Here is a 55,168-nt window from a genome sequence, read left to right on the forward strand (position 1 = left end):
GCGCAATACCGCGGCGGTGGTGCTGCCGCTGGCCGTGGGCATGGCCACCGGCTATCCGCAGATCGGCCTGGGCGTGGCCGCCGGTGCGCTGGACACGATGTTCTCCGACCAGCCGGGGCCGTATCGCCAGCGCATGCGCCAGCTGCTGCTGGCGTCGCTGGCGGCCGGGCTCGCCGCGCTGGTCGGCTTCCTGATCGGCGGCCAGCTGTTGCCCATCCTGATCGCCACGGCCGCCTGCGGCTTTTTTGGCGGGTTGCTGGTGGTGTTCGGCACCGATACCGCGCGGGTCGGCATGACCAGCATGATCCTGCTGGTGATCACCGCCTCCACGCCGACCTCGCTGGAGCACGCCTTTGGCGGCGCCGCCCTGATCTTCGCCGGTGGCCTGCTGCTGACCTCGTTTTCGCTGGCCGCATGGCCGCTGCAGCGCTACTGGCCGGAGCGTCTGGCACTGGCCAATGTCTACAGCGGACTTGCCGCGCTGGCCCGGCAACAGAACCACGACGATGCCGAGGTGCCGGCGCTGACCGAGGCGATGACCACGCTGCAGCAGACCCTGCTGGGTCGCCACCGCGCACATGGCCGGGCGATGGAAGCCTTCGGCGTGCTGCTGGAACTGGCCGAGCGGATCCGGCTGGAACTCACCGCGATGATCGAGTTGCATGCCAACCCGGCGATCCACGGCCTGTTCCGCGACGACACCGCGCGGGTGCTGGCGGCCATTGCCGGCGCGCTGGAACAGGGCGAGTCGCCCGAGCAGGCCGCTCGTGCACTGCAGACCTTGCGCGCGAGCGAGCACGCGCTGCTCGACGGCGGCGGCACGCTCGACGGACTGGCGGCGCACATCCATGCGCTGGCCGGCCAACTGGCCGCCGCCGTGCGCAATGCCGACTGGGCTGGCAGCCGCGGCGAGCTGCGTGCCAGCGCGGCGGAAACCCGCCTGCCGACGGCCTTGCGCAGCAGCTCCGCCCTGGCCACCTTGCGCGCCAGCCTCACCCCGCGCTCGGTGGCGTTCCGGCATGCCGTGCGCATGGCGGTCTGCCTCAGCGTCGCCTTGTGGGTCTCGCGCCTGCTGCAGCTGCCGCACGGCTACTGGCTGCCGATGACCGCGGCGATCGTGCTGCGGCCCGACTTCGCCGCGACTTTCAATTTCGGCCTGCTGCGCGTGCTCGGCACCGTGTTGGGCCTGGTACTGACCACGGTGCTGCTGCACATCACGCCCGACGAACCGTGGGCACACCTGGCCCTGATGGCGGTGCTGTGCATGGCCTTCCGCTATCTCGCCGGCGCCCACTACGGCATCGCGGTGGCGACGCTGACCGGCACCGTGGTGATCCTGCTGTCGTTCGAGGGAGTCAATCCCGGCCTGGCGGTGTCGGACCGGGTGATCAACACCGCTCTGGGTTGCGGCATGGCCTTGCTCGCCTACGTGGCGTGGCCGACCTGGGAGCGCGGTCGCGCCCGCGCTGCGCTGGCGGTGATGCTTGACGCCTACGCCAGCTACCTGCGCGCGTTGGCGCAACCCGCGCAGACTGCCGCCCATCGCGACACGCGCACCGCGGCGCGCACCGCCCGCACCAACGCGCAGGCCTCGATCGACCGCATGCGCACCGAACCGGCCACGCCGCCCGAACTGCTGGCGCTGGCACGCGCGCTGTTCGCCAACGGCAACCGGCTGGCACGCACCGCGATGACGCTGGAGGCCACCCTCGACGATCTCTCCACCCTGGACCAGACTGCTCTGGGCCGCTTCGTCGAACAGGCGGCCGGCAGCCTGCAAATCCTCGCCAGCGCGCTGCGCGAACAGCGTGCGGCCGATGCCCTGCCCGACCTGCGCGCCATGCAGCGCGCCCTGGTCGGTTCGGTACCGGAAAGCGACGACCGCGTCGCCGCCGACCTGCTGGCGCGGATCAGCGACCGCCTGGTGGACAACATCAACACCCTGGCCCACGTGATGAACCGCAGCCGCTCCGACAGCGTGCCGGCTCCGTAAACCATCCCGCCACACGCCTCCGCACTGCGGCGCGACGCCGCGGCGCAGAGGTTTTACACTGCGCGGATGCTCAAGATCGATACCCACGCGCACATCCTGCCTCGCGACTGGCCGAACCTGGCCGCCAAGTACGGCGACGACCGCTTTCCGGTGATGACCCATACCGACGGGCGACACCGCATCTACAAGGACAGCCGCTTCTTCCGCGAAGTCTGGGATTCGGCCTTCGACCCGCAGACCCGCATCGATGACTACGCCCGCTTCGGCGTCGACGTGCAGGTGATCTCCACCGTGCCGGTGCTGTTTTCGTACTGGGCACCGGGCCACCAGGCGCTGGAACTGCATCGCCACCTGAACAACCACATGGCCGGGCTGTGCCGCGACTACCCGCGCCATTACGCCGGCATCGGCACGGTGCCGCTGCAGGCCCCGGACCTGGCCATCCGCGAACTGGAGCGCTGCATCGACGAACTGGGCCTGCAGGGCGTGCAGATCGGCTCGCACTGCGGCGACTGGAACCTGGACGCGCCCGAGCTGTTTCCCTTCTTCGAGGCCGCCGCCGACCTCGGCGCGGCGATCCTGGTGCACCCGTGGGACATGATGGGCATGGCCAGCATGCCCAAATACTGGATGCCGTGGCTGGTCGGCATGCCGGCCGAGCAATCGCGCGCCGCCTGCTGCCTCGCCTTTGGCGGCGTGCTGGAGCGCCTGCCGAAACTGCGCGTGATGCTGGCCCATGGCGGCGGCAGTTTCCCGTCGACCATCGGCCGCATCGAACACGGCTTCAAGATGCGCCCGGATCTGGTGGCTACCGACAACCCGCGCAACCCCCGCGAATACCTCAAGCGCTTCTATTTCGACTCCTGCGTGCACGACGATCAGGCACTGCGTTATCTGCTGGATGTGACCGGTGCACGCCAGGTGATGCTGGGCACCGACTATCCTTTCCCGCTGGGGGAGCAGGAACCCGGCAGCGGCATCGAGGCGCTGGGCCTGGACGACACCGACCGCGCGCGGCTGTTCCACGGCACCGCGCTGGAATGGCTGGGCCTGCCTCTCCATCGCTTCGCTCCCGACTCCCTTTCGAAGGCACCCGCATGAACCTCCTGCGCAGCAGCATCCTCGCCATCGCGTTCGCCACCACCCTGCTCGCCACGGGCGTGCACGCCACCGACGTCAGCATGGCCGACGGCACCGTCACCTTCAGCACGCCCGACAGCTGGCTGGGCATCATGGAAACCCAGGGCGACCCCGAAGCCCACGTGTTCCAGGTGCCCGACCCCTCGCCCACCGGCAAGAACAGCCTCGCCCGCGTCACCGTCACGGTGAAACAGGTCGCCGACGTCAACAGCTTCAACCAGTACCGCAGCGAAGCCACCGCCAAGGCAATGGCGCTGCCCGGCTACAAGGTCGCCGACACGCCGCCCGGTCCCAACAGCAACATCTACACCGCGCAGGAAAACGGCACCGCCTTCAGCTACACCGAGCACTACTGGTTCAAGAACGGTCACGCCATCCAGCTGCGCTGCATGCGCCCCAGCGAAACCCAGGCTGGTGCCGCCTGGAAAGCCGATTTCGACAAGGGTTGCGCCGCCCTCGCCGAACAGCTGAAGTAGACCCGCCGCTTGACTCCCTCCCCTGCACGCAGGGGAGGGCCGGGGTGGGGTTCGCTTTTGATCTTCCCCACACGCCCGGCCTCCCCTGAAACCAGCCGGAGGCTCCGACTCCAAGAGAATCCCGATGTCCGTCACGTTCGAAGCCACCCACGACTGGGCCAACGCCCGCGACGCCGCCGATCCGCTGCGCGCGTTCCGCGACGAATTCCTGATCCCGCCGCACGAAGGCCACGAAAGCGTGTACTTCTGCGGCAACTCGCTCGGCCTGCAGCCGCGCGCGGTGCGCGAGGCGGTCAACGCGGAACTGGACTACTGGGGCGAACTCGGTGTCGAAGGCCACTTCAAGGGCCGCCTGCCGTGGATGGACTACCACGAGTTCGTGCGCGACGACCTCGCCGCCGTGGTCGGTGCCAGGCCCGCCGAAGTGGTGGCGATGAACACGCTGGGCGTGAACCTGCACCTGATGATGGTCAGCTTCTACCGCCCCACTGCCGAGCGCCCGGCGATCCTGATCGAGGGCGGCGCGTTTCCCACCGACCGTTACGCGGTGGAGTCGCAGATCCGCTTCCACGGCTTCGACCCGGCCACCGCGCTGATCGAGCTGCAGCCCGACGAAGCCAACGGCACCACCTCGCTCGCCGCGATCGAACGCGCGCTGGCCGAACACGGCTCGCGCATCGCCCTGGTGATGCTGCCCGGCGTGCAATACCGCACCGGTCAGGCGTTCGACATCGAGGTGATCACCGCACTGGGGCACAAGCATGGTTGCGTGGTCGGCTTCGACCTCGCCCACGCCGTCGGCAATCTGCCACTGCAATTGCACGATAGCGGCGCCGACTTCGCGATCTGGTGCAGCTACAAATATCTCAACAGCGGCCCCGGCGCCGTCGGCGGCGCCTTCGTGCACGAACGCCACGCCAAGGCCGTGCTGCCGCGCTTCGCCGGCTGGTGGGGCCACGACAAGACCACCCGTTTCCAGATGGGCCCCGAGTTCCAGCCCACCGCCGGCGCCGACGGCTGGCAGCTCTCCAACCCGCCGATTCTCGCGTTGGCCCCGCTGCGCGTATCGCTGCATATCTTCCGCCGCGCCGGCATGGCCATGCTGCGCGAGAAATCCCTGCAACTCACCGGCTATCTCGAATGGCTGGTGCAGACCCAGCTCGGTAACGTGCTGCAGGTGGTGACGCCCGCCGCTCCCGCCCGCCGCGGCGCCCAACTGTCGATCCGCGTGATCGGCGGCCGCGAACGCGGCCGCGCCCTATTCGAGTACCTGATGGCCAACGGCATCATCGGCGACTGGCGCGAACCCGACGTCATCCGCATATCGCCGGCTCCGCTGTACAACCGGTTTGCGGATTGTCTGGCGTTTGCGGAAGCGGTGCGGGCGTGGAGTCAAGGCTGACCGATCTGACACATTCATCGCCCATGCTCGCTTTCCACCCGAAGCGGACATGGGGCCGGGCGATCAGGGCTCGTTATCGATAGTGAGGCAAGGGCGACTCTCGAGCTGTGGCGGCAAAAATCCATGCTCAAGCTTCGGACCGGCCGAAAGCCGCCACGCACATGGCGCAGTACCATCGAATCCAGGGAGGGGCGGCGTCGATCTACGATCTGCGGTGGCGGTCTCGTCATGCCTGGGATGCAAATCTTCCGCGGACTGTGAGCGCTGCGGCTTTCTGCCTAACCGGACACCCGCGCAGGCTACTTTCAGCGGACAGCTATGTTGTTCGGATCAAACAGGCATCGTGGTGATGCGATGCGCTGCGTCGTGCGTTTGGGCGCTCTGGCACATCTCCCTAGTCGGGCTCCCAGGGATCGAGTTCACCGTTGGTATCAAACGCGCCGTCGTCGTATTCATCCAGCAGCGAAATCGATCGGTCTGCAAGCCACTTCTTGCGCTGATGCGGAGGCATGCCTTCGAGGCGATCCGAGAAATCTTCATCGAAAATCACCTCCGGCCCTTTGTGGAGCCGAATGATCGGATCGGCTATATCGGCTGTCACTGCCACGCGTTTCCTGGCCATGCTGCAGGTCTCGACGGATAGTTCGCCACTAGTTGCCGGAAGACACATCCTGCAACCTCGTTTCCAGCTGGGCGATCGTCCCGAGCAAACGTTCGCGTTCTTCCTCATGGGAAGTAGCCAGCATGGCGCGTGCGTGCGCAGTGGCCCGTATCCAAAGCATCGCGGCGATTTGCTGGACCTCCGGCGGTGGCGTCCAGGGATCGGCCGCTGGGGCGATGATGCGCCGCCCCAGGTCCTCCCACCAGACGTCCAGAAATCCGGCGATGACGTCATGCGAGCCCGTGCCGACCAACGCCCGTACACGGTCGGGGCTCGGGCGTTCGCCAGCGACGAGCAGCATGTCTGCCGCCTCGGCAACGGCAGCCGGAGTCACCCCGGAATGCTCATGTCGGACCTTCACCTTTGGCGCGCCTTTGTATTGAGCTCGTCCACGGTGAAGATCGCCTCGGGAACGGCTTCCAGATGCGCACGACCGATGGGTTCTCCATTGCCGTCAGACAGGCCATACGTATGCTGGCGCATTTTCTCCAGCGCCCGATCGATGGCCGCGATCCGCTCCAGATCGTGCGCCAGCAGCGCCTCGTTGTTGGCCTGCTGCTCGAGGCGGTTGCCATCGTCGACGGCATCCTGGGGCTCGTCACCGGCAGCCATCTGCAAGGTGTCTTCCTCGGCACCGGCGGCGTCTCCGCCGGCGATGAGCTGTGCCCGCAGCTTGAGCAACCGCTCGCGCTGGCGCGCAACGAAGGCTTCGTCGAGGTTCTCGTGAGTGGGCTGATTCATGGTCGGGTTCCGATTGGCATGTTGATGGGCGGCCCGAAGCTGCCTCTCCGTTGCAGGCGCCGGTGGCGGCGGGCCATGTATCGCAAGGTTCCATCCCTTTGCAGCCTGCGCCTGCTTGGGAGTTCCTCGCAAGCTTGTCGGCGAATGGCTGTTTTCAAACAACGTATCGATGGGAGACAGCGCTGGAATGCATCGAGGCGTACGCTCTTCAGACAGGCAGTACGTCGCCGCCCGAAACGGCGAGCCGATATTGCACGAGTCGTTCCGCTTCCGGATTGGCGGTGTAAACCTCCACACGGTCCCCTTCGACAATCCGCAAGGTCGTTGCGCCGGACGCGAAATGGAATTGGCCGGTCCACTTGCGCTCCACGAGCAGGGTCAGCAGCGCCACCGCGTCCTGGCGGTTTGATTTGTCCAGGATCAACCCGGGCGCTTCGTTCAATGGGCGAACTTCTTTCTGCGCTTCGCGGTACAGCGCCGTTGGATCACCTTCGTATTCGTCGTCCCAGATCCAGTCGCTCAACAGCAACAGTCCGCCCTCGAATTCGCCGAGATCCTCCAGCAGCGAACCGATCAGTCCGGACAGCCTTATGGGTAGCGGCCGCAGATCGAACTGGAAATGGCTGTTGCCGGGTTCGTAAGTCGCCGGCGTTTCCCGCAGGCCGCGTCCCGCGAGCCATTCGAGGCTTTCAGCCCGGGTCAGGAATCGGACCGGATGGCCATTCCCAGGGGAAGCCAGCGCTTGGGAGCCGGGCAACGCGCCGAGATAATCGCTCTTGCCCAGCCGGATGCCTTGGTGGCGCAAGATCGAGTGTGCGACGGCCAGATGGAAGTAGAAGTTGGGCAGCAGCAAGGCGCGCAAATAGTCTTCCCCGGCCATGGCGACGCCCGCGCGCCGATACGACTGGTCGATCATGCGCGCGTCACTGCCGTCGAAGGCCTCAGGCGTCAACGCCCGCAAGAACGCGATCGTCTTTTCGACCCGGTGGCGGTATTCCCCTATCGTCTGTTCGTTGTCGGCAAACCAGGGCGCTTCCTGGCCAGTCAACCGGGCCGGACCGTTCTTGGCATTGTCGCAGGCGATCTGGAACTGACGACCGAGCGGCAGCATGTCGTCCGCCAGGCGCGCCTGAAGCAGTGCTTCGCCGGTGAACTGCCCGGCGTCCACCGCCGCCTGCATCTTGTCCAGATACGATCGCAGAACCCCAAGCCCTCGCAACAGCGCGGGAATCGTGTAGTCGTACATGTTGGCGGGCATTGGAAGTCCTCCTGTTGGATGGCCGGAACGTTCGGGTCGCGGGCCAGGGCGTCATGGGTTGCTGTTCAAGAGAAACGGAGGCGCCGCGTGTCGATCATCCGCTTCCAAGGTCGTACGGCCCCCCGCGCCGGATGGCGGCCTGGTACGCCGGCCGGCGCTGAAACCGGCGGACCCATGCTTCGAGGTTCGGGAACCGGCTCCTGTCGGTGCGGATCGCCGCCAGTTCACCGATGAAACTCATCTGCACGTCTGCGGCGGAGAACGCATTTCCCACGAGATAGTCGCGTTCCTCCAGGCTCTGGTCGATGTAGCGCAAATGGGTATCCAGCTCAATGTCGACGTGCTGCTTGAGCGGGCGCCACATGTTGCCCAGGTACGAGACATAACCTTTCATGATCAGGGGTAGTACTGCCGACCCTTCGGCGTAGTGGAGCCACTGCACATACTGGTCGTAGAGCCAGCTGTCCGGCGGCGGCGCGAGCCTGCCTTCGCCGTGACGGCGGACGATGTAATCGACGATCGCGCCCGACTCGGCCACGGCGCGGCCGTCGTCGGTGATCACCGGGGACTTCCCCAGTGGATGGATCGCCTTCAATGCCTCCGGAGCCAGATGACTCCTGCCTTCGCGCTCGTAGAACCTGATCTCGTAAGGCACATCCAGTTCTTCCAGAAGCCAGAGGATGCGCTGGGATCTCGAATGGCTGAGATGGTGGACAACGAGCATGGGTCAGCCGATGGCGAGTTCGTCGCAAGCCTGTTCCACGGCGCGCATGTAAGTCTCGTCCCCGGCGCGTCGACCGGTGGCGATCGCCGTCTGACTGTGGGCCGTGACGATGTCCGCGCCTGCGCCCAACGTCCGGCTCACCGGGCAGCGATCCGCCGCAGCGAGCAACTGTTTCATCTCGTCCCCGGTTACCGCTGCGTCGATGAAAATCGAGCGTTCGAACACGTCGCGTCGTGATTCGGGATCGCGCTGGTGCGTGATCACGACCTGCACGTGGGACACGGCGATCGACTTGCGCCGGGCATAGAGCTTCACGGTCATGACCGTGCATGCGCCGAGAGCGGCACTCAGAAGGTCGAACGGTCCCGGGCCGGAAGCCAGGCCGCCGGAAGAAATCGGTTCGTCGGAAAGAAACGACGTTCCCTGGGCGCGCACTTCCACCTGGAACAAACCGAGCCCCGTATCTTCGATGATTACTGGATGTCTGCTCATGCACACCTCGATATGTGGCGAAGGCTGACCCACTGGAGCTGGAGCCAGCGAAAATAGCCGGGGCGAGTCACGGCGGACAACCGCCAGCGAGCGGGGTCGGAGGGTCGCTGGAGGTCGGGTCCGCTTCTTGCCGGGTTCGCTTGCGATATGCCGTGGGATCCTCGCCGTAGCGCTGGCGGAATCGTGAACTGAAATGGCTGCGGCTGGCGAAACCCACGGCCGTCGCGATCGATGCGATGGAGCTCCCCGTCGCCGCAATCAGATCACGGGCCTTGGCAAGGCGCGCCCGGGTCACGAACTCGATCGGTGTTGCGCCGGTAGTTTCCACGAATGCCTTCGCGAAAGCGGACCGACTCATGCAGGCGATTCTAGCCAACGAGGCCACGCTGTGCGTCGCCGACGGTTGCGAGAAGATCGCGATGACGGACCGGCCCACGCCGGGCTTCAGGAGGATCGACGGCGCGTTGCCCGGGTGGTGCAATCGGTCGAGATCGTGACGCAGCAACTCGACCAGGCACGCCTTCATCAAGGTGTTCGCCAGAGCCTGCGAGCCGGCCGTGCGGAATCTGCTCTCGTCGAGCATGGTCTGGAATGCGCTTCTCACAAAGGCATCATTTTCGGGCTTGGCGCTTATCGGCTGGACGAGGCCGTCGAACGCATCGAAATCGCTGGCAAAGCCGATCTTGATCCGGCCGCACAGCACGCGGATGTCATGTTCTTCTCCAGCGAAGGCATCGACATACATGAGGTTGTGTATCCCCATGCGGATGACGTCCTGGGCGCTGTACGTCCGTTTGACGGGTTCCTGGCCCATCAGTGTGCGCCCCAGGTTCTTGGGCAGCAGGACGATACTGCCCGCCGGGGAGACCAGTGACTCGTTGCCGTCGACGGACAGATGCATGGTGCCATTGAGCACGTACATGATCTTCAGGTCGGAAATGGCCGGGATGATGAGCGCTGCATCCCGGGCGATCCGGCATATGGCGAAGGCCTCGACGCTGACATCCATGGAATCGAGGATCCGTTCCGCCAGCCCTGCTGGTGGGCGGGCCGAAGCCGGTACAGCGGGATCCCGTCTGAACAATTGGTCGAAATCGGAGCTTCTCATGAGAGCGCCATCATGCTGTGGGTTTCATCGAGTTACCCGGGCTGCCGCCAACCAAGGCGCGAGGCGACACCTGTGCCATGCCAGGAAAGAGGATGCTCCCAAGTGCACCGCCAGGCCATGTTTGATGTTGCGCATGGCTCACTCCTGGATGATGGGCTTGATGCCGAATATCCACCCCTCCAACCCGATCTCCTTGAGCGTAGGCGCGCAGCGCCGAAGTCGAAGGGCACGCGCGGCGGACGCGCTCCGACTTCGCTTGCTCAAGCAAGCTACGCTCAGCGTGATCGGTGTTTCATGATCGACGCCGGCGTCTCCTCTACATGGAGCCTGAGTCCTCACGGACGAACGCGGATGATTGTTTTCCCGCTGACCCGCCCGGTCGGATTGAAAGCGGTGACGGCATCGTCGAGGGTCGCGATGTTGCCGATGTTCGTCCGCAATCTCCCGTCCCGCACACGCTGGACGATCTCAGTCAATTGAGCACGATCGGCCTCGACAACGAAGTCAACCGCCAGGCCGTCGGCGGGCCGCGCCTCGGCCGGTCCGACGATGGTCACCAGCGTTCCTCCGGCCCGAACGAGACCTGCCGAGCGTTTCTGGATGTCGCCGCCGATGACATCAAACACCAGATCGACTCCACCGATGTCTTCCAGGGTGTCATTCTCGAGGTCGACGAATTCGTTCGCGCCGAAGTCGAGTGCCTTCTGACGGTCGGCAGCGCGTCCGGTGCCGATGACGTAGGCGCCCGCCTCTCGTGCAAGCTGCGTCACCATCGACCCGACCGCGCCGGCCGCGCCGTGCGCGATGACGCTCTGCCCAGCCCGAAGGCGGCCGTGCTCGAACAGTCCCTGCCACGCGGTCAGGCCCGAGATCGGCAGGCTCGCGCCCACCGTGAAGTCGACGTCGCCCGGTAACGGCGCAAGGTTGCGTGCCTCCATGGCCACGTATTCCGCCAGGGTGCCGTCGCGGTGCCAGTCGGCGAGGCCGAACACCCGCTGTCCCACCGACAGACCCGCCGTGCCATAGCCGAGGGCAGTGACCACACCGGCCAATTCATGCCCGGGGATCGTCGGCGTCCGGTCGCGGTCTCGGCGATCGGCCCAGGTCGAGGGCCACGTCAATTCGGTCCCGACGAAACCCGATGCATGGATCTCGACGACGACGTCGTTTATCGCCGCCTGCGGCTCGGGCCGATCCACCAGTTTCATCCCGGCCGTTCCCGCAGCTTGATCTGTCACCACGATCGCTTTCATTTGAATGCCTCTTCGGTCATTTGTCTCTATTGATGGAAACGTTGAGGGGGGACGCCGGATACCCGCATGAGGTTGAGCGAACAGCCTTCCGCCACGTTCGGAAGGAGGGTGCACCCAGGCGCGTTACCGCACCATCAACGCCTACGTCCTCTTCGGCAGTGACCTTGTCGCAGTATCCACGATGCAAAAACGAAGGGGATGCGCTCGAAGCGAGGTGCTGCACATGCATGGCGCACGTCTGAAGCTCATCGAGCAGACAGGTGGATAGTCTCTCGTGGCGTCGGCCGCCGGACAAGCCGATTCGAGCACGTGCGCGTGCGGCTTCGTCCAGTTGTCGTGCGTCGTCGTCCAAAGTTGCGCGCGAGGCACTGAAGGTCGCTGGTAACGGGCCACCATGCCGACCACACTGTCGATGTTCTTCACCGGCACGCAAGCGCTTGACGAGAGCCGCGCGTGGCAGGTTCCAATCTCTAAAGACCCCATGAGGAGAAAGCCATGAACGAGCCAAAGGGCGATCGGCGGAAGTTCCTCGCGCAAGCGGGCGTTGCGACGCTCAGCGTCGGCGCCGCAAGCCTGTTCGCCAGCAGGGTCATGTCGACCACGATAGTCCGTTCGAACGACGTCGGCGTCATCCAGACCGCGCTTGCCCTCGAACATGAAGGCATCGCCGCCTACCGCCTCGCAGGGAAGAGCGGATTGCTTTCGCCTGCAACGCTCAAGCTTGCGCTCGTCTTCATGGGTCACCACAAGGCGCATCGCGATTCGCTGGCGAAACTCGTCGCAACGGCCGGCGGCAAGCCCGCCGAGCCCAGGACGGATGCCCAGTACATCGCCGAACTCAAGCTTGGCTCGCTCAAGTCCGAGGCCGATGTCGTTGCGCTGGCCACCATGCTCGAGCGTGGTGCCGCCAGTGCGTATATCGGCCAGATCACGGCGCTCAAGGATCCCAAACTCGCGAAATTGTTCGCGTCGATTTCCGCCGACGAAGCCATCCATTGGACCACGCTCAACAACGCAGCGGGAACGCCGATTCCGGCGACGGCTTACGTATTCGGTTGAGCAGTCGGGACATGAGGGTATCGCTGTTTCGCACATCGATCCGGTCGGGCAGCCTGTTGTTTGCCGGCTTGCTGAGCATGGCCGCATGGGCTGGAAAAGCGCCGGACGATGTTGCCGCCGGGCAGACGCTGTACCTGAACACGTGTGGTGGATGCCACTCGGTGGATACGGATCGCATCGGCCCGCGCCACCGCAACGTCGTCGGAAGGACGGTGGCCAGCGTCCAGGGATACGACTACTCGCCTGCCTTGAAGAAACTCGGCGGCATCTGGACTCCCGCCAGGCTCGACCAGTGGCTGAGCGGTACGCAGAAGATGGCGCCCGGCAGCAAGATGTATCTGGAACTGGACGATCCAGGCGTGCGCCACTCGATCATCGTCTACCTGCAATCCGTTTCGCTCCCCGCGCCGAGGGATTCGCGCACGGCCAACCCGTCGAGGCACTGGAGAGAACGGCAATGAATCACCATGTCGAACGAACAGTCTGAGATTCACGAAGTTCGACCCATCAGGAATTCCCCATGCAGCATTTCCCGCTACCCGTTTTCGTCGCCGCCGGACTCCGTACGCCATTCGGGCGTGGCGGCGGTGCGCTTGCCAATTACGATGCGATCAGCCTGTCGGTTCCGGTCGTGAAGGCAATGGCGGCGCGCGCCGAGCCGGACCTGGTCGTGTGGGGCTCGGTGATCCCGAACCTCGGCTGGAGCAACATCGCGCGGGAAATCTGGCTCGACGCGGGGCTCAATCCCAACGTCCCTGCTTTCTCCGTCGTGCTGGCCTGCTCGACCAGCATGACCGCCGCGTTCGCGGCGGCCGGAATGCTCGGCGGGGACATCGACCTTGCCATGGTCGGTGGCGGTGAAGTCATGAGCCGCCCGCCGATCGCACTGACGGCTGAGGCGTCGAAGCGGCTGACCGACCTGTTCGGCAGCGATCCTTCCGCGGCGCTGGCCGCCCTGCAGGCGCTGAAACCACAGGACTACGTGTTGCCGACCAAGGGCTGGGCCAACCGCATTACCGGGCGCACCATGGGCGACCACATGGAGGAGACCGCCAAGGCGTGGCAGATCAGTCGCCAGGCGCAGGATGACTGGGCGCTGCAAAGCCATCAGCGTGCGGTGGCGGGCTGGAACAGCGGCTTCTTCGACGACCTGGTCATCAAGCTCCCGGAACTCGAACGCGATTCGAATCCGCGCGCCGATACCTCGGCCGAAAAGCTGGCGGCGCTCAAACCCGCGTTCGACCGGACGAGCGGCCAGGGCAGCCTGACTGCCGGCAATTCCTCGCCGATCACCGACGGCGCCGCCGGCTGCTGGATCGCGAACGAGGCCGGGCTTGCCCGACTGCCGGAGGGCACCCCGCATTTGCGCCTGGTCGACTACGAAGTGGCAGCAGTCGACCACCATACGGAAGGCCTGCTGATGGCGCCGTCCTACGCGATCCCGCGGCTGCTTGCGCGCCATGGCCTCGGCTATGCGGACATCGACCTGTGGGAAATCCACGAGGCGTTCGCGGCCCAGGTGCTGGCAAACGTCGCGGCGATCGAGCGGCCCGACTGGTTGCGCACCAAGACCGGCGTGCAGGCCGAGCTCGGGACCTTTCCGTGGGAGCGCGTGAATCCCAATGGCGGGTCGGTCGCGATCGGTCATCCGTTCGGGGCGACCGGTGCACGCGACCTGAGCCAGGCGGTGAAGGAGTTGTGGTCGCATCCCGTGGGTTCGCGCGCCATCGTCAGCATCTGTGCCGACGGCGGCCAGGGAACGGTGACCTTGCTTGAACGGGTCTGATACGCAGACCGCAATCGTCCCGGTCGGCGACCTGACAACGTAACGAACAGCGCTGACGAACGAATTATCCGGTGAACTCGATGATGATCCCGCCAGGATCGAAGGAGGACTGATGGACTATCACAAGAACCCCGATGCGATCGCCAAGCTGTCGCCCGAGCAATTCCGTGTCACCCAGGAGAGCGCGACGGAGCGCCCGGGAACCGGCGCTTATCTCCACAACAAGGAAGCAGGCATCTACGTGGACGTCGTATCCGGCGAGCCGTTGTTCGCGTCGTCCGACAAGTTCGAGTCCGGCTGCGGCTGGCCGAGCTTCACCAAGCCGATCGAACCCGCACACGTCAACGAATTGCGCGATACCACCTACGGCATGATCCGGACCGAAGTGCGTTCGGCGCACGGCGACAGCCATCTCGGACACGTCTTCCCCGACGGTCCTCGCGACAAGGGCGGCTTGCGCTACTGCATCAATTCGGCCTCGCTCCGTTTCGTGCCCCGCGCCGAGATGGAAGCACAAGGCTACGGCGCCTATCTCGATCAAGTGGAGGACATCCAGTGACTACCGAACGCGCTGTGCTCGCCGGCGGCTGCTTCTGGGGCATGCAGGACCTGATCCGCAAGCTCCCCGGGGTCGTGTCGACCCGGGTCGGCTACACCGGTGGCGACGTGCCGCACGCCACCTATCGCCACCACGGCACCCATGCCGAGGCCATCGAGATCAACTTCGATCCCGCGCAGACCACCTACCGCCGCCTGCTCGAGTTCTTTTTCCAGATCCACGATCCGACCACGGTCGATCGCCAGGGAAACGACCGCGGCACCAGCTATCGCTCGGCCATTTTTTTCACGAACGACGAACAAAAGGCCGCGGCCCTGGACACCATCGCCGACGTCGAGGCTTCGGGGCTGTGGCCTGGAAAGGTGGTGACCGAGGTCGCGCCAGCCGGTGATTTCTGGGAAGCGGAAGCCGAGCATCAGGATTACCTCGAACGGATCCCGAACGGCTATACCTGCCATTTCGTGCGTCCGGGCTGGGTGCTGCCTCGCCGTGCGGAGGCGAAGGCCTAGCCGTCGGGATTTTCCGATCGCGCGTCATCGAAGGAGGCGCATGGGCCTGAGGGAAGACCGAGCATGAGCATCGTCGCAGCCATTCATGGCGGGCAAGGCGCGCCAACCTGGATCCCATGGGATGGCACGACGCTTTGCCTGGCCGGGAGCGCTTTTGCCTGGATCGACGTGGTCGATGCGTGCGGCGAGGAAATCGCATCGCTCCAGCGCGTGTTCGGCCTGCACGAGCTCGCCGTCGAGGACTCGATGAGCGATGCGCAGGTCGCCAAGCTCGACCTCTATGCGGATCATGCCTTCATCATCGCGAAGGCGGCGGAGCTGGGCCCCAGCGAAATCCAGTATGCCGACGTGGGCATTTTTCTGGCCGAACGGCGGGTCATCACGGTCTGCCGGATGGAAACCACGTTCGGCCACCGGCTGCGGGAAAGCATCCACCGGATCGCGCGACGCAACGTGAAAGGGCCGGAGTTCGTGGTGCACGAGGTGCTCGATCTCGTCGTGGACGACTACTTTCCTGTCGTGCAGATGATCGCCGACGAAATCCTGCTCATCGAGAAGCGGCTCCTGTGCGACTCGCTCGGCAGTACCGAGATCGCGCGCATCTTCCAGCTCCGGCGCGAAGCGATCCACTTCCAGCATGCCATCAGCCGGATGATGGAGGTATGCAACAAGCTGGCGACGCTCGACGTGCCTTGTGTTTCCGACGCGTCCCGGCCGTATTTCCGGGACGTCCTGGACAACCTCGTGCGCATCGAGGCCATGACCACGGGGCTCATCGATGTCATCCGCACGGCGCTGGAAGCCAGCAGCCTGCTCGAGCAACAACGGCAGTCGGCGATCACCCGGCAGCTCGCCGCCTGGGCGGGCATTCTCGGCGTTCCCACCGCGATCGCGGGCGTCTACGGGATGAATTTCGCCAACCTGCCCGGGACGCACACCGGCTGGGGCTATCTCGTCGTCCTGGGCGTCATGGGCTCGATTTGTGTGTGGCTCTACTGGCGTTTCCGCAGGCTCGGATGGCTTCCGTAGTCCGCTGCCTTGCGTTTCATCACCCGCTGACTAACGAAGGTCGACCAGCGTTGGCCCCGAGACTGACATGAATCTTGTTTGCGCAACACGCGATCCGGCATTGAACACGGCCACCAAGGCCGACCCGGCCTTTCTCGCCGAAGTGCTCGCCGGCCTGTCCGCCCGGCAGAAAGTCGTGCCCGCACGATGGTTGTACGACCATCGGGGCTCCGAGCTTTTCGAAGCCATCACGGCGTTGCCGGAGTACTACCCGACGCGGACGGAACATTCCATCCTGGAACGGCACGCCAAGGACATTGCCGAAAGGGTGGGCCGTGGCCGGGTGGTGATCGAATTCGGTTCGGGTTCTTCGACGAAGACGCCCTTGCTGCTCTCGGCCATCGAGCCGGAAGCGTACGTACCGATCGACGTCTCCGGGGAATTTCTCCACGAATCCCTGCAGGTACTCTCGCGTTCGTTCCCGGGCCTGCCGATACATCCCGTCGTCGGCGACTTCACCAAGCCGATGCAGCTTCCCCGGCTGGGACACTCGCCGCGGCTGGGATTCTTCCCCGGCTCGACCATCGGCAACTTCGTGGCTCCCGAGGCGGTGGACCTGCTGCGGACGATGGCCACCACGCTCGGAGATGCCGCGCAGCTGCTGATCGGCGTGGACCGGATAAAGGGCCCGCAGGTCCTCGTTCCCGCGTATGACGATGCCGCCGGCGTGACGGCGCAGTTCAACCTGAATCTGCTCGACCGGATCAACCGCGAGCTGAGCGGAACGATTCCGGTCGGCGCGTTTCGCCATCGCGCGATCTGGAATGACGACGAGGCGCGCATCGAGATGCACCTGCTGGCAACGCGCGACCTGAGCTTCGAAGTCGCGGACCACGTGTTCCGCATGCGTGCAGGGGAAACGATCCATACCGAGAACAGCATCAAGTACGGCACGCGCGACGTCCGCGTCCTGTTGCGCGCCGGCGGCTGGACACCGGTCGCGGAATGGACCGACGCGCAGCAACTCTTCAGTGTCGTGCTGGCGGAAGCCAACCCCCGGCGTGTCGGGCCCTGAAGGGCGAATAGCTCTATACCCGGCTCTGCGGATGGCGCACCTGCCCTTCCCCGCGCACCACGAAGCGCTCCACCGTGAGCGCCTCGGCGCCCATCGGACCGTAGGCGTGCAGGCGGGTGGTGGAAATGCCGATCTCGGCGCCGAGGCCCAGCTCGCCACCGTCGCTGAAGCGCGAGGAGGCGTTGACCATCACCACGGCGGAACGGATGGCCTGCACGAAACGTAGCGCGGCCTCTTCGTCGGCGGTGGCGATGACTTCGGTGTGGTCCGAGCCGTAGCGGCGGATGTGGGCAATCGCTTCGTCGAGATCGTCGACCACGCGCACGGCCAGGATCAGGTCCAGGAATTCGGCGGCGTAGTCGTCGTCAGTCGCGGGCTGGATGTTGGGTAGCAGGGCGCGACTGGCGTCGTCGCCGCGCAGTTCCACGCCCCGTTGGCGCAAGGCCTGCGCCGCGCGCGGCAGGAAGCTGGCGGCGACATCACGATGAACCAGCAAGGTTTCCAGCGCATTGCACACGCCGGGACGTGAGGTCTTGCCGTCGATCAGCAGGTCCAGCGCGAGATCGGGATCGGCGGCACGATCCACGTACAGATGGCAGACGCCCTTGTAGTGCTTGATCACCGGCACGCGCGCGTGCTCGGCCACGAAGCGGATCAGGCCTTCGCCGCCACGCGGGATCGCGAGGTCGACGATGTCGGTGAGCTGCAGCAGTTCGACCATCGTCTCGCGACGCAGGTCCTCGACCAGGGTCAGGGCGGCAGCAGGCACGCCATGCGCTTCCAGGGCGGACTTCAACGCGGCGGCGATCGCGGTGTTGGAATGGATCGCCTCGGAACCACCGCGCAGGATCACCGCATTGCCCGCCATCAGGCACAGCGCGGCGGCGTCGGCGGTGACGTTGGGGCGCGCCTCGTAGATCATCGCGATCACGCCGAGCGGGATGCGCACGCGCTCGATCGACAGGCCGTTCGGCCGCATCTCGCGGCGGGTCGTCACGCCGACCGGATCGGGCAGCTCGGCCACCTCGCGCAGCGCGCTGGCGATGCCGGCCACCCGCGTCTCGTCCAGCCGCAGGCGATCGAGCATCGCGCCCTGCACGCCCTTGTCGGCGGCAGCCTGCATGTCGCGCGCATTGGCCCGGAGCACGTCGGCGGAGCGCGCTTCCAGTGCGTCGGCCATGTCGCGCAGCAGGGCCCGCTTCGCATCGCTGCCCAGCGCGGCGACGACCTGGGCGGCATCGCGACACGCCAGCGCCTGCTCCCTGATCGTGCTCATGCGCTGATCTCCTGGCCCGGGGCAACCGGGCTGTCCATGGTGATGAGGTCGTCGCGATGCACCACTTCGTCGCCGTAGCTATAGCCCAGCACGCCGTCGATCTCGCGGCTGTGCCGGCCGGCCAGTCGGCGCACTTCGGCGGCGCCGTACTGGCTGATGCCGCGTGCGATGGCGCGGCCGTCGGCAGCGACGATCTCGACCAAGTCGCCGCGATGGAACTCGCCCTGCGCATCCAGCACGCCCCCGGGCAACAGCGAGACGCGACCACCGGCCAGTGCGTGCGCCGCGCCGGCGTCGACGCGAACCCGTCCGCTGGCCGCCGGCGCATGGCGCAACCAGTATTTGCGTGCCTGCATCCGGCTCGACGACGCGGCGATCAGGGTGCCGCGCAACTCACCGTCGCGCAGCGCCTGCACGGTCGCCGCCTCGCGGCCGCTGAACAGCACGGTGGGAATGCCCGCGGCCGCGGCCTTGGTCGCGGCTTCCAGTTTCGTGCGCATGCCGCCGGTGCCAGCCACGCTGCCGCTGTCGCCGGCCATCGCCAGGATCTGCGGCGTCAGCGCGGCCACGTGCGCGATCGGCGTGGCGGCCGGGTCGCGGCGCGGGTCGGCGCTGTACAGCGCGTCGACGTCGGAGGCGATCAGCAACAGGTCGGCATCGACCAGCGCCGCCACGATCGCGGCGAGGTTGTCGTTGTCGCCAAGCTTCAGCTCGTCCACCGACACGGTGTCGTTCTCGTTGATCACCGGAAGCACGCCGAGCTGCAGCAGCTCGCGCAGCGTGGCGCGTGCGTTGAGGTAGCGGCGGCGGTTGCGCAGGTCGTCGTGGGTCAGCAGCACCTGCGCCACCGGCCGCGCGGACAGCGACTGCCACAGCGCGATCATCGGCGCCTGGCCTAGCGCCGCCAGCGCCTGCCGCGCGGCAAGGCCATCGCCGTCACTCGCATGCTGGCGCAGCAGCGCGCGACCCGCTGCCACCGCGCCGGAAGACACCAGCACCACTTCACGACCGACTGCATGACTGGCCGCGATGAAACCCGCCAGCGCTTCGGCGTAGCGCGGCGTGAGGCCGCCACCATCGGCGGCGAGCAGGTTGCTGCCCACCTTCAGCACGGCGCGGCGCCAAGGCGGCAACACCTGTACGGGCAAATGGGTTCGCGTGATCTTCGTGTCGGTCGCCGCCATGCCCTCGCCTCCGTGTCAGTCGTCGAGCGCGCGCAATCGCGCGTTCAATTCGTCCAGCCGCAGGTCGTTGCCGGCGCCGGGCGACACGCGCGCGTCGAGGCTGCCTTCCGGCGTGCGCCCCTGTCCCGCCGATGCCGCCGCTTCCGCCGCGGCGCGATACGCGTCGCGGAACGGCACGCCGGCGGCGGCCTGCTCGATCGCCACGTCGGTGGCGTACATCGCCGGCTCGATCGCCGCGCGCATGGCCGTTTCGTTCCAGGCAAATCGCGCCAGCAAGTCAGGCACCAGTTCCAGCGCCATCAGGCCGTGGCGCACGCCGTGGAAGATCGAGCCTTTGGAAAACTGCAGGTCGCGCTGGTAGCCGGACGGCAGCGACAGCAGTTGCTCGATCTCGGTGCGCGCGGCGGCCACGCTGGCGTAGCTCGCGCGCAGCAGCTCGATCACGTCAGGATTGCGCTTGTTCGGCATGATCGAACTGCCGGTGGTGTACTCGGACGGCAGCTGCACGAAGTTGAATTCGGCGGTGGTGAACAGCGAGAGGTCCCAAGCCAGCCGGCGCAGGTCGAGCAGCGCACCGCCGATCGCCTCCAGCACAGCCATCTCGAACTTGCCCCGCGACAGCTGGGCGTAGATCGGGCTGACCTGCATGCGGGCGAAGCCCAGCGCCTGCGTGGTGTGTTCACGGTCGAGCTTCAGGTTCACGCCGTAACCCGCGGCGGTGCCGAGCGGATTGGCATCGATCAGCGCCAGTGTCTGCCGCGCGCGCAGGGCATTGTCGATGAAGCCTTCGGCGAAGCCGGCAAACCACATCGCGGTGGACGACACCACCGCGCGCTGCAGGTGGGTGTAACCCGGCAACGGCACGGCCGGTTGCGCGGCGCGATCGAGGCAGACCTCGGCGATGGCGCGGCAATGGTTTTCCAGCGCGACCAGCTTGTCCTTCAGCCACAGCCGCGTGGCGACCAGGATCTGGTCGTTGCGGCTGCGGCCGGTGTGCACGCGGCGACCGGCGTCGCCCAGGCGCTCGGTGAGGCGTGCCTCGATCGCCGAATGGCCGTCTTCATAACGCTCGTCCAGCACGAAGGCGCCGCCGCTGAAATCGGCGGCCAGCGCATCCAGCTCGCGCTTCAGCGCAGCGGCCTCGTCGGCGCTGACCACGCCGATGTTGGCCAGGCCTTCGACGTGCGCCTTGCTGGCGGTGATGTCGTGCAGGAAGAACTCGCGATCGAGCAACACATCGTCGCCGGCGAGGAACTTCATGATCTTCGCGTCGATCCGGACGCCGGATTTTTGCCACAACGGCTGAGTCATCGTGAAGGATCCTGTAGCAGCGGAATGGCGGTGTATTCGTCCACGCCGATCGCGCGGTTGATGTTCTGCATGGCTTGCGTGGCGGCGCCTTTCAGCAGGTTGTCCAGCGTGGCCACCACGACCACCCGCTTGCCGTCCGTCGACATTGCGAAGCCGCCGATCTCGGCGTGGTGCTGGTGGGCAACGCGGCTGACCCACGGCGCATCGTCCAGCACCGACACCAGCTTCTCGCCGGCGTAAGCGGCATGGAAGCGCTGCAGCACCTCCTCGCGCTTCAGCTGACGGCTGAGGTAGAGGTTGCTGGTGACCGTGAGGCCGCGAAAATGCGGTGCCACGTGCGGCATGAATTCCACCGGCACGCCGAGCTGGAAGGAGGCTTCCTTCTCGTGCATGTGGCCGGTGAGCGCGTACGGCATCAGGTTGTCGCGCAGCTTTTCCGGATCGTTCTTGTCCGACGGCGTGGTGCCCGCGCCCGAGTAGCCGGACACGCCGAAGCACACCGGTGGCGCCGCCAGCAGGTCCTTCAGTGGCGCGATGGAAAGCTGCATCGCGGTAGCGTAGCAACCGGGGTTGCTGATGCGCCGCTCGCCCCGCCACTTGTCGCGGGCGAGTTCGGGCAGGCCGTAATACCAGCGCTTGTCGAAGCGATAGTCGGCGGAGAGGTCGAGGATGATCGGATCGACCCCGGCCTGGTCGAATGCCTCCACGCAGGCCGCCGCCTTGCCGTTGGGCAAGGCCAGGATCACCACGTCGGCGCCGAGTTTCGGCAGGTCCTCGTGCGCCGGCGCGCTGTAACGCAGCTCGCCGCGATACTCGGGCACGTGGGCGTCGACGCGCTGGCCATCCAGCTCGCGCGAGGACACAAAGCTCAGTTCCAGCGCCGGATGCCCCGCGATCAGGCGGATCAGCTCGGTGCCGGTGTGGCCCCGTGCGCCGACGATGCCGATGGTTTTCTTGTCGTGTGTCACCGATCCACTCCTACGATGCTGCTTTCTCCTCCCCCTGCACAGCAGGGGGAGGTCGGGAGGGGGTGAGGCTTTTGATCTTCACAGCAAGATCAAGAGCGACCCCACCCCAGCCCTCCCCTGCACGCAGGGGAGGGAGTTGGTCTTGCTCAATCCACCAGTGTCGGCTGGCGCTGCGCGCAATGCGCCACGCAGCGGAAAATCGTGTCGAGGTCCTCGATGCCGTACCAGAACACCTTCCAGCGCGGCTGCTTGATGCAGCCGTCCGACTCGGCGTAGTAGAAGATGTTGACCTGGTTGCCGTGGCGCGAACGCCAGAACAAGCGCAGATGCTCCTCGCGCATCACCTGCCACACCGCCCGGCCCAGGCCTTCGCCCTGGGCGTCGTCGAGCACGGCGAACTTGTCCAGGTACGGCAAGCCGTCCTCATCGGTGAGGATCATCGCGGCGCGGTAGTTCTCGCTGACGTAGATGCGAAGCGGCTTCGTGCGTTCGAAGTAATCCGGCACCAGGGCTCGGCCGAAACTCGATTCGATCAGCGTGCGCATGCGCGCCAGGTCGATGCCGTCCCACGAGTCGAACGTCAGCACCTTCTCGCCGCGCCGGACCAGGGTGCCGGAACCCTTGTGGGTGAACAGCTCCTTGGCCAGTTCCGCCGGGCGGGTGATCGACACCGATGACGTCAACGGCAAATCGGCCAGCAGGTCGGCGATCTGCTCGATCTTCAGGCGCATGCCGCCGTTGATCCACGGCTGCGCCATCAGGTGGTCGAACTCGGTCGACAGGTTGATCGAGTCGATCAGCTTGCCGTGCTCGTCGAGCAGGCCGCCGGTGCCGGTGAGGAACACGATCTTGTACGGCTGCAGCATGCGTACCAGTTCGTTCGCGGCGACGTCGGCGTTGACGTTGAGGATCTGCCCCTCGTCGGTTTCGCCGAGGCTGGCGATCACCGGGATCGAATTCGCGCGCAGGCTGGCCTCGATCGGCGCCAGGTTGATGCTGTCGACCTTGCCGACCATGCCGTAGGTATCGCGATCCAGGTAGCTGGCCAGGAACACGCCCGACGGCACCGCGGTGGCGCGGGTGTCCATCGACTGCAGCGCTTCCACCAGTTTCAGGTTCTGCTGCATGAACACGCGGCGCACGATGCCCAGCGCCTTCGGCGAGGTCACGCGCAGGCCGTTGATCGTCTGCTTCTCGATGCCGGCAGCGGCCAGCTCCTCATCCAGTTGCGGGCCGGCACCATGCAGCACGATCGGGGTCAGCCCCACCTGCTGCAGGAAGGTCAGCGACGAGGCGAGATCGGCCAGCTCGTCGCGCAACACCGCGCCGCCCACCTTGACCACGGCGAAACGCTTGGCGTCGACCTCGGAGAAGCGCTTGAGGTATTGCTGGATTTCCTTCGCGCTGCCCATGCTCGAAAGCAGGCGCACGATGGTCTTGCGGGTGTGGTTGCCTGTGCTCATGCGATTTTGCTGTCCACGATCCGGTGAATGACCTCTGCGTAATGCTGCAACTGATCCAGCGCGACCCACTCGTCGGCGCTGTGCGCCTGGGCGATGTCGCCGGGGCCGTAGACGAAGGCGGTGTAGCCGGCAGCGGAGAACAGCGCCGCCTCGGTCCAGAAGTCCACCGCGTTGCCCACCGGAATGCCCAGCTCGTCGGCGAGATCGCGGGCGACCAGCCGGTTCGCCTCGGCGTTCGCCGTATCGCCGGCGGGCAGCGAGGCGCCGCGGAAGGTTTCGGTGAACTCCACCGGCTGCGGCTCGACCAGCGTGCGGAAGCGCGCGAGCAACTGGTCCGGGTCCATCGTCGGCAGCGCACGGAAACCGAAGCGCACTTCCGCCGCGGGCGCGATCATGTTCGCCTTGATGCCGCCCTCGACCCGGCCGATGTTGAAGCGCAGGCCGGTGAGTCCGCCGAAGCGCTCGTGCGACTGCGCCGCCACGAAATCCAGTGCCGCATTGCCCCAGCGCATCGCCTGGTGCAGCGCGCTGTCGCTGGGCTGCTGCTCGCCCGAAGCATGGCCGGCGTGGCCCGCGAAGCGCATCAGCACCGACTGGATGCCGCGATGCGCCAGCACCGCCTCGCCCCTGGTCGGTTCGGCCACGATCACCGCCTCGTAGGCATGCGCATCGCGCAGGAAGCCGGCGATGCAGCGCGGGTCGTTCGCTTCCTCGTCGGTGGAAAACAGCAACGCCAGTGCGCCATCGCTGGCATTCGCCACCGCCAGCAACGCGGCCGCCGCACCCTTGATGTCGCAGGCACCGAGGCCGATCGCGCGATCGGCAGTCACCCGCAACGCATGCGGATCGGCCGTCCACGCTGGCGAATCCGGCACCGTGTCCAGATGCACGTTGAACAGGTATTTCGGCTCGCCGCGCACCGCATGCAGCGCCACCGCACCGGCGCCGAAGTCGGTCACCGTGACCGTGAAGCCGGGCAGCTGCGCGCGCAGGTAGTCGAAGATGCCGCCGGTGTCGATCGCGCGCGGCGGATTGCGCGTGTCGAACCCGACCAGCGCCCGCAGGTGCTCCAGGGTGGCGTCCAGCAGCGCGCTCATCCGCGATTGACCTCGGCCCACAGCGTGCTGCTCATGCCGAACAGCTTGATGAAGCCCTCGGCTTCCTCCACGCCCCAGTCGGCCGACTGGGCGTAGGTGGCGCCCTTGGCGTTGAGGATGTGTTTCGACTCCACCGCCACCGCGCCGACGCTGCCGCCGTTCGTCTCCAGCGTCACTGTGCCGTTAACGGTGGACTGGCTGGAGGCCAGGAACGCCTCCAGATCGGTCTTCAGCGGGTCGTGGAAGAAGCCCTCGTAGACCAGCTCCACCCACTTGCGCGCCACGTCGGGCTTGAAGCGGTTCTGCTGCTTGGTGAGCACAGCCTCTTCCAAGGCACGGTGTGCGGTGAGCAGTGCAGCGAGACCTGGCGCCTCGAAGATGATGCGACCCTTCAGACCGATCGTGGTGTCGCCGGTATAGAGGCCGCGGCCCACGCCATACTGGGCGAACAGGCCGTTGAGCTTCGCCAGCATTTTGTGCCCAGCCATCGCCTCACCGTCCAGGGTCACCGCCTCGCCGTTGACGAAACCGATCTTCACCTGCAGCGGTTTGGACGGCCATTCGGCGCGCGGCTTGCACCAGCCCACCGCGCCGGCGCCGGGCGCTTGCCACTGGTCGATCTCGCCACCGGACATGGTCAGGCCCAGCAGGTTCTCGTTGATGGTGTACGCCTGCTGCTTGGCGCGCACGCCGAAGCCGCGTTCCTCCAGGTACTTCTGCTCGTAGGCACGCGTCTGCGTGTGTTCCTTCTGGATCTCGCGGATCGGCGCCACGATCTGGTAGTCGCCCAGCGCCTTCACCGCCAGGTCGAAACGCACCTGGTCGTTGCCCATGCCGGTGCATCCATGCGCGATCGCCTTCGTGCCCAGTTCGGCGGCGCGCTTCAGCGCGGCCTCGACGATCAGGTAGCGGTCGGAGACCAGCAGCGGGTACTGGCCCTGGTAGCCCTCGCCCGCCCACACGAACGGCTTGACGAAGCCGGCCCAGATCGCCGGACCACCATCGACGGTGACGTGGCTGGCCACGCCCAGTTCCTGCGCGCGGGCCTCGATGAAGGCGCGCTCCTCGGCATCCACGCCGCCGGTATCGGCAAACACGGTATGCACGGCCCAGCCCTGCGCCTGCAGGTAGGGCACGCAGAAGCTGGTGTCGAGGCCGCCGGAGAAAGCGAGGACGATGTCTTTGCCTTCTCCGTTGGAGGGAATGGGGAATGGGGAATCGGGAATGGTGGGAGCATTCGACATGGTGGTAATCCTGAAGGTATGGGTGAAGCGCAACGAGCAGAGTGCGAAGGACTGTTTTTGACGATTCCCTATTCCCGACTCCCCATTCCCTGCTCCACGACGATGCGCGGCTCGCAGCGCACCGGGAAATTCACGGAGTTGGCGATGAAGCAGGCGTGGTGCGCGGCTTCGTGAGCGGCCTCGGCCCTGGCCGGATCGCTGGCGGCGCTGATCGTCACCACGGGACGCAGTACCACTTCCACGAAACGCCCGCCGTCACCTTCGGTGGCCATCGCGCCTTCGGCGGCGTCGGTGTAAGCGGTCACCACCACGCCGGCCACGGTGACCATGTGCAGGTAGGACAGCATGTGGCAGGTGGACAATGCGGTGACCAGCATGTCCTCGGGGTTGTGCCGGCTGGCGTCGCCGCGGAAGGTCGGATCGGACGAGCCGGCCAGCTCGGGTTTCCCCGCGATGCGGATCGTGTGGTCGCGGCTGTAGTTGCGGTAGCCGTCGGTGCCTGTGCCGAGGTTTCCGGTCCACTCCACGTCGACGCGATAGTGATGTTGATGAGTCACGGCGTTGGCTCCTGTTGGGTCATCAGTGCGGCCAGCTCCACGTCGCCATCGCCGTCGCGCTCGCGTAGGCCGGCGATCACGCCGGCGCGATTGCGGGCGGGATGGTTCTGGCTCAACTTGAACTTGCCTTCGATGCGGTCGATGCTGATTTCGAGACCGACGATGGCGCGCAGCGACTTCTCGACGTGGTCTTCCGGCGCGTCACCGATCTTCCATGGCTGCGGCTGGCCCGCCTCATGGTGGTCGGTCAGTGTCTCCAGCAGCCGACGCAGCCAGGCCGCGTCATCGATCACTTTCAAGCGACCATGCACGTGCACCACCGCGTAGTTCCACGTCGGCACCTCGCGCCCGGTCTCGTGTTTGCTCGGATACCAGTTCGGGCTGATGTAGCCGTCCAGACCCTGGAACACCAGCAGCACCTCGGCGCCGTCCTGCTGCGCCAGCTCGTTGCCGCGGGCAACATGACCATGCAACACACCGTCAACCAGTTCGAATGGCAAGTGATTGGCCGCCAGCCCGCCGGCCCCGTGGGTCACCACGGTGGCGAACGGATACGCCCGGATCAGCCCGTGCAAGGCCTCGCTCCGCGTCTCCTGGAAATGCTTCGGCGTGTACATGCCGGCTCAGCCCTGCCCGATCAGCGACGCCATCACCGCCTTCTGCGCGTGCAGGCGGTTCTCGGCCTCGTCGATGGCGATGCAGTACGGCGCATCCATCACCGCGTCGGTGGCCTTGATGTTCCGGCGCAGCGGCAGGCAGTGGCTGAACAGGCCGTGGTTGGTCAGCGCCATCTTTGCCTCGTCCACCATGAAGTGCCTGTTCGCCTCGCGGATCGGCTTCTCCTTGTCCCACTGGCCGAAGAACGGCAACGCCCCCCAGCTCTTGGCGTAGACCACGTCGGCGCCGGCATAGGCTTCCTCGATGTCGTGGCTGACCTTCAGCGAACCGCCGTTCTGCTCGGCGTTCAGACGGCCAAACGCCATGTAGCGCTCGTCCAGCACGTAGTCCGGCGTGGGGCACAGCAGGGTCACGTCCATGCCCATCTTCGTCGCGATCAACAGCGCCGAGTTCGCTACCGCGGTGTTCAACGGTTTCGGGTGGTAGGTCCAGGTCAGCACGTACTTCTTCCTGGTCAGATCGCCCAGGTGCTCCTTCATCGCCAGCGCGTGGGCCAGCTCCTGGCAGGGGTGGGTGATGGTCTCCATGTTGATCACCGGCACGGTGGCGTACCGGGCGAAGGCCTTGATCACCTTGTCCTGCCGATCCACCGCCCAGTCCTGGAATTTCGGGAAGGCGCGCACCGCGATCAGGTCGACGTAGCGGCTCAGCACGCGCGCCACCTCGGCGATGTGCTCCTCGGTGTCGCCATCCATCACGCTGCCCACCTCGAACTCGATCGGCCACGCATCCTTGCCCGGCGCCAGCACGATGGCGTGACCACCCAACTGGAACGCACCCAGCTCGAAGCTGGTGCGGGTGCGCATCGACGGATTGAAGAACAGCAAGGCGATCGACTTGCCGGCCAGTTGCTGGCCACGCGGGGAACGCTTGAACGATGCCGCCTGTTCCAGCAGCGCGTCGATCTCGGTGCGGCTGTAATCCTGGGTGGTGATGAAATGCCGTAGAGCCATGATTTACTCCAATCCAAAACACAAAAAACCCGGCGCAGAGGCCGGGTTTCGTCGTCGATGCACCGTCAAACGCGTGCGACTGCCTACCCGGCCGAGTATCCATACAACGGTCGGCGCGCACGCGACGTCATGCCAGCGGCCGCGCGGGCGCTGGTCAGTACGGTGGCGGTATAGACGGCTGTGGACATGGGGATTCCGGGTGACTGTCGGGCATCATGCCGACAATTTCGCTGCCGTGCAACAAAAAATTCGGGTGTCCCGAAAAGCAACGCCGCCAAGGCTGGCGGCGTTGCTGGTGGGGGTCAGTCGGCCGGGTCGACCCGTACCCGGACGCGCAGGCGCTCGCCGGGGTCGTAGCTCAGGCGCGAGGTGTAGACCTCGCCGCGATAGCGGTATTCCACGTCGTAGCCGATGATCCGGCGCTGTTCGCTGACCGAGCTGACCTCGCGGCACTGGGTCTGGGTGGTTTCGTAGTCGCGGCCACGGTTGGTCCGGTTGCCGATCGCGCCGCCGGCCACGGCGCCGGCCACGGTGGCGGCCTTGCGTCCGTCGCCCTTGCCCACGGTGTTGCCCAGCACGCCGCCGATCACGGCGCCGAGCACGGTTCCCGCGGTGCTGTTGCCACCTTCGTGGCGCACCACCGGCTGGTCATAGCATTCCTGGCGCGGCACCTCGGTGCGGGTCACGCCCTGCACCGGGTCGGCGCGCAACACGTCGGCCCAGCCGTAGTGGGCGTTGTCGTCATTGTTGCCATTGTTGGGGTTGGCGTAACGCACATCCTGTGCACAAACGCCGCCCGCCACCAGGGCAAGTGCGAGCGCGGAAATCCACAGCTTGGTCATCACGACCTCCCAATTACTGAAACACCACTCGCGCAGGCGCGCGTACTGGCAGCCATTGCAGCAAATTCACGCTGAATACACCCTTAGAATCAGTCAACGGGAAGCCGGCGCGACTCGGCCACTTACACCTTGTTAAGATGCCGGGCTGGCCGAACCCCCTGCCCGGACGGCCCATGCCGCGGATTCCACCATGCCGATATCGCTCTACAACAGCCTGACCCGTCGCACCGAACCGTTTGCCCCGCTCGACCCGGAGCGCGTGACGATGTACCTGTGCGGCCCCACCGTCTACAACTACGTGCACATCGGCAATGCCCGCGGGCCGGTGGTGTTCGACGTGCTGGTGCGCCTGCTGCGGCGGCATTACCCCCACGTCGTGTATGCCCGCAACATCACCGACGTGGATGACAAGATCAACGCCGCCGCGCAGCAGCAAGGCGTGCAGATCGACGCGATCACGAACCGCTTCGCCCAGGCCTACCGCGACGACATGGCCGGGCTCGGCGTGGCGCCGCCCGACATCGAGCCGCATGCCACCACCCATATCGCGCAGATCGTCACGATGATCGAAGCGCTGATCGACGGTGGCCATGCCTATGCCGCCGAGGGTCACGTGCTGTTCGACGTCGGTTCGTTCCCGGCCTACGGCAAACTGTCCGGCCGCGATCCCGATGAACTGATCGCCGGCGCTCGGGTGGAAGTGGCGCCGTACAAGCGCAACGCCGGCGACTTCGTGCTGTGGAAGCCTTCTACCCCCGAACTGCCGGGCTGGGACAGCCCGTGGGGTCGCGGTCGCCCCGGCTGGCATATCGAATGCTCGGCGATGAGCGCTGCGCACCTGGGCGAGACCATCGACATCCACGCCGGTGGCGTCGACCTGCTGTTTCCCCACCACGAGAACGAGGTGGCGCAGTCCACCTGCGCCCACGGCGGCAAGGTGTTCGCACGCTGGTGGATGCACAACGGCATGCTGACGTTCGATGGCCGCAAGATGTCGAAGTCGCTGGGCAACGTGCTGCTGGTGCACGAACTGCTCAAGCTGCATCCGGCTGAAGCCTTGCGCCTGCGCTTGCTCAGCGGCCACTACCGGCAGCCGCTGGACTGGTCCGAAGCGGCCATCCAGCAAGCCACCAGCACGCTCGATGGCTGGTATCGCGTACTGCGCGACCTGACCGACGTGGCCTTGCCGGCGGGTGAGCTGCCGGTGCCGCCGCGGATCGAAGCCGCGTTGTGCGATGACCTCAACACGCCCCAGGCGCTGGCTGAGCTGTCCGTGCTGGCCGATGCCGCGCGTCAGTCCGGCAGTGCCGAAGCCAAGGCCGCATTGCTTGGCGGCGGCCAATTGCTCGGCCTGCTGCAGCAGGCACCCGAGGCCTGGTTCCGTCGCGGTGACGAGGCGATCGACGAGGCGCGCATCGAGGACCTGCTCGAACAGCGTCGCGCCGCCCGCGCCTCGCGCGATTTCGCCCGGGCCGACGCGATTCGCGAGGAACTGGCCGCGCTCGGCATCGCCATCGAGGACGGCGCCCAGGGTACCCGCTGGAGCATCGTCAAGGCCTGATGCATCGAACCGGCCGGCGCGGCGGATTTCATTTTCCGCACCGGTCCGCGCGATAATGCCCGGATGAATGCCATTGCCAGCACCGGCGCCGAACAGGCGCAGCAGCAGATTGCCGAGGAGTTCGCCTTCTTCGGTGACTGGACCGAGCGCTACCAGTACCTGATCGACCTCGGCAAGCAGTTGCCGGACTTTCCCGAGGCACACAAGAACGATGTCTACCGCGTGCACGGCTGCCAGTCGATGGTGTGGCTGGTGCCCTCCGGCGATGCCTTGAACATGCACTTCGAGGCCTTCAGCGATTCGGCGATCGTGTCCGGCCTGCTCGCCCTGTTGCTGCGCGTCTATTCCGATCGCCCGGCAGCCGAGATCCTCGCCACCGAGCCGACCTTCATCGGCACCATCGGCCTGGCCAAGCATCTGTCGCCGACGCGCTCGAACGGCCTGGCCGCCACGCTGGCGAAACTGAAGGAATACGCCAAGGTGATGGCGAGCCAGGAGTGAGTAAAGAGGAGTGAGAAGTGAGAGAAAAGCCGGAGCGCGAGACGCCGTTGCCTTCTCACTCCTCTCCACTCACTTCTCGCAAAAAGCCCCGCTCGAAGCGGGGCTTTTTTTGAAGAGTCCGGCATGGATGCCGGTTTGATCTTTGCGCTCGTGGATGAGCGCAAAAGCACAGCCCTCAGTCGCCCATCTGCTTCTGCAGGTGCTCGCGGCGTTCCTGCGCATCCAGCGACAAGGTGGCGATCGGTCGCGCATCGAGACGATCGACGCCGATCTCCTCGTCGGTCTCTTCGCAGAAACCGTAGCTGCCTTCCTCGATCCGGCGCAGCGCCTTGTCGATCTTGGAGATCAGCTTGCGGTAACGATCGCGCGTGCGCAGTTCCAGCGAGTTCTCGGTTTCGCGGGTGGCGCGCTCGGCCTCGTCACCCACATCGCGAACTTCCTCGCGCAGGTTGTCCATGGTCTGACGCGACTCCTCGACAAGCTGGTCGCGCCAGTCGCGCAGCTTGTTGCGGAAATACGCCAGATGCATCGGAGTCATGTACTCCTCGTTAGGCGAGGGGCGGTAACCCTTGGGCAAGTTGATGTTGGTGGTGGAGGACAGTGCGTATCGCCCGTCTTCCTGGGTAATACCGTTATCGAGTTTTTTTGCAGCAAGTTTATTCATTGAAGACGACGTTTTCTGTTTCTTGGAGGAAGAGGCATGGTGCGCGGCGGTTTCTGCGCGCGGTGTCACCATGGCGGTTGCACTCGCCACCTTGCCCTTGAACAGGGTGCTGGCGGGTGCCGGGGATACGTGTTTTGCGGCAGCTACCGGTGCCGGCTTTGCTACCGTCTTTTCGGCGGGCTTGGTCGCTTTCGGGGCCGGCTTGGTCACCGGCTTCGGCACCGGCTTGGCCGCGGGCTTTGCCACGACGGCCGGCTTGGCGACGACCTTGGCTGGCTTGGCGGTGCTGCGGGCCTTGCCCGCGGCAGGCTTGCCGCTCTTCGCGACAGCCTTGCCGGCGACAGGTTTCTTCGCGACGACCTTGGCGGGTGGCGCCTTCTTCACGGCAGCCTTCTTCGCGGCGCCCTTCGTGGTGACTTTCTTCGACGCGGGAGCCTTGACCGGGGCGGATTTCTTCGCCGGTGATTTCTTCGCTGGTGACTTGCTGGTCAGTGACTTGGCGACGGGCTTGCCGACCGCCTTTTTCGACGCGACTTTCTTTGCCGCCGGCTTGCTTGCGGGTTTGGCTGCGGCCTTCGGCTTGGTCTTGGCAACGGCCTTCGACGCCGCCTTGGCCGGTGTCCTGCTCGCGTTCTTCACGGTCGCTCCCTTGCCTGCAACTGTCGACTTGCCGGCCTTGCTTCCAGACGAAGCCTTGGCTTTCTGCGCCTTGGCGGCGGTCGAACTACGCGTCGTTTTCGCCATATCCCTTCACCGTTAGTGGCCGTGGCGGCCGGGTGTTATATCCCATGTATCCTGCACCAGCAAGCCTGCTTCTGGAATACTTGTACCATTACCCGATGCAGGCTGTTCCGGCACCGTGAATATCCCGACCCGATTCATACTGTGGTTGCTGCATTTGTACAAGCGCTGGCTCAGTCCCCTGCTCGGCCCGCGCTGCCGTTTCCACCCCAGCTGCTCCGATTATGCACGGATTGCCGTCACGCGCTTCGGCCCCTGGCGCGGCAGCCTGCTGACCGGCTGGCGGCTGCTGCGCTGCCAGCCGCTGTGCGACGGCGGCGATGATCCGGTGCCCGAGCACTTTCATTTCTCCCGCTGCCGGCATCAGGGGGATTCCATCGACACGCAGTGAGCGGGCGACGGTGCGCGATGCCTGCCGCAGCCATTGGCTACGGCGCGGAGCCGTAGCCGCCTTCCACGCCCTTGCTGGCATAGGCCACCGCATCATGCGGGTGCAGGCTTTCCTGGTGCTCCACGCGGATATGGAAGTCGCTGAGGGTGGCGTCCGCATCGAGGGACTTCTGGATGCGCCGGGCGGCGTCTTCGCAAAACATCAGGTTGCCGCCGTTGGCCAGCGCGAAAGCCTGCTCGTCCTCGCGCTTCACGGCCGTCTGCACCGGCGTGCCCAGCGCGTGCTCGACGCCATCGATCAGGCCGACCAGGTGGAAGCCGGCACCCGGCACGGGACGCACGCGCAGACGCGCCACGCTGCGCTGGGCGTGTGGCGTGGCCACGATGCCCTTCTCGCTGCCCAGCCAGGCCAGCACGGCGGCATGGTCGAGCGGCTGATCCGCGCCGAAGTCGCTGGCGAACTGGTCCTGGATCAACTGGCGCGACAAGGCGGCGGATGCCGGACAGGTCGAGGAGTAGATCACCTCGGTGCCGAATTCGAGCAGGAACTCGTCGCCGGTGAGGCTGGCTTCGATGCAGACCGGATAGGCACGCCAGCCGCTGTTGGCGCTCTTCAGCGCTGGGCGGCGCACCAGGTGTTCGAAACGGATGCTGAGGCAGGCGCGGTCGGACAGGTCGCCATGCGAATCGAGGAAGCCGCGCAGCAGCGCGTGCAGCATGTCGGCACTCAGCGTCTGCGTGCTCAGCGCCTGCTCGACCTGCAGGTACAGCCGCGACATGTGGATGCCCCGCTTGTCGGGCCGCTTCAGGTTGACGAAGGCGCCCACCCGCGCACTGGCACGTTGCGGCTGGCCATCGCCGGCATCGAACAGCACCGGCACCTGGATGTCAGCCATGCCGACCCAGTCCAGCGCGCCGGCAAGATGGGGCTGCGCATGGACGGCAACGTCGGGCAGCAGACGGGCGGTATTTTCCTGGTTCGGCATGGCGGGTCCTGATCTCGGCGAAGCAACTCGCCGGTGAAGCAAGCAATCTTGGGGCACGCAGCCCACGGCGCAATAGTGGCGCGGGGGAAACGCTGCGTCTTGAACGAATTACGGCCGCTGACGCTGCCACGCGCGTGCAGCCTGCCACGCCTGCAAGGTGGTCGACAGTCCGGTACGCGGCTGACCGGTCTGCAGCGTGGCCAGCGCATCGCCGGAACGCGCGGCGCGCCGTGCCAGCTTGCTGGCGTGGCGGGACTCCAGTGAGCGAAACACGCTGAGCGGACCACTCACGGCCGTCGACGCGCGCCAGCTGCCCAGCAGGTCTTCCAGTTGCGCCTGGATCGCCTGCTGCCGCGCCGCGCTGGCGCTGCGCAATTGGGTGCGATCCAGGCCATGTCGCGCCAGCCGCGCCATCGGCAGCGGCAGGCGGTCGCGCTCGGTATCGGTATCCAGCCGCAGCAGCGCGTACAGCAGGTGATTCAACACGGCGACCTGCGCGGCCCGCTCGGCCGACGCCGCCGCGCCATACCACCAGGCCGTCTCCAACGCAGCCAGCGCGCCATGCAGGGGCATCGCCGCGGCGATCTGCGCCGTGAAATCCGCCGCCGTGCCCTGCTCCAGTTGTGCCATGGCCGCAATGACCGGCGCCAGCCACAGTTCGCTGGCGATGGCGTGCGCCCGCTCGTCGTCGAACAGCACCTGGCTCAGCGGATGACGGCCGCCGCTGGCCGCGGCACCGGCCAGCTCCTCGGCCCACCAGTTGAGCTTGGCCGCGGCCACCTGCGGTTCGCGGATGCCGTAGGCGGCGCCCAGCAGCTCCTGTTCAAGCGCGGCCAGCGCGACATGGCCCGGGTAACGGCGGCCGTCGACAAACGCCAGGGCGATCCGCTGCTGCGGCTGCACCGCCAGCCATTTGTCGATGAAGCCCTGCAGTACCGCACTCTGTTCGACCAGCTCGATCATGCGACGCTCGATTCCAGTTGCAGCAATGCTGCCAGTTCGGCCGGATGGTCCAGCACCACGTCGGCGCCCCAGCCATGCGGGTCGCCGCCATCGAGATATCCCCAGCTCACCGCCACCGTGTACAGGCCGGCCGCGGCGCCGGCCTCGATGTCGCGCCGATCGTCGCCGACGAACAGGCAACGCTCAGGCGTCAGCCCCCCACGTTCGCAGGCCAGCAGCACCGGCGCCGGATCCGGCTTCTTCACCGGCAGGGTATCGCCGGAAACCACGGCGCTGGCCCGCTCGCTCCAGCCGATGCGTCGCACCAGTTCATCGGTGAGGAAGGCCGCCTTGTTGGTGACGATGCCCCAGCGCAAGCCTCGCGCCTCGATCCGCGCCAGCAAGTCGTCCACGCCCTCGAAGGCGCGGGTCTGCCGGGCCATGACCTGCCGGTAGAGCTCCAGGTAACGGGGCACCAGGGCCAGCACGCCGTCCTCGCCGCGCTCGGCGAACGCGCAGCGCAGCACGGCGCGCGCGCCGCGCGACACCACCTCGCGCACCGGTGCGTAAGGCGGCGGGGCCGCGCCCTCCTCCGCACACTGGGCGAGCAGGGTCGCGTACAGCTCCGGCGCACTGTCGAGCAGGGTGCCGTCCAGATCGAACAGCACACCTTGAATGTTTTCCGGGAGCGGGCGGCTCATGCCGGCTTGCGTGCGCACAGCACGTAGTTGACCGCGGTGATCCTGCCCAGCCACGCCTTGCGCGTGAGCGGGTTGTAGCCCAGCCCGGAAACATCCTCCAGCTCCAGCCCGGCATGACGCAGCAGCCGGCCCAGTTCGGACGGCTTCAGGAACTGAGCGTAATGGTGGGTGCCCCGCGGCAGCATGCGCATCACGTACTCCGCCCCGATGATGGCCGCGCCGAACGCGGCCGGGGTGCGGTTGATGGTGGACATGAACAGGCGCGCTCCCGGTTTCAGCATCGCGGCGAGGTCGTTCACCAGGGCTTCGGGGTCCGGCACATGCTCGATCAGCTCCATGCAGCACACCGCGTCGAAACTCCCTGCTTCGACTGCCGCGAGTTCGGCCGAGGACTGCACGCGGTAATCCACGCTCAGCTTCGATTCGTACAGGTGCAACCTCGCCACGTCGATGACCTTGCTGCCCAGGTCGATGCCGGTGACCCGGGCACCAGCGCGCGCCAGCGCTTCGCTGAGCAGGCCGCCGCCGCAGCCGACGTCGGCCACCTTCGCATCGCGCAGGTCGGCGCGCGCGGCAATGTACGCCGCGCGTACCGGGTTGAGGTCATGCAGCGGACGCGACTCGCCGTCAGGGTCCCACCAGCGCGCCGCCAGGCTGTCGAAACGGGCGATTTCCTCGGGGCTCACGTTGGTGGTGGTCATGTTCGAATCCACGATGGCAATGAGTTTGTTGAAGAGTGTGGCCCGGCGTGGCCGGCCCGGATTCCTGTGCTCACGGACGAGTGCAAGGATTCAGGTCAGCCATTCATGCACGGTGATGTCCCACCCGCCGCTGATGTGCGCCGGATCGTTGTGCGCGATGGCCGTCGCCTGCGCCATGTCGCTGGCACGCAACACGTAGGCGCCGCCGGACTTGTCGCCGAAGCCGCCGTAAAGCTCGACCTGCCCCTGTTCGCGCAGGCCCTCCAGATACGCCCGATGCAGCGGCAGCACGGCAGGGTCGAGATGGGGGCGGCGCATCAACAGGATCAGGTAGCGGTTCATGGAAGGTCTCCCTCAAGCCGAGGCAATGCGCTCGCGCCAGGCGCGCGTGCGGGCCAGGATCGCGCCGGTGTCCATGTCCACCAGCTCGCGCGCCGCGAGCTTGCGCACGCCGGCAATCCACACGTCGCTGACCTGGTGCCGGCCCGTCGCATAGACCAGCTGCGATATCACGTGGAACATCGGCTGGGTCTCCAGGTCACTCAGCCGCACGGCGGCGAAGTCCGCCTGCTTGCCGACTTCGATCGAGCCGATTTTCGCTTCGAGTCCGATCGCCTTGGCGCCGTTGAGCGTGGCCGCGCGCAGCGCGAAGGCCGCATCGAACGCGGCGGCATCGCCGGCGACCGCCTTGGCCAGCAGGGCCGCGGTACGCATTTCGCCGAACATGTCCAGGTCGTTGTTGGAAGCGCAGCCATCGGTGCCGATCGCCACGTTGACGCCGGCGGCGCGGAGCTTCTCGGCGGGGCAGAAGCCGGACGCCAGCTTGAGGTTCGACTCCGGGCAGTGCACCACCGACACGCCGGCGGCCGCACACGCGGCGATCTCGCCCTCGGTCAGCTGGGTCATGTGCACCGCGACCAGCCGGTCGTTGACCAGGCCCAGCTTCTGCAGGCGCTGGAACGGTCGCAGTCCGCTCTTGGCCTTTTCGTCCTCCACTTCCTGCGCGGTTTCGTGGGTGTGCAGGTGGACCGGGATGTCGAGCTGGTCGGCCAGCACGCGGATGCGCTCGAAGCTTTCGTCCGACACCGTGTAAGGCGCATGCGGCACGAACGCGGTGGTCAACAGGCTGTCGCCGAGGAAGCTGTCGTGCACTTCGCCGGCGCGCTCGAAGTACTCGTCCTGGGTTTTCGCCCAGGCGGTGGGAAACTCGATCACCGGCAGGCCGACCACCGCGCGAAAACCCAGGTTGCGGTAGGTGGCGCCGATCACGTCGGGAAAGAAATAATTTTCGTTGGCGCAGGTGGTGCCGCCGCGCAGCATCTCGGCCACCGCCAGCTCGACGCCGTCACGCACGAACTCCGGACCGATCACCTTGGCCTCGGCCGGCCAGATGTGCTGCTGCAGCCACACCATCAGCGGCAGGTCGTCGGCCAGGCCACGCAGCAGGGTCATCGGATTGTGCGTGTGGCTGTTGACCAGGCCGGGAATCAGTGCGTGCTCGCCCAACTCGACCCGCTCGCGCGGCGCATAGGCCGCGCGAGCGTCGGCGATCGGCAGCAAGGCCACGATGCGGTCGCCGTCGACCGCCACCGCATGATCCTCCAGCACCACCGCATGCGGTTCGACCGGCACCACCCAGCGTGCCTCGATGATCAGGTCGACGGGTTGCGGATGGGACTGGCTCATAGTTCTGCTCCATGCAGCGGCTGCTGTTGAATACGACATGGGGCGGCACACCTTGCGGCGCCCGCCCCATTCGCTTTGTCGGTCATGCCGGTGGGCATGTCCGCCTTGACCAGCGACGGGAGCACGAGGCTCCCATCACTCACTTGACGCGGCTGTCGTATTCGCCGGTGCGGGTATCGACCTTGATGACTTCATCCTGGTTGACGAACAGCGGCACGCGCACCACGGCTCCCGTCTCCAGCGTGGCCGGCTTGCCGCCGCCGCCCGAGGTGTCGCCGCGCACGCCCGGATCGGTCTCGACGATCTTCAGCTCGACGAACTTCGGCGCCTGCACCGCGACGATGCCGCCGTTGAACAGGGTGACCACGCACTCCTCCTCGCCCTTCAGCCACTTCCACGCATCGCCCATGGCAGCCAGCGAGGCCGGCACCATCTCGAAGGTCTCCATGTTCATGAAGTGCCACACCTTGTCCTTGCCGATGCCGTCGATGAAGGACAGCTGCATGTCGGTGTCGGTGGCGTCCGCTTCCTCGAACGAATCGCTGGACTTCAGCGTCTGCTCGGTGGTGCGGCCGTCCTTCAGGTTGCGGATGCGGATGCGGGTGAACGCCTGACCCTTGCCGGGCTTGATGAAGTCCGCTTCGGTGATGATCCAGGGATCGCCGTTGTGAAGGATCTTCTTGCCCGTTTTGACGTCGTTGAGGCCAAGGGTCGCCATGCGCTATCTGCTCCGGAGTCGTATTCGCCCGAGGGGCGGCTAAAATGGGTGTCTGTCACGGGCGTCACCGCCCGATCCAAGGCCCGACATGATAACCGCAAGCCCCCATTCCCGCCTATCGCCCGCCGCAACCGGCTGGCGCGAACTGTGGCGGGACGCCATCACCGACCCCGGCGAGCTGTTGCAGGCGGTTGGCCTGGGTCACCGCACCGATCTGCTGCCGCCGGATGACGCCGGTTTCGCCCTGCGGGTTCCGCATGGTTTCGTGGCGCGGATGCGCCGCAACGACCCGACCGACCCCCTGCTGCTGCAGGTGCTGCCGCAACGGGCCGAACACGACCAGGTCGAGGGTTTCACGGCCGATGCGGTGGGCGACATGGCGTCCAGGGCCGGACAGGGTTTCCTGCACAAGTACGACGGCCGCGCCCTGCTGATCGCCAGCGGCAGCTGTGCGGTGAATTGTCGTTACTGCTTCCGCCGTCACTTTCCCTATGGCGAGGAGATCGCCGCCGCCTCGCAGTGGCGCGACGCGCTGGCCCGGCTCCGGGCCGACCCGTCGATTCGCGAACTGATCCTGTCCGGCGGGGACCCGCTGGCGCTGGCCACCCACAAGCTGGACGAGCTGGGCCGCGGCCTGGCTGCCTTGCCCCAGGTGATTCGCCTGCGCATCCATACCCGCTTGCCGGTGGTGCTGCCCGAGCGGATCGACGAGGAATTCGTGAGCTGGCTCGGCGCCCTGCCGCTGCAGAAGGTGGTGGTGCTGCATGCCAACCACGCCAACGAATTCGATGCCGGCGTCGATGCGGCCTGTGACCGGCTGAAGGCGGCCGGCGCCACGCTGCTCAACCAGTCGGTGTTGCTGCGCGGGGTCAACGACGACGTGGACGCGCTGGCCGCCCTGTCCGAGCGGATGTTTGCCGCCGGCGTGCTGCCCTACTACCTGCACCAGCTCGACCGCGTGCAGGGGGCCGCCCATTTCGAGGTCAACGACGCCCGCGCCCTCGCGTTGATGGACGCCCTGCGCGCCAGGCTTCCCGGCTACCTGGTGCCGCGGCTGGTCCGCGAAGTGGGCGGCGATACGTCCAAACGCCCCCTGTGAGACCTCCCGCCGTCACCTTTAGGCGGCTTGCTGCTGGCGGCTGCTGGCGGAATCCGTTACAAACACGAATGGCCGAAGGCCATGTCCGAACCCCGAACCGCCCGCGATGATCACCGGACTGCAGCACGCCCCATGAAAAAAGAATATGTCATCAAGATCCTCTTCGTCGAAAGCTCGCTCGAAGAGGCCGAACAGATCATCAGCCTGTTGCGTAACAGCGGCATCGCCGTGCGGCCCGCACGCGCCACCAATGTCGAGCAGATGCAGGCGGCGGTGAGCGAGCTGGAGCCGGACCTGGTGATGTTCGACCCGGCCGTCACCACGATCAGCCTGGACGAGGCGATGAAGGTGCTGGACGCTTACGGGCGTGACTTTGCGCTGCTGGCCCTGGTCAACGAGATGGAAAGCGAACTGGTCGCCAACCTGTTCGTGCATGGCGCCCGCGGCGTCGCCTCGCGGAACCATCCGAAGCAGCTGATCGCCGTGCTCAAGCGCGAGTTCGACGCGCTGCAGACGCGCCGCCAGGTGCGCTGGCTGCACACCGCGCTGCGCGAGACCGAGCGCCGCTGCGACGCCCTGCTCGACTCCTCTACCGATGCAATCGCCTACGTCCACGAAGGCATGCACGTGCGTGCCAACCAGTCCTATCTGGACACCTTCGGCTACGACAGCTTCGACGACCTGCTCGGTTTGCCGCTGCTGGACATGGTCGACGCGGCGAACGCCGACGAGATGAAGGCCTTGCTCAAGGGGCAGGCGCACCAGGGCAAGTTCCCCGCGCAGCTCACCTTGCGCGCGCGTCGCGCCGACGAGACCCGCTTCGACGCCACGGTCGAATTCACCCCGGCCACGTTCGAGGGCGAGCGCTGCCTGCAGATCGTGTTCCGCCGCCAGATGGTCGACCCCGCCGTGATGGAGCAGCTCCAGCGCGACCCGGTCACCGGGCTGTACAACCGCTCGCACATGCTGGCGCAGGTGGACGATGCGGTCACCGCCGCGGCCAAGGGCAAGAAGGGGCAGTCGCTGCTGCTGATCGAGCCGGACAACTGGGCCTCGCTGGTCAGCGGCATCGGCCTGGGCAAGGCCGACGAGCTGCTGTCCGGCTTCGCCGACCGCATCCGCATGCTGCTGGGAGCGGACGACGTGGCCGGCATGCTGGCCGAGCACACCCTGGGTGTGCTGCTCGATTCACGCACCGACGAAGACGTCCGCGAATGGATCGCCAAGCTGCAACACAGCATCAGCAGCGAGATCTTCGACGCCGGCAGCCGTTCGATCACGGTCACCGCCAGCGTCGGTGGCAGCCTGCTCGGCGAGAAGAACGCCAACGCCGAATCGCTGCTCAACCAGGCCAGCCATGCGTTGCGCACGGCACAGAGCCTGGGCGGCAGCCAGGTGGAACTGCACGACCCGGCGGCGCGCGAAAAGGCGGATGCGGAAAAGGACCGTCACTGGCTGGAACTGCTGCAGAAGGCGCTGACCGGAGAGGGGCTGGTGCTGTATCACCAGCAGACGATCAGCCTGCAGGACGTCGAGGGCGAGTATTCGGAAATCCTGCTGCGCATGAACGGCCCCCAGGGCGAGGTGCTGCCGGGCTTCTTCATGCCGATCGCCGAAAAGCACAACCTCACCGCGGCCATCGACCGCTGGGTACTCGACCAGGCCATCACGGCCCTGCAGCAACGCGAAAAGCAGGGCCAGCAGACCACCTTCTTCGTCAAGCTCACGGCGGCTGCGCTGCAGGATGAAAGCCTGCTGCCGTGGCTGGGCCAGCGGCTGGGCCAGGCGGGGCTGAAGCGCGGCCAGCTGGTGCTGGAGATGACGGAAAGCAAGATCATGACCCTGCTGCGTCCGGCGCAGGAATTCCTCAAGGGCTGGAAGAAGATCGGCGGACGCTTTGCACTGGAGCAGTTCGGTTCAGGCCTCAACTCGTTCCAGTTGCTCAACCACATCGATGCGGACTATCTGAAGATCGACCGCAGCTACATGGCCGACCTGCCGCAGCATCCGGAAAGCCAGAAGAAGATCACCGAGATCTGCCAGCAGGCCCACGAACTGAAGCGCCAGACGATCGCCGAATGGGTCGAGGACGCGACCAGCACCTCGCTGCTGTTCGCCTGTGGCGTGGACTTCGTGCAGGGCAACTTCCTGCAGATCCCGCAGCGGCTGGACTGAAGCGGCCGCTCGCCGGGGCATCCCGGCGGGCCTTAGGCAGGCGGCAGGCAACAAAAAACCCGCGGAGCGATCCGCGGGTTTTTCATGCGCAACCGCGCAGTGCCGGAATTACTCGGCGGCAGCGGCAGCAGCGGCAGCAGCCTTGGCGCTCGCCTTGGCGGCAGCGGCGGCGGCCACGTCTTCCTTGATGCGCGCAGCCTTGCCTTCCAGACCACGCAGGTAATACAGCTTGGCGCCGCGGACCTTGCCCTTGCGCTTGACCGACACCGAGTCGATGGCCGGGCTATGCGCCTGGAACACGCGCTCCACACCAGTGCCGTGCGAGATCTTGCGCACGGTGAAGGCCGAATGCAGGCCGCGGCTGCGGCGGGCGATGACGATGCCTTCGAAAGCCTGCACGCGCTCGCGATTGCCTTCCTTCACCTTGACGTTCACGACAACGGTGTCGCCGGGGCCGAATTCCGGCAGCTGGCGGGTGATCTGCTCGGACTCAAACTGTTCAATGATCTTGTTCATGGCGCACCTGTCGGTTCACTTAAATCGAAAGCAATGTTGCGGTCACTCGACCGCATCGTCTTGCCGTGATTGTCCCCGCAGGGGATGTTCACGACGGAATTCATCCAGCAAGGCCCGGGAAGCTGCATCCAGTCCATGCCGTGACAACAAGTCCGGGCGGCGCAACCAAGTCCGTCCCAGCGATTGCTTGAGGCGCCAGCGGGCAATCGCCGCATGGTCACCGGACAGCAACACCTCCGGTACCGAACCCAGTGCATCCTGCACCGGTTTTGCATAGTGCGGGCAATCGAGCAATCCATTCGAGAATGAATCCTGCTCGGCCGATGCCGCGTCATTCAACGCGCCATCCTGCAAACGCCCCACCGCGTCGATGATCACCGCCGCGGCAAGCTCGCCGCCGGACAGCACATAATCGCCGATGGAGAGCTCCTCGTCGACCTCGTGCGCCAGCAGACGCTCGTCCACACCTTCGTAACGCCCACAGAGCAGGCCGATGCGCGGCAGTTTCGCCAGCGCCTCCACCCTGCCCTGCGTCAGCCGCGCTCCCTGCGGACTGAGATAAACCAGATGCACCGGCTCCGGTGCCGCCTCGCGCATGGCCTTCAAGGTCGTGCGCAAGGGCTCGATCATCATCACCATGCCCGGACCGCCGCCATACGAGCTGCTGTCCACGCTGCGATGCCTGTCGGTGGCATGGTCGCGCGGGTTCCAGGTTTCCACCTGAAGCAGCTTGCGCTGCTGCGCTCGTCCCACCACACCGACCTCGGCACACTGGCGCACGAAGTCGGGAAACAGGCTGACGACGTCGATGCGCATGATCCTTGACCCTTTAGTCCGCAAAAAACGGCGACGTCAGAATTCGGGATCCCAGTCCACCACCATGCGCCCTGCGGACAAGTCCACCGAACGCACATACGAACCCTGGATGAAGGGGATCAGGCGCTCGCGCGCACCGTCCCGGACCACCACGACATCATTGGCACCCGTGGCGAACAGATGACTGACCCGCCCCAGCTGCACATCCTGCGTGGTGACGACCTCGAGTCCCTCGAGATCGACCCAGTAATACTCGTCTTTCGCCGGAGGAGGCAGCTGCTCACGGGCGACATGGATGTCGGTACCGATCAACGCCGCCGCCTTTTCCCGATCGTCGATCCCGGGCAACTGGGCAACCATGCCCTTGCCCTGGAGGCGACCCTTCGCTCCGGTGATCTCCAGCTCCGCACCGGGCGCTGCACCGAGCAGCCACGGCTGGTAGTCGAAGATCCGCATGCGCGGCTCGGCCCAGGATTCGATCTTGAGCCAGCCCTGCACGCCATACAGCCCGACGATGCGCCCGATCAGGACGCGTCGACCGGCCGTCGTCACGTTCAGGCAGCCTGCTGCTTGCCGGCTTCCTTGACCAGGGCAGCGACCTTGTCGGTCAGCTGGGCGCCCTTGCCAACCCATTCCTTCACGCGCTCGACGTTCAGCTCAAGGCGCTTGTCCTTGCCCGACGCAACCGGGTTGTAATAACCGACGCTCTCGATGTTGCGGCCGTCGCGCTTGCTGCGCTGATCGGTCACGACGACGTGGTAGAACGGACGGCCCTTGGCGCCACCGCGCGAAAGACGAATCTTGACCATGGTAAAACTCCAGAATTGCCGAACCGGCGGCAGGCACACGATAGCCGTGCGCGGTAAACGGGGCATTTTAGCGGTTTTTCGGGAAAAGGGAAGGGTTTATGGGGCAGGAGTGAGTGAAGAAGAGTGAGAAGAGAGAGAGAAAGCAGCAGCTTCGGCGCACTTCTCTCGTTTCTTACTCCTCTTCACTACTCACTTCTCGCCCTCAGCGCATCGGGGGCAGCCCGCCCATGCCGCCCATGCCCTTCATGGCGCCACGCATCTGTCGCATCAGGCCCTTGGTGCCGCCCTTGGACAGCTTGGACATCATTTTTTCCATCTGCATGTACTGCTTCAGCACCCGGTTGACGTCGGCCGGCTGGGTGCCGGAGCCGCGCGCCACGCGGGCGCGGCGCGAGCCGTTCAGCAGATCGGGGTGACGGCGTTCTTTCTTGGTCATCGAATTGATGATCGCGATCATCTTGTTCATCTCGCCGTCGTTGACCTTGGACTTGACGCTGTCCGGCAGGCCGGACACGCCGGGCAGCTTGTCCATCAGGCCAGCCAGTCCGCCCATGTTGCCCATCTGCTCCAGCTGGTCCTTCATGTCGTTCAGGTCGAAGCGCTTGCCCTTCATCACCTTCTGGGCGAGCTTCTGTGCCTTGTCCTGGTCGACCTTGCGCTCGACCTCCTCGACCAGCGACAGCACGTCGCCCATGCCGAGGATGCGCTGAGCCAGGCGATCGGGATGGAACGGCTCCAGCGCGTCGCTCTTTTCGCCCGCACCCAGGAACTTGATCGGCTTGCCGGTGACATAGCGCACCGACAGCGCCGCGCCACCGCGGGCATCACCATCGGTCTTGGTCAGCACCACGCCGGTCAGCGGCAGCGCCTCGTTGAACGCCTTGGCCGTGTTGGCGGCATCCTGGCCGGTCATCGAGTCGACCACGAACAGGGTTTCGATCGGCGTGATCGCGGCGTGCAGCGCCTTGATCTCGGCCATCATCGCCTCGTCCACGTGCAGGCGACCGGCGGTATCGACGATCAGCACGTCGACCACTTCGCGGCGCGCCGCGGCAACCGCAGCCCTGGCGATGGCCACCGGGTCCTGGCCCGCCTCGGACGGAAAGAACTTCACCCCGACCTGCTCGGCCAGCGTGCGCAACTGCTCGATCGCGGCCGGACGGTAGACGTCGCAGCTGACCACCATCACCTTTTTCTTCTTGCGCTCGGTCAGCAGCCGCGCCAGCTTCGCCACCGTGGTGGTCTTGCCCGCACCCTGCAGGCCGGCCATCAAGACCACCGCCGGGGGCTGCTGGGCCAGGTTCAGCTCACTGTTGGCCGCACCCATCACCACGGTCAGCTCGTCGCTGACCACCTTGATCAGTGCCTGGCCCGGCGACAGGCTCTTGACCACGTCCTGGCCGACCGCGCGCACCTTGATCCGCTGGATCAGCGCCTGCACCACCGGCAGTGCCACATCCGCCTCGAGCAGCGCGATGCGCACCTCGCGCAGCGCCTCACGGATGTTTTCCTCGGTCAGCCGGCCGCGACCACGCAGGCGGTTGACGGTGGTGGAAAGGCGTTGGCTGAGCGACTCGAACATGGCGGAACCGGCAAACGGGAAAGGGGCGATTATAACGGACGCGGCGACCGCCTTGGCATGCAAGCCGGCAAGGGGCTGTGCGACACTGCCGGGCTATGACCACACACCTGCTTGCGCTGATCGCCATCGTGCTCTACCTCGCCGCGGCGGCGGTGCTCGCCCGCCCGCTGCTGGGCAGCGGCCAGCCGCTGAACCGGTTGGCACTTGGCCTGGCCGGGGTGGCCGTGTTGCTGCATGCCAGCATCCTGCTCGGCATTCACCGGGGCGCGCTGGACCTGCATTTCTTCGCCGCACTGTCCCTGGTCGCCTTCGTCGTGTCGGCACTGACCTTGCTGGTAAATGCCTCGCGCCCAGTGGCCGCGCTGGGCGTCATCGTGTTTCCGCTGACCGCAGCGCTGGTGGCGGTGGACAGCTTCCTGGCCCCGCCCACCCTGCCGCAGTCGATGGACTGGCAGATCAAGCTACATGTCACGGTAGCGCTGGTCGCTTTCGGCGTGCTGTCGATAGCCGCCGTGCTGGCGATCCTGCTGGCCATCCAGGAACGGGCCTTGCGGCATCGCCAGTTCGGCCGCTGGTTGCGTGCATTGCCGCCGCTGACGCTGACCGAAACCCTGCTGTTCCGGCTGATCAGCGCCGGCTTCATGCTGCTTTCGCTGACCCTGCTGACCGGCGTGCTGTTCGTCGACAACCTTTTCGGCCAGCACCTGGTACACAAGACCGTGCTGTCCATCGTCGCGTGGCTGGTCTTCGGCGTGTTGCTTTACGGACGCTGGCGGCATGGCTGGCGCGGCTCGCGCGCGGTGAACCTGACCCTGATCGGCATGGCCGTGCTGGTATTGGCGTTCTTCGGCAGCAAGGCGGTGCTCGAGCTGGTGCTGCACCGCCCGGTATAGGCCACGCTCACCGGCAGGCGTCGATCGCCTCGCTCAGCCGCTCCACGCCGACCACCTCCATTTCGCCGACCCTGCCGTTCTTCGGTGTGTTGGCCTTCGGCACGATGGCACGCCTGAAGCCGTGATGCGCCGCTTCCTTCAGGCGCTCCTCGCCGTTCGGCACCGGACGGATCTCGCCAGACAATCCCACCTCGCCGAAGGTGATCATGTGCTCGGGCAACGGTCGGTCGCGCAAGCTGGACAGCACCGCCAGCAGCACCGGCAGATCGGCCGCGGTTTCCTGCACGCGGATGCCGCCTACCACGTTGACGAACACGTCCTGGTCGTACGCTGCCACGCCGCCGTGCCGATGCAGCACCGCCAGCAGCATCGCCAGGCGGTTCTGCTCCAGCCCCAGGGTGACCCGGCGCGGATTGCCCAGCGAGGACTGGTCGACCAGCGCCTGCACTTCGACCAGCAGCGGCCGGGTGCCTTCGCGAGTGACCATCACCGCGCTGCCCGAGGTCGGTCCCGCATGCGAGGACAGGAAGATCGCCGACGGATTCGGCACCTCGCGCAGGCCCTTGTCCGACATCGCGAACACGCCCAGTTCGTTGACGGCACCGAAGCGGTTCTTGAACGCGCGCAGCACGCGGAAGCGGCTGCCCGATTCGCCCTCGAAGTACAGCACCGCATCGACCATGTGCTCGAGCACGCGAGGGCCGGCGATGCCGCCCTCCTTGGTGACGTGACCGACCAGGAACACCGAGGTACCGGTCTCCTTGGCGAAGCGCGTGAGCTTGGCCGCGGACTCGCGCACCTGCGACACCGAGCCGGGCGCCGCGGTGAGCAGTTCGGTCCAGATGGTCTGGATCGAATCGATCACCAGCACCTTCGGCCGGGTCGCCATCGCCTGCTCGAGGATGCGTTCGATGCAGGTCTCGGCCAGCGCCCGCAAGGGGTCCAGCGAAAGGCCCAGGCGTTGCGCCCGCGAGGCGACCTGCGCCAGCGATTCTTCGCCGGTGACGTAGACGCTGGGCAATTGCAGGCCCAGGGTGCCCAGCACCTGCAGCAGCAGGGTCGATTTGCCGATGCCGGGATCGCCGCCGATCAGCACCACCGAACCCTGCACCAGTCCGCCGCCCAATACGCGGTCGAGTTCGCCGATGCCGGTCAGCGTGCGCGCCTCGGTGGTCGACATCACCTCAGTCAGTGGCGTGATCTTGGGCGAGCCCGCTGCGGCGCCGGCATAGCTGGAACGCTGCGCGCCCACCGACGACTTGCCCGCCGTGGCCGGCTCCAGCACGATCGCACTGAGCGTGTTCCACACCCCGCATTCGATGCATTGGCCCTGCCACTTGCTGTGCTCGGCGCCGCATTCGGTGCAGACGTAGGCGGTCTTGGCCTTGGCCATGAAAGTTTTCCAGCGGGATACGATGCGGGAAGCTTAGCCTGCGACCATCGCAAACCGCGAGACGTCAAAGCGCACGACGCCGTCAGTTTTCGTCTTCGAATGCGGACCGATCGATCAATGCTCGTCTTCGACGAACAGCACCCGGCGCGTCATGCCACAGGTGAGGTCATAGGAAATCGTGGCCGATTGCGCGGCGATGATTTCCACCGGCAGCTCCGGCCCCCACAGCACCACGCGATCACCGATCTTCGCCTCCGGCGCGGTGCGCAGGTCCAGGGTGATCAGGTCCATCGAGACGCGGCCGATCAGCGGCACCCGTCGATCACCGACCAGGACCGGCGTGCCCGCGGCGGCACTGCGCGGGTAGCCATCGCCGTAGCCGACGGCGGCGACGCCGATCGGCATGTCTTCGGGACAGGTCCAGGTGCCGTTGTAGCCGATGCACTCGCCCTTGCCGACCGCGTTGATCGCGATCAATCGCGTCGACAGCGTCATCGCGGGACGGAAGCCGAAGTCTTCGCCGCTGCTGCCTTCCACGACGGACAAGCCATAAAGCAGGCCGCCCGTGCGCACCCAGTCACCCCGCGCCTCGGGCCAGCCGAGCACGGCGGCGGAATTGGACAGCGAGCGTGGGCCGCCGAACATCTGCGTGGCCTGGTTGAAACAGGCGACTTGTGCTGCTGTCTGCCCGCCGCCGAACACTTCGGAGTCGGAGAAGTGGGTCAGCAGGCCGATTTCCGGATCGACACCCGTCATCGAGGCCAGTTGCGCATGCACCTCAGCCACCCGTGCGGGCGCGAAGCCGAGCCGGTGCATGCCACTGTCGACCTTCAACCAGACGCGCAGGCGTCCGCGCGCGGCGTCGGCCCCGGCCAGCCACTGCAACTGGGCGTCATGATGGATCGCGGCATCCAGCTGAAGCCGCTGCATCTCGGCGATGTCACTGGCGCTGTCCGGACCGGACAACACCACGATGCGCTGGCGGTGCCCGGCAGCGCGCAGGCGCAGGCCATCACCGAGCGCCGCCACGGCGAAGGCATCGGCCTCGCTGTCCAGCGCACGTGCGACTCGTTCCAGTCCATGCCCGTAAGCATCGGCCTTGACCACGGCCATCACCTGCGCCGGCGCCGCCAACGCCTTCAGCCGCGCCAGGTTGTGGCGCAAGGCGCCGAGATGGATGGTGGCGACGGTGGCGCGGCTCATCGTGGACGGGAGCGCAGCATCAATCGAATGAACCGACGAACGAATCCGGCGCGTAGTTCACGAACTGGGTGTAGTGGCCGAGGAAGGTCAGCTTGCAGGTATCAGTGGGGCCGTTGCGCTGCTTGCCGATGATGATCTCGGCGATGCCCTTGTCCGGCGATTCCTTGTTGTAGTACTCGTCACGGTAAATGAACATGATCACGTCGGCGTCCTGTTCGATCGCGCCCGATTCGCGCAGGTCGGACATCATCGGACGCTTGTCCGCGCGCTGTTCCAGCGAGCGGTTCAACTGCGACAGGGCGATCACCGGCACGTTCAACTCCTTGGCAAGCCCCTTCAGTGAACGCGAAATTTCTGAAATTTCGGTGGCGCGATTCTCCTTGTTGCCGGGCACCTGCATCAGCTGCAGGTAATCGATCACGATCAGGCCTAGGCCGCCATGCTCGCGATGCAGCCGGCGCGCGCGCGAACGCATTTCCACCGGCGACAGGCTGGGCGTGTCGTCGATGAAGATCTTGGCCTCGGACAGCAGTGCGATGGCGTTGGAGACGCGCGGCCAGTCCTCTTCTTCCAGGGTGCCGTTGCGCAGGTGCTGCTGGTGGATGCGGCCCACCGACGAAATCAGGCGGAACGCTAGCTGCGAGGAGGACATTTCCATCGAGAACACCACCACCGCCTTCTTGCCGCCCAGCGCGGCGGCTTCGGCGATGTTCAATGCGAATGCGGTCTTGCCCATCGACGGACGCGCCGCCACGATGATCAGGTCCGACGGCTGCAGGCCCGAGGTAAGCGCATCCAGGTCGGTGAAGCCGGTGCTGACGCCGGTGAGCTGGCCGCGGTTCTCGTAGCGCTCGGTGAGCAGGCGGAAGGCGTCCTTCACCGCCTCGCGCATCGAGACGGAATCCTTCTTGCCCCGTGCGCCGGATTCGGCGATGTGGAACACGCGCTGCTCGGCGCTTTCCAGCACCTCCTGCACGCTCTTGCCCTCGGGCCGGTAGCCGTCCTCGGTGATCGAGGTGCCGGCGTCGATCAGCTGGCGCATCACCGACTTCTCGCGCACGATCTCGGCGTAGGCGGCGATGTTGGCCGCGCTCGGCGTACTGTTGGCCAGCTCGATCAGGTAGCCCGCGCCGCCGACCATCTCGGCCAGGCCGTTGCTCTCGAACCAGTCCCCCAGGGTCACCGCGTCGCACGGCATGCCCTTGTTGGCCAGCTCGTTGATCGCACGCCAGATCAGCCGGTGATCCTTGCGATAGAAATCATCCTCGGCCAGCCGGTCGGCCACCTTGTCCAGCGCGTCCGGCGCCAGCATCAGGCCACCCAGCACCGCCTGCTCGGCATCGATGGAATGCGGCGGCACCCGCAACGCCTCGATGGCCGGAGAGGAAGGTTTGCGTTCGGGCACGAAAGACATGGACTGACCTCAGGAGAATTGCCCCACGGGCGGCATGCAATGCACCGACGCTTCGTGGCTGCTCACACCGACACCATCATGCGCGGCGGCGTCTCGCCCGTCGAGACAACAAGTCTGTGGATAAGCTGGGGATGGATGGGGATAAGGCTTGAGCGCGGGGATGGGGATTCGGAAAGGGCAAGAAGCCACGGCGGCCTGGCTACCGCCATTCCCCACTCCCGGCTCCCTGCCCCTCAAAAACAAACGGGCGCCTCGCGGCGCCCGGCTGCTTTCCGATGACCCGGAACTTACTTGTCGCCGACCACGATCACCTTGGCGGTGGTCTGGACGTCGGCATGCAGGCTGATCACGACGTCGAATTCGCCGGTGTTGCGCAGCGGACCTTCGCCCAGGATCACTTCGTTCTTGTGAACTTCGTGACCCGCGGTGGTTAGGGCCTCGGCGATGTCACGCGGGCCGACCGAACCGAACAGCTTGCCTTCGGCACTGGCGTGCGCGGTGATCGTCACCGACGCGTCGGCCAGCTTGGCCTTGCGTGCCTCGGCCTCGGCCAGGGCGGTGTTGGCCTTGGCTTCGTATTCGGCGCGACGCTGTTCGAACGCAGCCAGGTTGGCGGCGTTGACGCGAACGGCCTTGCCCTGCGGCAGGAGGAAGTTGCGACCGTAGCCCGGCTTCACGGTGACCTTGTCACCGAGCGTGCCGAGGTTGCGGACTTTCTGCAGAAGAATGAGTTCCATGATGCTTCTCTTTTCGTTAGCGCCGGTGTGGCCCGGCGCAGCCAGAGGACGGGTGTCCGAAGAGCCGGGATCGGGGATCGGGAAACGGAAAGGCTGGCGCGATACCAACGTTCCCCGTTTCCTGCTCCCCGCCCCTGACGTGTCTTAGACGTCGTGGTTGTCGGTGTACGGCAGCAGCGACAGGAAGCGGGCGCGCTTGATCGCGGTGGCCAGCTGGCGCTGGTAGCGCGCCTTGGTGCCGGTGATGCGGCTCGGCACGATCTTGCCGTTCTCGGTGACGTACTGACGCAGGGTGTTGAGATCCTTGTAGTCGATCTCCTTCACGTCTTCGGCAGTGAAGCGGCAGAACTTGCGGCGGCGGAAAAACTTGGACATGGCTGTGCTCCTGATCAGTCGTCGCTGTCGCGATCGTTGTCGCGGTCGTCACGACCGCCGCGGCCTTCGCCATCACCCTCGTCGTCGCGACGACGGGTGGACTTGGCGTCATCCTTTTCCTTCGACTTCAGGATGAAGGACGGCTCGATGTCGGCCTCGTCACGACGGACCACCAGATGGCGCAGCACGGCGTCGTTGAAGCGGAAACCCGACTCCAGCTCGTTCAGCGCGTTCTGGCTGACTTCGATGTTGAGCAGCACGTAATGTGCCTTGGCCAGGTTCACGATCGGATAGGCCAGCTGACGACGGCCCCAGTCTTCCAGACGGTGGATCTTGCCGCCGTCGGTCTCGATCAGCGCCTTGTAGCGCTCGAGCATCGCGGGGACCTGCTCGCTCTGATCCGGATGGACCATGAACACAACTTCGTAATGACGCAGGGTCATTGTGGGTTGACTCCTTGTGGATGCGGCCTTGCGGCCTCGCAGCCTCCCGCCGTTGCGGTGAGGCAAGTGTCCTGCCGGCACCTGTTGGGATGCGGACAGAAGCGGAATTGTACGGTGCCTGCGGAGGCTGGCGCAAGTTATTGATGAAACAGGGCTGGCGCCGGGTGCAGAGCGGGAACCGGCCAGTCAGACGCAGCCCCTGCTGGCATGGCTCAGCTGACCGTGAAGCTCTCGCCACAGCCGCAGGCGCCGGTGGCGTTCGGATTGTGGAACACGAAGCTGGCATTCAGGCCCTGCCGCTGGAAGTCGATCACGGTGCCATCGACCAGCGCCAGACTCTTGTCGTCGACGATCAGCGGCAGGCCGTCCACCTCGACCACCCGATCCCCCTCGTCCATCGACTCGGCCAGGTCCACCACATAGGCGAAGCCGGAGCAGCCGGTGCGCTTGACGCCGAAACGCACGCCGGCAGCGGCCGGGGTGGCCGCCAGGAAGTGGCGCATGCGCTCGTTGGCGGCGGAAGTGATGGTGATGCTCATGACGGCAGATCGAACCTCGGAGTTGACCCGGAAAGTCGCAGCACGGGCGGCAGCTACATTATCATGACGGTTTGCTCCCATGCGCTGGCGCGCAGGGAACACTCATCCATTACACGTCCAGATGCGGCGTGGCAGCAGGAGTTTCAACCGATGGCCGTGGTCAGTGTGAAGCAGGCTCTTTCCGGCAAGCTCGACGCCGGCAGCACGGTGACGGTACGTGGCTGGGTGCGCACGCGCCGCGATTCCAAGGCCGGCCTGTCCTTCGTCAACGTCACCGACGGCTCCTGCTTCGATCCGATCCAGGCCGTGGTGCCGGCCACCCTGGGCAACTACGAGAGCGAGGTGAAACACCTCACCGCCGGCGCCGGCGTGATCGTCAGCGGCACCCTGGTGCCGTCCCAGGGCAAGGGCCAGAGCTTCGAACTGCAGGCGGACGAGGTGGTCGTCACCGGCCTGGTCGACGATCCGGAAACCTACCCGATCCAGCCCAAGCAACACTCGATGGAGTTCCTGCGCGAGGTCGCCCACCTGCGCCCGCGCACCAACCTGTTCGGCGCGGTGACACGGGTGCGCCACACGATGATGACGGCGATCCACCGCCATCTCACCGAGCAGGGCTTTTTCTGGATCAACACGCCGATCATCACCACCTCCGACGCCGAGGGCGCCGGCGACATGTTCCGGCTGTCCACCCTGGACCTGGCCAACCTGCCGCGCACGCCCGAGGGCAAGATCGACTTCCGCAAGGATTTCTTCGGCCGCGAGGCCTTCCTCACCGTGTCCGGCCAGCTCAACGTCGAGGCGTACTGCCTGGCCATGAGCAAGGTCTACACCTTCGGCCCCACCTTCCGCGCCGAAAACTCCAATACCGCCCGCCACCTGGCCGAATTCTGGATGGTCGAGCCGGAGATCGCGTTCGCCGACCTCACCGCCGACGCGGACTGCGCCGAGGCCTTCCTCAAGGCGATCTTCAAGGCCGTGCTGGACGAACGCGCCGACGACATGGCGTTCTTCGCCGAACGCGTGCAACCGGACGCGATCAGCCGGATGGAGGCGTTCATCGCCAAGCCCTTCGAGCGCATCGACTACACCGACGCGATCGAGATCCTGAAGAAGTCCGGCGAGAAATTCGAATACCCGGTCGCCTGGGGCATCGACCTGCAGACCGAACACGAGCGCTACCTGGCCGAGAAACATATCGGCCGCCCCGTGGTCGTAATGAACTACCCCGAGGCGATCAAGGCTTTTTACATGCGCCTGAACGATGACGAGAAAACCGTGGCGGCGATGGACGTGCTGGCGCCGGGCATCGGCGAGATCATCGGCGGCAGCCAGCGCGAGGAACGACTCGACTACCTCGATCGGCGCATGGTGCAGTTCGGCCTCGACCCGGCCAGCTACGGCTGGTATCGCGACCTGCGCCGTTATGGCACGGTACCGCATGCCGGCTTCGGCCTCGGCTTCGAGCGCCTGCTGGTCTACATCTGCGGCCTGTCCAACATCCGCGATGCCATCCCCTACCCCCGCGCCGCCGGCACGGCGGAATTCTGAGCAAACCCGTCGCCATGCAGCTTCGACTCCCCGCCCTCATCGCCACACTGTTTTTCAGCGTCCTGCTGGGCGGCTGCCACACGGCCAAGTCCCTGCTGCCGCCCAACCTGCGCCCGCCGTCGGAGAACACCGGCGACGCGCTGAAGCTGGCGCAGGCGCAGCTGATGCAGGCCAGCCCCTGCTGCAGCAGCTTCGCCGATTTCTCCTACCGCAGCACGCTGCCGTGGGAACCGCAGAAATTCGTGCTGGGCAGCGGCAGCATGGTCGCCAACCTCAACGGCACGCAGAGCTACTTTCTCGCCTTCCGGCTGCCGATCGGCGTGAAGCTGCCCTACCAGGTCGCGCTGAAGTCTGAGTTGAACGGCCGCTGGCTGCACGCCAGCTACCTGTTCGCGCCCACCGCGGTGCTGCTGGACGAAGCGTTCCAGCCACTGCGTTCGGAAGACATCGGCCTGTGCGAGCACATGGGCTGGAGCGACGAAACCACCGGCGCGTTCGGCAGCCTGAAGATCGACAACGCGAAGGCGCGCTACCTGCTGGTCTACAGCTCGGCCGAGCAGCAATCCGGCAAGACCTACTGGGAGCAGTCGCCCGCCTCGATCTCGACCTCGACCGCCGCCTCGCTGCAGATGAACTCCACCGGCAGCTTCAGCATCCCGCACGGCCCGGATGGCACCTTGTGGGTCGGCCTGATGAACAAGACCTACGAGAAGGCGCTCGACAATGCGGTGTGCAAGAAGGCCGCGAAGGGCGATGGCGTGTTGAACACCTTGCGTACCGCACTGCCCCTGCCCTGGGCCAGCAGCAACAACACCAGCCGCCACAGCAGCCCGCCATGATCATCCTCTATCTTGGCCTGCTGGCCTGCGGCGTCGGCCTGTTCGTGCTGTCGTACGTGGCCCCGTTTCGCGTCGCCGCGCTCCTGCGCCAGCGTTACCCGCAGCATTGGCAGGTCATCACCGATGCCGCCGGCGGCCGCCTCTCGGGCTTTCGTACCTGGGCCAGCATGCAGCAGGTACTGCGCTCGCCGGCGCTGCCGGCGCTTGGCGATGTGGCGATCAACCGCTGGCAGGCGATCTGGCGCTACAGCCAGTGGCTGGGTTGGGCCTGCTGGCTCGGCGCGCTGGCGATGCGTCTTTGGCTGCACTGATTCACGGAGAATGACCATGCAACTGGATCTGGGTGGACGCCACGCGCTGGTCTGCGGCGCCTCGC

60 protein-coding genes (1 of these 60 cut by a window edge) are annotated in these 55,168 nt (G+C 66.1%); 21 read left to right on the forward strand and 39 right to left on the reverse strand.

Annotation, left to right across the window (positions count from 1 at the left end; translation table 11 throughout):
- The 4 genes from ASD82_RS07265 to kynU form a co-directional block, all read left to right on the forward strand.
- On the forward strand, nt 1-1,993 hold a 1,993-nt coding region (locus ASD82_RS07265; protein ID WP_056717175.1), incomplete at its 5' end, for an FUSC family protein.
- Nucleotides 1,994-2,059: 66 nt separating this feature from the next.
- On the forward strand, nt 2,060-3,094 hold the full coding sequence (locus ASD82_RS07270) for an amidohydrolase family protein (protein WP_056717176.1): 1,035 nt from the start codon (nt 2,060-2,062) through the stop codon (nt 3,092-3,094).
- The gene (locus ASD82_RS07275) at nt 3,091-3,609 is read left to right on the forward strand and encodes a hypothetical protein (protein WP_056717177.1); all 519 of its coding nucleotides are present in this window, start codon (nt 3,091-3,093) and stop codon (nt 3,607-3,609) included. The genes ASD82_RS07270 and ASD82_RS07275 overlap by 4 nt, the downstream gene beginning before the upstream one ends.
- Before the next feature lie 124 nt (nt 3,610-3,733).
- Complete coding sequence (gene kynU / locus ASD82_RS07280) at nt 3,734-5,011, forward strand: kynureninase (RefSeq protein ID WP_056717178.1); 1,278 nt, start codon at nt 3,734-3,736, stop codon at nt 5,009-5,011.
- Nucleotides 5,012-5,405: 394 nt separating this feature from the next.
- On the opposite strand, the gene ASD82_RS17690 is transcribed toward kynU, so the two are convergent.
- From ASD82_RS17690 to ASD82_RS07315, 8 genes are all read right to left on the reverse strand, one after another.
- A complete protein-coding gene (locus ASD82_RS17690) occupies nt 5,406-5,633 on the reverse strand; it encodes a hypothetical protein (RefSeq protein ID WP_157598938.1) in 228 nt (75 codons plus the stop codon).
- Nucleotides 5,634-5,661: 28 nt separating this feature from the next.
- Nucleotides 5,662-6,033, reverse strand: a complete 372-nt coding sequence (locus ASD82_RS07285; protein ID WP_343123466.1) for a DNA-binding protein — start codon at nt 6,031-6,033, stop codon at nt 5,662-5,664.
- On the reverse strand, nt 6,030-6,413 hold the full coding sequence (locus tag ASD82_RS07290; RefSeq protein ID WP_056717180.1) for a hypothetical protein: 384 nt from the start codon (nt 6,411-6,413) through the stop codon (nt 6,030-6,032). Before ASD82_RS07290 ends, ASD82_RS07285 begins: the two co-directional genes overlap by 4 nt.
- A gap of 208 nt (nt 6,414-6,621) precedes the next feature.
- Nucleotides 6,622-7,671 (reverse strand): DUF1993 domain-containing protein, encoded by a 1,050-nt coding sequence (locus ASD82_RS07295; RefSeq protein ID WP_056717181.1) that lies wholly within the window; start codon nt 7,669-7,671, stop codon nt 6,622-6,624.
- A gap of 94 nt (nt 7,672-7,765) precedes the next feature.
- Complete coding sequence (locus ASD82_RS07300; RefSeq protein WP_056717182.1) at nt 7,766-8,395, reverse strand: glutathione S-transferase; 630 nt, start codon at nt 8,393-8,395, stop codon at nt 7,766-7,768.
- A 3-nt stretch (nt 8,396-8,398) separates the two neighbouring features.
- Nucleotides 8,399-8,887, reverse strand: a complete 489-nt coding sequence (locus ASD82_RS07305; RefSeq protein ID WP_082585273.1) for an OsmC family protein — start codon at nt 8,885-8,887, stop codon at nt 8,399-8,401.
- A 67-nt stretch (nt 8,888-8,954) separates the two neighbouring features.
- Nucleotides 8,955-9,896 carry a helix-turn-helix domain-containing protein gene (locus ASD82_RS07310; protein ID WP_056717184.1) on the reverse strand — a complete coding sequence of 314 codons (942 nt, stop codon included), beginning with the start codon at nt 9,894-9,896 and terminating at the stop codon, nt 8,955-8,957.
- A gap of 434 nt (nt 9,897-10,330) precedes the next feature.
- Nucleotides 10,331-11,248, reverse strand: a complete 918-nt coding sequence (locus tag ASD82_RS07315) for an NADP-dependent oxidoreductase (protein ID WP_056717185.1) — start codon at nt 11,246-11,248, stop codon at nt 10,331-10,333.
- 495 nt (nt 11,249-11,743) lie between these two features.
- Between ASD82_RS07315 and ASD82_RS07320 the strand changes: the two genes are divergently transcribed.
- The 7 genes from ASD82_RS07320 to egtD all read left to right on the forward strand — a co-directional run bounded on the left by ASD82_RS07320 (nt 11,744) and on the right by egtD (nt 17,244).
- Complete coding sequence (locus ASD82_RS07320) at nt 11,744-12,307, forward strand: ferritin-like domain-containing protein (RefSeq protein ID WP_056717186.1); 564 nt, start codon at nt 11,744-11,746, stop codon at nt 12,305-12,307.
- A gap of 11 nt (nt 12,308-12,318) precedes the next feature.
- Nucleotides 12,319-12,768, forward strand: coding sequence for a c-type cytochrome (locus ASD82_RS07325; RefSeq protein WP_157599216.1), 450 nt, complete (start codon nt 12,319-12,321; stop codon nt 12,766-12,768).
- A gap of 59 nt (nt 12,769-12,827) precedes the next feature.
- Nucleotides 12,828-14,093, forward strand: a complete 1,266-nt coding sequence (locus tag ASD82_RS07330) for a thiolase family protein (RefSeq protein ID WP_056717187.1) — start codon at nt 12,828-12,830, stop codon at nt 14,091-14,093.
- 112 nt (nt 14,094-14,205) lie between these two features.
- Nucleotides 14,206-14,652, forward strand: a complete 447-nt coding sequence (gene msrB / locus ASD82_RS07335) for a peptide-methionine (R)-S-oxide reductase MsrB (protein WP_056717188.1) — start codon at nt 14,206-14,208, stop codon at nt 14,650-14,652.
- Nucleotides 14,649-15,161: a peptide-methionine (S)-S-oxide reductase MsrA gene (msrA, locus tag ASD82_RS07340; protein WP_082542722.1), complete on the forward strand. Its 513-nt coding sequence runs from the start codon at nt 14,649-14,651 to the stop codon at nt 15,159-15,161. The genes msrB and msrA overlap by 4 nt, the downstream gene beginning before the upstream one ends.
- 63 nt (nt 15,162-15,224) lie before the next feature.
- Nucleotides 15,225-16,190 carry a magnesium and cobalt transport protein CorA gene (locus tag ASD82_RS07345; RefSeq protein WP_082542721.1) on the forward strand — a complete coding sequence of 322 codons (966 nt, stop codon included), beginning with the start codon at nt 15,225-15,227 and terminating at the stop codon, nt 16,188-16,190.
- 100 nt (nt 16,191-16,290) lie between these two features.
- Nucleotides 16,291-17,244 (forward strand): L-histidine N(alpha)-methyltransferase, encoded by a 954-nt coding sequence (gene egtD / locus ASD82_RS07350; protein WP_200950246.1) that lies wholly within the window; start codon nt 16,291-16,293, stop codon nt 17,242-17,244.
- A gap of 13 nt (nt 17,245-17,257) precedes the next feature.
- Here the strand turns inward: egtD and ASD82_RS07355 are convergent, their stop codons facing one another.
- From ASD82_RS07355 to ASD82_RS07405, 11 genes are all read right to left on the reverse strand, one after another.
- Nucleotides 17,258-18,520, reverse strand: coding sequence for a glutamate-5-semialdehyde dehydrogenase (locus tag ASD82_RS07355; RefSeq protein WP_056717190.1), 1,263 nt, complete (start codon nt 18,518-18,520; stop codon nt 17,258-17,260).
- Nucleotides 18,517-19,704, reverse strand: coding sequence for a glutamate 5-kinase (gene proB, locus ASD82_RS07360; protein WP_056717191.1), 1,188 nt, complete (start codon nt 19,702-19,704; stop codon nt 18,517-18,519). Before proB ends, ASD82_RS07355 begins: the two co-directional genes overlap by 4 nt.
- Before the next feature lie 15 nt (nt 19,705-19,719).
- Nucleotides 19,720-21,015, reverse strand: coding sequence for an argininosuccinate lyase (gene argH / locus ASD82_RS07365; protein ID WP_056717192.1), 1,296 nt, complete (start codon nt 21,013-21,015; stop codon nt 19,720-19,722).
- Nucleotides 21,012-21,983, reverse strand: a complete 972-nt coding sequence (gene argC / locus ASD82_RS07370; protein WP_056717193.1) for an N-acetyl-gamma-glutamyl-phosphate reductase — start codon at nt 21,981-21,983, stop codon at nt 21,012-21,014. The genes argH and argC overlap by 4 nt, the downstream gene beginning before the upstream one ends.
- 146 nt (nt 21,984-22,129) lie before the next feature.
- Entirely contained in the window at nt 22,130-23,446 is a 1,317-nt protein-coding gene (locus ASD82_RS07375) for an acetylglutamate kinase (RefSeq protein WP_056717194.1), read from the reverse strand.
- Entirely contained in the window at nt 23,443-24,543 is a 1,101-nt protein-coding gene (locus ASD82_RS07380; RefSeq protein WP_056717195.1) for an acetylornithine deacetylase, read from the reverse strand. The genes ASD82_RS07375 and ASD82_RS07380 overlap by 4 nt, the downstream gene beginning before the upstream one ends.
- A complete protein-coding gene (locus ASD82_RS07385; RefSeq protein ID WP_056717196.1) occupies nt 24,540-25,787 on the reverse strand; it encodes an argininosuccinate synthase in 1,248 nt (415 codons plus the stop codon). The genes ASD82_RS07380 and ASD82_RS07385 overlap by 4 nt, the downstream gene beginning before the upstream one ends.
- 68 nt (nt 25,788-25,855) lie before the next feature.
- Nucleotides 25,856-26,344, reverse strand: coding sequence for an OsmC family protein (locus tag ASD82_RS07390; protein ID WP_056717197.1), 489 nt, complete (start codon nt 26,342-26,344; stop codon nt 25,856-25,858).
- Nucleotides 26,341-26,961 carry an FMN-binding negative transcriptional regulator gene (locus ASD82_RS07395; protein WP_056717198.1) on the reverse strand — a complete coding sequence of 207 codons (621 nt, stop codon included), beginning with the start codon at nt 26,959-26,961 and terminating at the stop codon, nt 26,341-26,343. Before ASD82_RS07395 ends, ASD82_RS07390 begins: the two co-directional genes overlap by 4 nt.
- Nucleotides 26,962-26,967: 6 nt before the next feature.
- A complete protein-coding gene (locus ASD82_RS07400; RefSeq protein WP_056717199.1) occupies nt 26,968-27,975 on the reverse strand; it encodes an N-acetylornithine carbamoyltransferase in 1,008 nt (335 codons plus the stop codon).
- Nucleotides 27,976-28,277: 302 nt separating this feature from the next.
- Complete coding sequence (locus tag ASD82_RS07405; RefSeq protein ID WP_056717200.1) at nt 28,278-28,817, reverse strand: glycine zipper 2TM domain-containing protein; 540 nt, start codon at nt 28,815-28,817, stop codon at nt 28,278-28,280.
- 190 nt (nt 28,818-29,007) lie between these two features.
- Here ASD82_RS07405 and cysS point away from each other — a divergent pair, with 190 nt between their 5' ends.
- Together cysS and ASD82_RS07415 are read left to right on the forward strand one after the other, a co-directional pair.
- Entirely contained in the window at nt 29,008-30,378 is a 1,371-nt protein-coding gene (gene cysS / locus ASD82_RS07410; protein WP_056717201.1) for a cysteine--tRNA ligase, read from the forward strand.
- Nucleotides 30,379-30,441: 63 nt separating this feature from the next.
- On the forward strand, nt 30,442-30,879 hold the full coding sequence (locus ASD82_RS07415) for a SufE family protein (RefSeq protein ID WP_056717202.1): 438 nt from the start codon (nt 30,442-30,444) through the stop codon (nt 30,877-30,879).
- A 175-nt stretch (nt 30,880-31,054) separates the two neighbouring features.
- On the opposite strand, the gene dksA is transcribed toward ASD82_RS07415, so the two are convergent.
- On the reverse strand, nt 31,055-32,287 hold the full coding sequence (gene dksA / locus ASD82_RS18090) for an RNA polymerase-binding protein DksA (protein WP_235580661.1): 1,233 nt from the start codon (nt 32,285-32,287) through the stop codon (nt 31,055-31,057).
- Between the two features lie 115 nt (nt 32,288-32,402).
- On the opposite strand from dksA, the gene yidD reads away from it, so the two are divergent.
- Nucleotides 32,403-32,675, forward strand: coding sequence for a membrane protein insertion efficiency factor YidD (gene yidD / locus ASD82_RS07430; RefSeq protein WP_082585276.1), 273 nt, complete (start codon nt 32,403-32,405; stop codon nt 32,673-32,675).
- Between the two features lie 37 nt (nt 32,676-32,712).
- Here yidD and folE2 read toward each other — a convergent pair whose 3' ends face one another.
- The 7 genes from folE2 to efp form a co-directional block, all read right to left on the reverse strand.
- The gene (gene folE2 / locus ASD82_RS07435) at nt 32,713-33,660 is read right to left on the reverse strand and encodes a GTP cyclohydrolase FolE2 (RefSeq protein ID WP_056717205.1); all 948 of its coding nucleotides are present in this window, start codon (nt 33,658-33,660) and stop codon (nt 32,713-32,715) included.
- 108 nt (nt 33,661-33,768) lie between these two features.
- Nucleotides 33,769-34,623, reverse strand: a complete 855-nt coding sequence (locus ASD82_RS07440; RefSeq protein WP_056717206.1) for a hypothetical protein — start codon at nt 34,621-34,623, stop codon at nt 33,769-33,771.
- Complete coding sequence (gene gph / locus ASD82_RS07445; RefSeq protein WP_056717239.1) at nt 34,620-35,303, reverse strand: phosphoglycolate phosphatase; 684 nt, start codon at nt 35,301-35,303, stop codon at nt 34,620-34,622. The genes ASD82_RS07440 and gph overlap by 4 nt, the downstream gene beginning before the upstream one ends.
- The gene (ubiG, locus tag ASD82_RS07450; RefSeq protein ID WP_056717207.1) at nt 35,300-36,004 is read right to left on the reverse strand and encodes a bifunctional 2-polyprenyl-6-hydroxyphenol methylase/3-demethylubiquinol 3-O-methyltransferase UbiG; all 705 of its coding nucleotides are present in this window, start codon (nt 36,002-36,004) and stop codon (nt 35,300-35,302) included. Before ubiG ends, gph begins: the two co-directional genes overlap by 4 nt.
- Before the next feature lie 90 nt (nt 36,005-36,094).
- Nucleotides 36,095-36,346, reverse strand: coding sequence for a YciI family protein (locus tag ASD82_RS07455; protein ID WP_056717208.1), 252 nt, complete (start codon nt 36,344-36,346; stop codon nt 36,095-36,097).
- Nucleotides 36,347-36,358: 12 nt separating this feature from the next.
- On the reverse strand, nt 36,359-37,690 hold the full coding sequence (locus ASD82_RS07460; protein WP_056717209.1) for a TRZ/ATZ family hydrolase: 1,332 nt from the start codon (nt 37,688-37,690) through the stop codon (nt 36,359-36,361).
- Between the two features lie 139 nt (nt 37,691-37,829).
- A complete protein-coding gene (gene efp, locus ASD82_RS07465) occupies nt 37,830-38,408 on the reverse strand; it encodes an elongation factor P (protein WP_007804756.1) in 579 nt (192 codons plus the stop codon).
- Between the two features lie 88 nt (nt 38,409-38,496).
- On the opposite strand from efp, the gene epmB reads away from it, so the two are divergent.
- Nucleotides 38,497-39,507, forward strand: a complete 1,011-nt coding sequence (gene epmB, locus ASD82_RS07470; RefSeq protein WP_056717210.1) for an EF-P beta-lysylation protein EpmB — start codon at nt 38,497-38,499, stop codon at nt 39,505-39,507.
- A gap of 132 nt (nt 39,508-39,639) precedes the next feature.
- Nucleotides 39,640-41,682 (forward strand): GGDEF and EAL domain-containing protein, encoded by a 2,043-nt coding sequence (locus ASD82_RS07475; protein ID WP_056717211.1) that lies wholly within the window; start codon nt 39,640-39,642, stop codon nt 41,680-41,682.
- Nucleotides 41,683-41,790: 108 nt separating this feature from the next.
- Here the strand turns inward: ASD82_RS07475 and rplS are convergent, their stop codons facing one another.
- The 5 genes from rplS to ffh all read right to left on the reverse strand — a co-directional run bounded on the left by rplS (nt 41,791) and on the right by ffh (nt 45,405).
- The gene (gene rplS / locus ASD82_RS07480) at nt 41,791-42,198 is read right to left on the reverse strand and encodes a 50S ribosomal protein L19 (protein ID WP_056717212.1); all 408 of its coding nucleotides are present in this window, start codon (nt 42,196-42,198) and stop codon (nt 41,791-41,793) included.
- Between the two features lie 42 nt (nt 42,199-42,240).
- Nucleotides 42,241-43,014: a tRNA (guanosine(37)-N1)-methyltransferase TrmD gene (trmD, locus tag ASD82_RS07485; protein WP_056717213.1), complete on the reverse strand. Its 774-nt coding sequence runs from the start codon at nt 43,012-43,014 to the stop codon at nt 42,241-42,243.
- A 36-nt stretch (nt 43,015-43,050) separates the two neighbouring features.
- On the reverse strand, nt 43,051-43,566 hold the full coding sequence (gene rimM / locus ASD82_RS07490; protein WP_007804751.1) for a ribosome maturation factor RimM: 516 nt from the start codon (nt 43,564-43,566) through the stop codon (nt 43,051-43,053).
- A 2-nt stretch (nt 43,567-43,568) separates the two neighbouring features.
- Complete coding sequence (rpsP, locus tag ASD82_RS07495) at nt 43,569-43,823, reverse strand: 30S ribosomal protein S16 (RefSeq protein ID WP_056717214.1); 255 nt, start codon at nt 43,821-43,823, stop codon at nt 43,569-43,571.
- Nucleotides 43,824-44,025: 202 nt separating this feature from the next.
- The gene (ffh, locus tag ASD82_RS07500; RefSeq protein ID WP_056717215.1) at nt 44,026-45,405 is read right to left on the reverse strand and encodes a signal recognition particle protein; all 1,380 of its coding nucleotides are present in this window, start codon (nt 45,403-45,405) and stop codon (nt 44,026-44,028) included.
- A 95-nt stretch (nt 45,406-45,500) separates the two neighbouring features.
- Here ffh and ccsA point away from each other — a divergent pair, with 95 nt between their 5' ends.
- Nucleotides 45,501-46,298, forward strand: coding sequence for a cytochrome c biogenesis protein CcsA (gene ccsA, locus ASD82_RS07505; protein ID WP_056717216.1), 798 nt, complete (start codon nt 45,501-45,503; stop codon nt 46,296-46,298).
- 7 nt (nt 46,299-46,305) lie between these two features.
- Here the strand turns inward: ccsA and radA are convergent, their stop codons facing one another.
- From radA to ASD82_RS07540, 7 genes are all read right to left on the reverse strand, one after another.
- Nucleotides 46,306-47,691 carry a DNA repair protein RadA gene (gene radA / locus ASD82_RS07510; protein ID WP_056717217.1) on the reverse strand — a complete coding sequence of 462 codons (1,386 nt, stop codon included), beginning with the start codon at nt 47,689-47,691 and terminating at the stop codon, nt 46,306-46,308.
- Between the two features lie 114 nt (nt 47,692-47,805).
- Nucleotides 47,806-48,894, reverse strand: coding sequence for an alanine racemase (alr, locus tag ASD82_RS07515; RefSeq protein ID WP_056717218.1), 1,089 nt, complete (start codon nt 48,892-48,894; stop codon nt 47,806-47,808).
- A gap of 19 nt (nt 48,895-48,913) precedes the next feature.
- Nucleotides 48,914-50,308 (reverse strand): replicative DNA helicase, encoded by a 1,395-nt coding sequence (locus ASD82_RS07520; RefSeq protein WP_056717219.1) that lies wholly within the window; start codon nt 50,306-50,308, stop codon nt 48,914-48,916.
- A gap of 287 nt (nt 50,309-50,595) precedes the next feature.
- Nucleotides 50,596-51,045 carry a 50S ribosomal protein L9 gene (gene rplI / locus ASD82_RS07525; protein WP_056717220.1) on the reverse strand — a complete coding sequence of 150 codons (450 nt, stop codon included), beginning with the start codon at nt 51,043-51,045 and terminating at the stop codon, nt 50,596-50,598.
- Nucleotides 51,046-51,189: 144 nt separating this feature from the next.
- On the reverse strand, nt 51,190-51,420 hold the full coding sequence (gene rpsR, locus ASD82_RS07530; RefSeq protein ID WP_007081973.1) for a 30S ribosomal protein S18: 231 nt from the start codon (nt 51,418-51,420) through the stop codon (nt 51,190-51,192).
- Between the two features lie 14 nt (nt 51,421-51,434).
- Complete coding sequence (rpsF, locus tag ASD82_RS07535) at nt 51,435-51,863, reverse strand: 30S ribosomal protein S6 (protein WP_007804738.1); 429 nt, start codon at nt 51,861-51,863, stop codon at nt 51,435-51,437.
- Nucleotides 51,864-52,075: 212 nt separating this feature from the next.
- Nucleotides 52,076-52,402 carry an iron-sulfur cluster assembly accessory protein gene (locus ASD82_RS07540; protein WP_056717221.1) on the reverse strand — a complete coding sequence of 109 codons (327 nt, stop codon included), beginning with the start codon at nt 52,400-52,402 and terminating at the stop codon, nt 52,076-52,078.
- A 150-nt stretch (nt 52,403-52,552) separates the two neighbouring features.
- Here ASD82_RS07540 and asnS point away from each other — a divergent pair, with 150 nt between their 5' ends.
- The 4 genes in view from asnS to ASD82_RS07560 are tightly spaced (at most 16 nt apart) and all read left to right on the forward strand, a layout consistent with a single transcriptional unit that may run on beyond the window.
- The gene (asnS, locus tag ASD82_RS07545; protein WP_056717222.1) at nt 52,553-53,953 is read left to right on the forward strand and encodes an asparagine--tRNA ligase; all 1,401 of its coding nucleotides are present in this window, start codon (nt 52,553-52,555) and stop codon (nt 53,951-53,953) included.
- A 14-nt stretch (nt 53,954-53,967) separates the two neighbouring features.
- Complete coding sequence (locus ASD82_RS07550) at nt 53,968-54,792, forward strand: MalM family protein (RefSeq protein WP_056717223.1); 825 nt, start codon at nt 53,968-53,970, stop codon at nt 54,790-54,792.
- Nucleotides 54,789-55,103, forward strand: a complete 315-nt coding sequence (locus ASD82_RS07555) for a hypothetical protein (RefSeq protein WP_056717224.1) — start codon at nt 54,789-54,791, stop codon at nt 55,101-55,103. Before ASD82_RS07550 ends, ASD82_RS07555 begins: the two co-directional genes overlap by 4 nt.
- Before the next feature lie 16 nt (nt 55,104-55,119).
- Nucleotides 55,120-55,168, forward strand: partial view of an SDR family NAD(P)-dependent oxidoreductase gene (locus ASD82_RS07560; protein WP_056717240.1) — the beginning only. The gene runs 743 nt beyond the window's last position; the window shows 49 of its 792 coding nt (coding positions 1-49); its start codon is at nt 55,120-55,122; the stop codon falls past the right edge of the window.

It is taken from the genome of Rhodanobacter sp. Root179 (assembly GCF_001428465.1).
GTDB lineage: Bacteria > Pseudomonadota > Gammaproteobacteria > Xanthomonadales > Rhodanobacteraceae > Rhodanobacter.

Excerpts from the sequence above, each read along its gene's own strand:
- epmB (WP_056717210.1), top strand. The coding sequence starts at position 38,497 with ATGATAACCGCAAGCCCCCATTCCCGCCTATCGCCCGCCGCAACCGGC.
- dksA (WP_235580661.1), bottom strand. The coding sequence starts at position 32,287 with ATGGCGAAAACGACGCGTAGTTCGACCGCCGCCAAGGCGCAGAAAGCC.
- msrB (WP_056717188.1), top strand. The coding sequence starts at position 14,206 with ATGGACTATCACAAGAACCCCGATGCGATCGCCAAGCTGTCGCCCGAG.
- ASD82_RS07460 (WP_056717209.1), bottom strand. The coding sequence starts at position 37,690 with ATGAGCCAGTCCCATCCGCAACCCGTCGACCTGATCATCGAGGCACGC.
- ASD82_RS07415 (WP_056717202.1), top strand. The coding sequence starts at position 30,442 with ATGAATGCCATTGCCAGCACCGGCGCCGAACAGGCGCAGCAGCAGATT.
- ASD82_RS07355 (WP_056717190.1), bottom strand. The coding sequence starts at position 18,520 with ATGAGCACGATCAGGGAGCAGGCGCTGGCGTGTCGCGATGCCGCCCAG.
- ASD82_RS07345 (WP_082542721.1), top strand. The coding sequence starts at position 15,225 with ATGAGCATCGTCGCAGCCATTCATGGCGGGCAAGGCGCGCCAACCTGG.
- rplS (WP_056717212.1), bottom strand. The coding sequence starts at position 42,198 with ATGAACAAGATCATTGAACAGTTTGAGTCCGAGCAGATCACCCGCCAG.
- ASD82_RS07540 (WP_056717221.1), bottom strand. The coding sequence starts at position 52,402 with ATGAGCATCACCATCACTTCCGCCGCCAACGAGCGCATGCGCCACTTC.
- ASD82_RS07330 (WP_056717187.1), top strand. The coding sequence starts at position 12,828 with ATGCAGCATTTCCCGCTACCCGTTTTCGTCGCCGCCGGACTCCGTACG.
- ASD82_RS07555 (WP_056717224.1), top strand. The coding sequence starts at position 54,789 with ATGATCATCCTCTATCTTGGCCTGCTGGCCTGCGGCGTCGGCCTGTTC.
- gph (WP_056717239.1), bottom strand. The coding sequence starts at position 35,303 with ATGAGCCGCCCGCTCCCGGAAAACATTCAAGGTGTGCTGTTCGATCTG.
- ASD82_RS07375 (WP_056717194.1), bottom strand. The coding sequence starts at position 23,446 with ATGAGCACAGGCAACCACACCCGCAAGACCATCGTGCGCCTGCTTTCG.
- ASD82_RS07270 (WP_056717176.1), top strand. The coding sequence starts at position 2,060 with ATGCTCAAGATCGATACCCACGCGCACATCCTGCCTCGCGACTGGCCG.
- cysS (WP_056717201.1), top strand. The coding sequence starts at position 29,008 with ATGCCGATATCGCTCTACAACAGCCTGACCCGTCGCACCGAACCGTTT.
- ASD82_RS07315 (WP_056717185.1), bottom strand. The coding sequence starts at position 11,248 with ATGAAAGCGATCGTGGTGACAGATCAAGCTGCGGGAACGGCCGGGATG.
- ASD82_RS07475 (WP_056717211.1), top strand. The coding sequence starts at position 39,640 with ATGAAAAAAGAATATGTCATCAAGATCCTCTTCGTCGAAAGCTCGCTC.
- ASD82_RS17690 (WP_157598938.1), bottom strand. The coding sequence starts at position 5,633 with ATGGCCAGGAAACGCGTGGCAGTGACAGCCGATATAGCCGATCCGATC.
- ASD82_RS07310 (WP_056717184.1), bottom strand. The coding sequence starts at position 9,896 with ATGGATGTCAGCGTCGAGGCCTTCGCCATATGCCGGATCGCCCGGGAT.
- ASD82_RS07300 (WP_056717182.1), bottom strand. The coding sequence starts at position 8,395 with ATGCTCGTTGTCCACCATCTCAGCCATTCGAGATCCCAGCGCATCCTC.
- ASD82_RS07395 (WP_056717198.1), bottom strand. The coding sequence starts at position 26,961 with ATGTACACGCCGAAGCATTTCCAGGAGACGCGGAGCGAGGCCTTGCAC.
- trmD (WP_056717213.1), bottom strand. The coding sequence starts at position 43,014 with ATGCGCATCGACGTCGTCAGCCTGTTTCCCGACTTCGTGCGCCAGTGT.
- ubiG (WP_056717207.1), bottom strand. The coding sequence starts at position 36,004 with ATGACCACCACCAACGTGAGCCCCGAGGAAATCGCCCGTTTCGACAGC.
- ASD82_RS07290 (WP_056717180.1), bottom strand. The coding sequence starts at position 6,413 with ATGAATCAGCCCACTCACGAGAACCTCGACGAAGCCTTCGTTGCGCGC.
- ASD82_RS07305 (WP_082585273.1), bottom strand. The coding sequence starts at position 8,887 with ATGAGCAGACATCCAGTAATCATCGAAGATACGGGGCTCGGTTTGTTC.
- ASD82_RS07275 (WP_056717177.1), top strand. The coding sequence starts at position 3,091 with ATGAACCTCCTGCGCAGCAGCATCCTCGCCATCGCGTTCGCCACCACC.
- kynU (WP_056717178.1), top strand. The coding sequence starts at position 3,734 with ATGTCCGTCACGTTCGAAGCCACCCACGACTGGGCCAACGCCCGCGAC.
- asnS (WP_056717222.1), top strand. The coding sequence starts at position 52,553 with ATGGCCGTGGTCAGTGTGAAGCAGGCTCTTTCCGGCAAGCTCGACGCC.
- rplI (WP_056717220.1), bottom strand. The coding sequence starts at position 51,045 with ATGGAACTCATTCTTCTGCAGAAAGTCCGCAACCTCGGCACGCTCGGT.
- argH (WP_056717192.1), bottom strand. The coding sequence starts at position 21,015 with ATGACTCAGCCGTTGTGGCAAAAATCCGGCGTCCGGATCGACGCGAAG.
- ASD82_RS07400 (WP_056717199.1), bottom strand. The coding sequence starts at position 27,975 with ATGGCTCTACGGCATTTCATCACCACCCAGGATTACAGCCGCACCGAG.
- ASD82_RS07380 (WP_056717195.1), bottom strand. The coding sequence starts at position 24,543 with ATGAGCGCGCTGCTGGACGCCACCCTGGAGCACCTGCGGGCGCTGGTC.
- ASD82_RS07385 (WP_056717196.1), bottom strand. The coding sequence starts at position 25,787 with ATGTCGAATGCTCCCACCATTCCCGATTCCCCATTCCCCATTCCCTCC.
- ffh (WP_056717215.1), bottom strand. The coding sequence starts at position 45,405 with ATGTTCGAGTCGCTCAGCCAACGCCTTTCCACCACCGTCAACCGCCTG.
- ccsA (WP_056717216.1), top strand. The coding sequence starts at position 45,501 with ATGACCACACACCTGCTTGCGCTGATCGCCATCGTGCTCTACCTCGCC.
- alr (WP_056717218.1), bottom strand. The coding sequence starts at position 48,894 with ATGAGCCGCGCCACCGTCGCCACCATCCATCTCGGCGCCTTGCGCCAC.
- ASD82_RS07440 (WP_056717206.1), bottom strand. The coding sequence starts at position 34,623 with ATGATCGAGCTGGTCGAACAGAGTGCGGTACTGCAGGGCTTCATCGAC.
- rpsF (WP_007804738.1), bottom strand. The coding sequence starts at position 51,863 with ATGACCCTGCGTCATTACGAAGTTGTGTTCATGGTCCATCCGGATCAG.
- efp (WP_007804756.1), bottom strand. The coding sequence starts at position 38,408 with ATGGCGACCCTTGGCCTCAACGACGTCAAAACGGGCAAGAAGATCCTT.
- ASD82_RS07325 (WP_157599216.1), top strand. The coding sequence starts at position 12,319 with ATGAGGGTATCGCTGTTTCGCACATCGATCCGGTCGGGCAGCCTGTTG.
- ASD82_RS07550 (WP_056717223.1), top strand. The coding sequence starts at position 53,968 with ATGCAGCTTCGACTCCCCGCCCTCATCGCCACACTGTTTTTCAGCGTC.
- proB (WP_056717191.1), bottom strand. The coding sequence starts at position 19,704 with ATGGCGGCGACCGACACGAAGATCACGCGAACCCATTTGCCCGTACAG.
- folE2 (WP_056717205.1), bottom strand. The coding sequence starts at position 33,660 with ATGCCGAACCAGGAAAATACCGCCCGTCTGCTGCCCGACGTTGCCGTC.
- rpsP (WP_056717214.1), bottom strand. The coding sequence starts at position 43,823 with ATGGTCAAGATTCGTCTTTCGCGCGGTGGCGCCAAGGGCCGTCCGTTC.
- ASD82_RS07320 (WP_056717186.1), top strand. The coding sequence starts at position 11,744 with ATGAACGAGCCAAAGGGCGATCGGCGGAAGTTCCTCGCGCAAGCGGGC.
- radA (WP_056717217.1), bottom strand. The coding sequence starts at position 47,691 with ATGGCCAAGGCCAAGACCGCCTACGTCTGCACCGAATGCGGCGCCGAG.
- rpsR (WP_007081973.1), bottom strand. The coding sequence starts at position 51,420 with ATGTCCAAGTTTTTCCGCCGCCGCAAGTTCTGCCGCTTCACTGCCGAA.
- ASD82_RS07520 (WP_056717219.1), bottom strand. The coding sequence starts at position 50,308 with ATGTCTTTCGTGCCCGAACGCAAACCTTCCTCTCCGGCCATCGAGGCG.
- ASD82_RS07405 (WP_056717200.1), bottom strand. The coding sequence starts at position 28,817 with ATGACCAAGCTGTGGATTTCCGCGCTCGCACTTGCCCTGGTGGCGGGC.
- ASD82_RS07295 (WP_056717181.1), bottom strand. The coding sequence starts at position 7,671 with ATGCCCGCCAACATGTACGACTACACGATTCCCGCGCTGTTGCGAGGG.
- ASD82_RS07455 (WP_056717208.1), bottom strand. The coding sequence starts at position 36,346 with ATGAACCGCTACCTGATCCTGTTGATGCGCCGCCCCCATCTCGACCCT.